Source organism: Pseudomonas sp. yb_9 (genome assembly GCF_043103635.1).
In the GTDB taxonomy this organism is placed as follows: Bacteria; Pseudomonadota; Gammaproteobacteria; order Pseudomonadales; family Pseudomonadaceae; genus Aquipseudomonas; species Aquipseudomonas monteilii.
Window position 1 is genome coordinate 56,701 of sequence record NZ_JBICKA010000067.1, and the last position, 57,671, is coordinate 114,371.

Sequence of the window (57,671 nt, forward strand, 5' to 3'; positions counted from 1 at the left end):
TTCTCTGGACACTGCCGTACCTGCCTTGGCCAACGACCAGCGGCAGCAAGACCCGGCAATACCACCTGATGCGCGCACTGGCACAGCAAGGCCACCGCATTACCCTGCTGGTGCAATCGAAAATCCCGCTCAGCGATGCGGCCCGCGAAGCCCTGGAGCCGCTACTCGAACGGCTGATCGTGCTACCCCGTCGGCCACTGCACAGCCCGCTGAACCTGCTGGCCTCGCCGATTATCGACTACCCCATGCGGGCGATCATCAATGGCCTGTCCCCTTGCCTGCGGCACCGCTTCGAGCAATTGCTGGACGAACCGTGGGACGTGATCCAGATCGAGCACAGCTACAGCTTTCAGCCGTTCGAAAAGGCTTTGCAGGCGCGCGGGCTGCCCTACATGCTCAGCGAGCACACGCTGGAGTCCGTGATGGGCGGTGCCTGCCACGACCGCCTGCCGCTCTGGCTGCGCCCGCTCAATGCCTTTGACCGCTGGCGCTACCGGCGCTGGGAACAGCGGGTGCTGCGCCAACCTACCGAGCTGGTGGCGGTCAGCGCACACGATGCCGAGCTCATCGCGCAGATCAGCGGGCGCCCGGTGAACGTGGTGGTCAATGGTGTGGATTGTGATTTCTACCAGCACGTGCAACCGGCGCTGCATAGCCAACGCTTGTTGTTCGTGGGCAACTTTGAGTATGGCGCCAACCTGGAAGCCATCGAGTGGGCGCTGGAAGACATCATGCCGCAAGTGTGGATGAGCAACCCGGCGGTGCGCCTGGCGATAGCCGGGCATGCGCTGCCGATCAGCTGGAAATTGCACTGGAACGACCCGCGCATCGAATGGTTCGGTTACCGCCCTGACCTGCGCGAGCTGCAAAAGCGTTCGGCACTGTTCTTCGCCCCGCTGCGCTATGCCGGTGGCTCCAAAGTAAAAATCCTCGAGGCCATGGCCGCCGGCCTGCCGGTGATCACCACCGGCAAAGGCGTATCGGGGCTGGCCGCGAACAACGGTGAGCATTACCTGGGCAGTGATGACGGTGACCAGCTCGCCCTGCTGATCACCCAACTGCTCAACCAGCCCTGGCGCATGAGCCAACTGAGCGATGCCGGGCGGCAATTCGCCCGCCAACGCCACGACTGGAGCGTAGCGGCCCAGCAACTTGAGAACGTGCACATGCGCCTAGCCCAGGCAGCGCCTGCCGAGGCCGCGCCGCTGGGCAGTGCCTGGCTGGGCCGCTCAGCCAAGTAGCTCGCTGAAGGGGATGAACGGCACGCTATCGCCCGGTTTTGGCGTACTGCCTTCGCGCACCTCCACCAGGCCCTCGGCCCAGGCGGCACTGCGCAGCACCCCCGAGCTCTGGTTCTTGTAGATGCACACCCGGCCCTGTTCGATGCGCGCGCGCAGGTATTCGCGGCGCGTGCCAGGCTTGTGCCAGTCGAAGCCCGCTGGCATGTCGAAACGCAGCGGCGTGACATCGGCCACCCCCTGACGACGAAGCAAGTAGGGCCGGGTCAGCAGGCCAAAGGTGACCAAGGTCGAGGCCGGGTTGCCCGGCAGGCCGATCACCGGCACGCCCTGGAAGTGGCCGAACGTCAGCGGTTTGCCCGGCTTGATCGCCAGTTTCCACAACGCCAGTTCGCCGGCTTCACGCAGGGCTGCACCGAGGTAGTCGGCCTCCCCCACCGAGACTCCGCCGGTAGACAAGATAAGGTCAACGTCGCCCAGCGCCCCCAGGCAGGCACGGGTACGTGCAAGGTCATCCGGCAGGATGCCCGCATCGACCACATCGCAGCCCAGCCGCTGCAACCAGCTGACCAGCAGCCGCCGGTTGCTGTTGTAGATTTGCCCAGGGCCTAGCGGCAGGCCGGGTTCGACCAGCTCGTCACCGGTGGACAGCACCGCCACCCGCACCTTGCGCACCACATCCAGGCGACCATGGCCCAGGGTCGCCGCCAGGCCCAGTTCGATCGGCCCAAGGCGGGTGCCGGCGCTCATTACCTGCTCACCCTTGCGGGTTTCCTGGCCCTGAGGGCGTATGTTCTGCCCGGTTTGCAATGTTTCAAGAAAGCGTACCCGGCCATCTTCGAGCACCTCGGTGTTTTCCTGCATCTCGACGCAGTCGGCGCCTTCCGGCACCGGCGCACCCGTAAAGATGCGCGCGCAGGTGCCTGGCTGCAGCGGCCGTGGCGCATGCCCGGCAAAAATGCGCTGGCTGACCGGCAGCGGCTGGCCCTGCCAGTCGGCGCTGCGCAAGGCATAACCGTCCATGGCGCTGTTCGGCCAGGGCGGCAGGTCGAGCGAGGCCACCAGGTCGGTGGCCAGCACGCGGCCTTCGGCCTCGGCCAGCGGCAGGTTTTCGGTCTCGCGGATGGGCGCCGCCTCGGCCAGCGCCAGCAGTTGCTCCAGGGCCTGCTCCACCGGCATCAGCGGCCGGGCCTGGCCGGCCTCAGCCACGGCTGTCACAGGCCGCTGCCTGCTTCAGGTGCGCAACGAAGTTGCACGGGCGATGGCGGGCATCGAGCTGTTCGGCAAGGATGCCATCCCAGCCGGTACGCACGGCGTTGGTCGAGCCCGGCAGGCAGCACACCAAGGTACCGTTGGCCAGCCCGGCCAAGGCACGCGACTGCACCGTGGAGGTGCCAATGTCGGCCACGGAGATCTGCCGGAACAACTCTCCAAACCCCTCCACCTGTTTGTCCAGCAGGCAGGCCACCGCCTCGGGCGTGCTGTCGCGGCCGGTAAAGCCGGTCCCCCCCGTGATCAACACCACTTGCACGTTGTCATCGGCGATCCAGGTGGCAACCTGGGCGCGGATCTTGTACAGGTCATCCTTGAGCAGCACGCGCTCGGCCAAACGGTGGCCGGCCGCACTCAGGCGGTCGACGAACAGCTGCCCGGAGGTGTCGGTGTCGAAAGTACGGGTGTCGCTGACCGTGAGCACGGCGATGTTCAGCGCCACGAAGGGGGTATCTGCCTTGGCTTTCATGGGTGTCCGTCACAACAGGATGAGATGCCCACAGTTATATCACAGCGCACCTTTCCCGACGTTGCGCCCATGGCGATTGCCCTCGGTCAATAGGCCGGGTTTGCCGCTATGCTGCACTAAAGAAGGAACTTGCATGGACACCCTGCGTCTTAACTGACAACTAGCACCATCGCACTGGAGAAACACGATGATTCAACGGACCCTACCCGCCTTCCTGCTCGCCCTGGGCCTGGGCGCCCTTGCCGGCTGCGCTTCGCCGACCGTCATTACCCTGAACGATGGCCGCGAAATCCAGGCCACGGACACCCCGAAGTACGATGAAGACTCCGGCTTCTATGAATTCGAGCAACTGGATGGCAAGCGCACCCGCTTGAACAAGGACCAGATCCGCACCGTCAAAGAGCTCTGATCCAGGCGCCCGTTTTGCAAAGCCCCTTTAAACAACAAGGGCTTGTGTGCGAAAACGGGATGCAGTAGGATTTTGTTCATCGGAGTGTAGCGCAGCCAGGTAGCGCGTCTCGTTCGGGACGAGAAGGCCGCAGGTTCGAATCCTGTCTCTCCGACCAGATCCTGCTCGAAAAGCCCGCCTTGTGCGGGCTTTTTGTTGTGCCTGAAAACGGTCAGGCCGTCAGGCGCGAGGTCACCTCACCCAACTGCCCGGACAACCCATGCAAGCGCTGCCCGGCCTGCTCGGTATGCTGCACGGCCTGCTGGTTGGCCGTGGCAATACGGGTGATTTCGATCAGGTTGCGCGAAATGTCTTCAGCTACGCTGGTCTGCTCTTCGGCCGCCGTGGCGATTTGTCGGTTCATGTCGCGGATCGCCTCTACGGACTGGGTGATGCGCTGCAGCATCTGCCCGGCCTGCTGCACCTGCTCGGCCCCCTCCTCGCTGCGCTGCTGGCCGCTTTCGATCGCCTTGACCGCTTCTACCGCCCCCGACTGCACGGCTTCGATGATCTGGTGAATCTCGGCAATCGACGCAGCCGTGCGCTGGGCCAGGCTGCGCACCTCATCGGCGACCACCGCAAAACCACGCCCGGCTTCGCCAGCACGGGCCGCTTCGATGGCTGCGTTGAGCGCCAGCAGGTTGGTCTGCTCCGCGATGCCACGGATCACCTCCAGCACTTTGCCAATGCGCGTGCTGTCGTGCTCCAGGTCGCGGATTACCGCCGCCGTGCCGGCGATTTCGCGGTTGACCACACCGATAATGTCGATGGTCTGCTGCATCACCTGCTCGCCGGCCTGGGCGCTGTGGTCGGCGTCATCTGCCGCGCGAGCGGCCTCGGCGGCGTGGCGGGCGACCTCCTGAGCGGTGGCGGACATCTCGTGCATGGCCGTGGCCACCTGGTCGGTACGCTGGAACTGGTCGTGGGTGCCACGGGCCATGTCGCCGGCGATGCTGCGCAACTGGCCACTGGCGCCCTCCAGCTCCTGCGCGTTGTCCTGCAGGCGGCCAACGGTATCGGCAAGGAAGTCGCGCAGCGTGTTGGCAGCCCGCGCCAGGCGCCCCAGCTCATCTTCACGGCGGCTATCGACCCGGGCGGCGAAACGCCCTTGGCTCAGTTGTGCGACATACTCGATCAATTGGCGGATTGGCTCGATCAGGCTACGGTTGACCAGCCACAGGCTGAGCAGCCCCACCAGCACCGCCGAAGCCAACATCACCAGCAAGCCCAGCCATACCGTGAGCTCGGCGCTGGCGCTGATGCTGGCCGCACGCTGGCGCGCATCGGCCCGCAGCTGCTCGACCAGTTCGCTCATCTGCTCGCTGGCGGCGCGGTCCACGCCTTTGACCGCCTGGTCGCCGGCTACCGGGTCACCCCCCGCGGCAAGGAAGGCCTGGCGGCCCTGCGCATAGGCCTGGCCCAACTGCCGGTGGCTGTCACGCAGCTGCTGCAACGGCGCCTTGAGCCTGGCGTCGCTGCTGTCGATTAATTGCCCGAGCAGCGCTTGAACCTGTTGTTCACGGGCCTGGAACTGCTGCCAGTACTTGTCCATGTCTGCCGGCTGGCGCCCGCGCAGCAACACGTTCTTCCATTCCTGTACCTGAATCTTGAATTGCAGGTTGGCTTCGTCGATCAATTGCGAGGCCTGCAGCGGCCCGTCGACCAGCTCGGCATAGCCGCGCACGCTGGACGACAGGAACTGGAAACACACCAGGGCGATCAGCAACATCGCCGCCAGGCTGCCACCGAGCAGCGATAGAATTTGCACTCTGAGGGATTTACGCAACATCTAGGGTCTCGGAACCAGAGAGAGAGGGCTGGGGCCGCTGTGCAGCCCCCATGACTGGCAGGCCAAAAAAAAGCTGCCATCAAGCAATGGCAGCCAGGTCGAGCACTTACGCAACAGTTGAGGCAGATACTCTCAGGCAATTGCTACAAAAATGTTACAAAACCGCGACACCCTACCCTGTGGTGAACTGCAAGGCCGCCAAGCGCGCATACAGCGGGCTTTCCTCGATCAACTGACGGTGTGTGCCCACCGCCACCAGCCGCCCCTTGTCGATGACCGCGATCCGTTCGGCATGCTGCACCGTGGCCAGGCGATGGGCGATCACCAGCGTGGTGCGCCCGGCCATCAGGCTGGGCAACGCCTGCTGGATCAGGTGCTCGCTCTGCGCGTCGAGGGCGCTGGTGGCTTCATCCAGCAACAGGATCGGCGCATCCACCAGCAACGCCCGGGCAATCGCCAGGCGCTGCCGCTGCCCACCGGAAAGCCCGATACCGCCCTCGCCCAAGGGCGTCTGGTAGCCTTGCGGCAGCTGCCGGATGAATTCATCGGCATAGGCACCGCGGGCGGCTGCCTCGACTTCTGCCAGGGTTGCCTCGGGCCGGCCATAGCGGATGTTGGCCTCCACCGTGCCACGGAACAGCGAGGGGTTTTGCGCCACCAGGGCGAACTGGCGGCGCAGCTGGTCAGGGTCGAGGGCGGTAATCGCCTGGCCATCGAGCAGGATGCGCCCTTGCTGCGGGTCGTAAAAACGCAACAACAAATCGAACAGGGTCGACTTGCCTGCACCCGAGGGACCAACCAGGGCAACGGTCTGTCCTGGTTCGATGGCCAGGCTCAGGCCATCGACGGCCGCCACCGTAGGCCGTGACGGGTAGGCGAACACCACCTGCTGCAATTCGATGTGCCCGCTGGCCCGCTGTTTTGGTAGCGCCTGCGCCAGCTCGGGCGGCAGGATTGCACTGCGCGCAGCCAACAGTTCGGCAATACGCTCAGCGGCACCGGCGGCACGCTGCAGCTCGCCGATCACCTCACTGAGGGTACCGAAGGCGCTACCGACGATCAGGCTGTAGAACACGAACGCAGCCAGCTCGCCTGCAGAAATACGCCCGGCAATCACGTCCATGCCGCCGACCCACAACATCACCCCCACCGCCCCCAACACCAGCACGATCACCAGGGTGATCAGCCAGGCACGCTGGGCAATCCGCTTGCGGGCCACGCTAAACGCTGCTTCGACCGTGCCCGCGAACAGTTCACGGTCGTGCGCCTGGTGGTTGTAGGCCTGCACCGTCTTGATCTGCCCCAGCGTTTCGGCCACGTAGCTGCCCACATCGGCCACCCGGTCCTGGCTCTGCCGCGACAGGCTACGCACCCGACGGCCAAACAGCAGGATAGGTGCCAGCACCAACGGCAGGGCCACCACCACGATACTGGTGAGCTTGGGGTTGGTGATGAACAGCAACACCACGCCGCCGATAACCATCAACGCGTTACGCAGGAACATCGACAACGATGAGCCGATCACCGACTGCAGCAAGGTGGTGTCCGCCGTCAGCCGCGACTGGATTTCGGAGCTGCGATTGTCTTCGAAAAAGCCGGGGTGCAGGCCGATCAGGTGATCGAAAACGGCGCGACGGATATCGGCCACACACCGCTCGCCAATCCACGAGACCAGGTAAAAGCGGCTGAAAGTGCCCACCGCCAGGGCCAGCACCAGCAGCAGGAACAACCCGATGGTCTGGTTGAGCTGGTGCGCGGAGCGGGTCATGAAGCCCTGGTCCACCAACAGGCGGATACCTTGGCCCATCGACAGGGTGATGGCGGCAGTGACCACCAGGGCCAGCAAGGCCAGCAGCACTTGCCGGCGATAGGGGCGGACGAACTGCCAGGCCAGGCGCAAGGCGCGGCGCTGACGTGGGGAAACCGATTCGGGCATGGCGACGACCACAATGCGGGAGAAGCCGCAGACTACCACTCATCCAGGCTGTGGGAACGCCTGCAGGTTGCTATAGCCCATCGGTCTAACCAGTCGCTGGAGCTTTCACCTGGTTTCTGTTGGACTGTTGCTGCCGTGACACAGAAGCTGTCACAGGCCAGTCACGGCGCAGGGCTAACTTGAGCTTGAACCTGATGAGGAGACAGTGCATGAGCTTGCAGCATGGCAGTGACAACCAGAAGCCTCGGGCCACCCCGAAACCGCAGGTGTGCGGTTCGATCATCGACGCCCAGGGGCGCGAAGTGCCGATCACCGAGCAGATGATCCAGCAGGCCTGCAAGGCCCTGGAAGAAAGCCGGGCCGAGCGCGTACGCAAAGGTTGACCTACGAATTACTTGCAACCCGGCGCTCGCGCCGGGTTTTTATTGGCCGGCACTGCCTTCAACAATCTATCAGGCCAGCACCCCACCCAAGGCACTGACCAGCTGTGCCAGCTGTGGCGACTCACCCCGCAAGCGCACCGCCAGCCCTTCGATCTCGCGCCGTGGCGGGTACTGCTTGCGCAACTGGTCGAACGCCGCCCGCTGCTGCTGCGGGTCGTCGCTCAGACTGCGGCGGAAGTCCGCATCGTCGCGGCGCGGGTCATACACGGCGCGGCACAGGGTCGCCAAGGCCCAGGCCGGGTCGGTGCTGGCGTCCAGCTCAATCTGCGCCAGCGGCGGTCGGGGCAGCAAGTCTGCCAGTTGCACCTGCTCGTCCACGCCGAGGAAGCGGCACAACGCCTGATAGATCTGCGCCGTGCCACGCTGGCGGCCATCGAGGCTGTAGCCGGCAATGTGCGGCGAAGCCAGCGTGCACAGGTCGGCCAGTTGCAGGTCGACCTGCGGCTCGCCCTCCCACACATCCAGCACCGCATGCACGTCTTCACGGTCCAGCAGCAGCTCGCGCAAGGCGGCGTTGTCTACCACCGGGCCACGACTGGCGTTGATCAGCCAGGCCCCTGGGCGCAACTGCGCCAGCTGCGCCTGGCCCAGCAAGTGCCAGGTCGGGTGCTCGCCGGCACGCTGCAACGGGGTATGCAGGCTGATCACATCGCACTGCTGCAAAATCGTCTCGAGGCTGACGTAGTCGCCACCCTCGGCGGCCTGGCGCGGCGGGTCGCACACCAGTACCTTCCAGCCCAGGCCGTGAAGCACCCGCACCAGACGGCCGCCCACCTCACCCGCACCCACCACGCCATACACGCGTTCGGGCAGTGCCACGCCATCGAGCTCGGCCAGGGTTAGTACGCTGCCCAGCACGTAGTCGACCACGCCGCGTGCATTGCAGCCGGGCGCACTGCTCCAGCGGATGCCGGCTTCGGTAAAGTAGTCCAAGTCCAGGTGATCGGTGCCGATGGTGCAAGTGCCGACAAAGCGTACGCGGCTGCCTTCGAGCAACTGGCGGTCGACCTTGGTCACCGAGCGCACCAGCAGGATATCGGCGTCCTTGACGCTGGCGGCATCGAGGCTTCGGCCCGGGTAGCGGCGAATTTCACCGAAACCCTGGAAGAAGGCATCGAGCAGCGGGATGTTCTCGTCGGCAACTATCAGCATGGCGCTCTCCTGTCTGGGGAACGCAGTGTAGGCGCAACGCGGGGCGTGTTCCAGAGCGCTTCAGTCGGCTTTTTTGCGGATCCAGTACAGGAAGGTGCCGGCGTCCTCTTGCTGCTGCAGCAATTCGTGGCCGAGGAAGTTGCAGAACTTGGGAATGTCACGACGGGTCGACGGATCGGTGGCGATGACCTTCAGCAGGCCGCCAGCGGCCAGGTTGCGCACGTGCTGGTGCAGCATCATTACCGGTTCCGGGCAATTCAGGCCGGTAGCGTCGAGGATGGCGTCGGGGGTGAAATCGGTCATGGGGGGCTCCACAAATGATCGTTATTGTCGCGCATAGGGCCGTTTCGACCAAGGGGCTGGCTTGCAGCCCCCGAAATCAGCGCGGCTTCAGGTCCAGTCTGCGCAGATGGCAAGTCACTTCCTCACGGTCGTGATACAGCTGCTTGCAGGCAATCGATACCCTGATCTTGCGCGCCTTGAATGTCGCCTCCATGCGGTCGAGCAACCGCCGCACTTCGGCATAGCGTTGCTTCATCGGCAGCTTCAGGTTGACCACTGCCTCGCGGCACAACCCCTCACCCAGCCAGGTTTCGATCAGCGAAGTGGTGCGCGCCGGCTTCTCGACGATGTCGCATACCATCCAGTCCACCGGCTGCTTCGGCTGCCAGGTGAAACCGTCGGCCATCAAGTGCTGCACCAGGCCGGTGTCCATCAGGCTTTCGGCCATCGGCCCGTTGTCGATGGCCGTCACCAGCATGCCACGACGTACCAGCTGGTAGGTCCAGCCACCCGGCGAGGCGCCCAGGTCGACACCGGTCATGTCATCGCCCAGGCGCTGTTCCCACTGCTCACGCGGGATGAACTGGTGCCAGGCCTCTTCCAGCTTGAGGGTCGAACGGCTGGGTGCCTCGCGGGGGAATTTCAGGCGCGGGATGCCCATGGGCCACAACGCGCTATTGTTGGCCGGGGCCAGGCCAACAAACACCCGCCGGCCGCTGATGAAGGTGAGCAGCAGCCGTGGCCGGCTGGCGTCGTCGACCAGGCGGCCGGCCTTTTGCAGGGCCTTGCGCAGCGGCACTTCGAACTTGCGACAGAAGGTGGACAATTCCTTGCCTTCGTTGCTGTCCAGCACTTCCAGCCACAGGCTGCCGAACACCGGGAAGTCGGCCAACTGCGCCAGCAGCACACTGATCCGGTCACTTTCCGGTAACTCGACAAAACCGCCACGGGCCCACTGCCGAGGGAAAATCAGCTCGTTGAAGCGCAGCGCCCCCATCAACCGCTCGGCACCGCCGTCTTCACTGCAGACAAACTCGGCGCTGGCACTTTGTGGCTTGCCTTTGGCATAGCCGGCAATGCCCAGGCGGGCGGCATGTTCGCTGATTTCGGCGCAAACCTCGCCCTCGAAACCGGGCCGGCAATGCATGAACAGGGTATTCATCTCTCACTCCACTACGGCTGGCGCGCAACAGGCGCCGGCAGGGCGGCGATGATAAAGGAAGATCGGAACCTGCGACATGCCCCACCGGTCCAGAAAAGGGTCAGGGGCCGCAAAGCGGTCTAACCTGACCTTTCAGCCAGGTCCGCACCGTGCGGACCGAAACAGAGCGGTGACACCGGTAAACCTTGAGTATTTGCCGGGCACCGGCGCAGAAGGAGTTGGCAATGCCCTCGCTCGATAGCCTGAACACCCTCAAGCCCCTCCAGGTCGGCAACCAGACCTACCACTATTTCAGCCTCACCGAAGCCGCCCGCCAGCTGGGTGACCTGCAACGCCTGCCCATGTCATTGAAGGTGCTGCTGGAAAACCTGCTGCGCTGGGAGGACGGTCATACCGTCACCGGCGACGACCTGCGCGCCCTTGCCCAGTGGCTGGGCGAGCGGCGCTCCGACCGCGAGATCCAGTACCGCCCGGCGCGGGTGCTGATGCAGGACTTCACAGGGGTGCCGGCCGTGGTCGACCTGGCTGCCATGCGCGCGGCCATGGCCAAGGCCGGTGGCGACCCACAGCGGATCAACCCCCTGTCACCGGTGGATCTGGTGATCGACCACTCGGTGATGGTCGACCGTTATGGCACACCGCAAGCCTTCAACGAGAACGTCGACATCGAAATGCAGCGCAATGGCGAACGCTATGCCTTCCTGCGTTGGGGCCAGAGCGCCTTCGATAACTTCCGCGTGGTGCCGCCGGGCACCGGCATCTGCCACCAGGTCAACTTGGAGTACCTGGGCCGCACGGTGTGGACCCGTGAAGCCGATGGCCGCACCTACGCCTTCCCCGACACCCTGGTGGGTACCGACTCGCACACCACCATGATCAATGGCCTGGGCGTGCTCGGCTGGGGTGTCGGAGGCATCGAGGCAGAGGCGGCCATGCTCGGCCAACCCGTGTCGATGCTGATACCCGAAGTGATCGGTTTCAAGCTGACCGGCAAGCTGCGCGAAGGTATCACCGCCACCGACCTGGTGCTGACGGTTACGCAAATGCTGCGCAAAAAAGGCGTGGTCGGGAAGTTCGTCGAGTTTTACGGCGATGGCCTGGCCGAGCTGCCATTGGCCGACCGGGCGACCATTGCCAACATGGCGCCGGAATACGGCGCCACCTGCGGTTTCTTCCCGGTCGACCAGGTGACCCTGGACTACCTGCGCCTGTCGGGCCGCCCCGAAGCGACCGTGCAACTGGTCGAGCACTACTGCAAAGCCCAAGGCCTGTGGCGCCTGCCTGGGCAGGAGCCGCTGTTCAGCGACAGCCTGGCGCTGGACATGCACGAGGTCGAAGCCAGCCTGGCCGGGCCTAAACGCCCGCAGGACCGCGTGGCACTGGGCCAGGTCAGCCAGGCCTTCGACCACTTCATCGAACTGCAACCCAAGCCACTGGCGAAGGAAGTCGGCCGCCTGGAAAGCGAGGGTGGCGGTGGCGTAGCGGTAGGCAACGCCGACCAGGCGGGCGAGATCGACTACAACCATGCAGGCCAGACCCACACGCTGCGCGATGGTGCAGTGGTGATTGCCGCGATCACCTCATGCACCAACACTTCAAACCCCAGTGTGATGATGGCCGCCGGGCTGGTGGCGAAAAAGGCGCTGGAAAAGGGCCTGCAACGCAAACCCTGGGTCAAGAGTTCGCTGGCACCGGGCTCCAAGGTGGTCACCGACTACTTCAAGGCCGCCGGGCTCACCCCCTACCTCGACCAGTTGGGCTTCGACCTGGTCGGCTATGGCTGCACCACCTGCATCGGCAACTCCGGTCCGCTGGATGAAGCGATCGAGAAAGCCATCGGCAGCGCCGACCTCACCGTGGCGTCAGTGCTGTCGGGCAACCGTAACTTCGAAGGCCGTGTGCACCCACTGGTCAAGACCAACTGGCTGGCCTCGCCGCCGCTGGTGGTGGCCTACGCCCTGGCCGGCAGCGTACGGCTGGACCTGACGTGTGACCCGCTGGGTACCGGCAAGGACGGCCAGCCGGTTTACCTGCGCGACATCTGGCCCAGCCAGCAGGAAATTGCCGAAGCCGTCGCCAAGGTCGACACGGCGATGTTCCACAAGGAATATGCCGAAGTGTTCGCCGGCGATGCGCAATGGCAGGCCATCGAGGTACCGCAGGCCGCCACCTACGTGTGGCAGCCCGACTCCACCTATATACAGCACCCACCGTTCTTCGACGGCATCAGCGGCCCGCCGCCGCAAATCGTCGACATCCAGGGTGCGCGTGTGCTGGCGCTGCTGGGCGACTCGGTGACCACCGACCACATCTCACCGGCCGGCAACATCAAGGCCGACAGCCCCGCCGGGCGCTACCTGCGTGAGCAGGGGGTGGAGCCACGCGATTTCAACTCCTACGGTTCGCGGCGTGGCAACCATGAAGTGATGATGCGCGGCACCTTCGCCAACATCCGCATTCGCAACGAAATACTGGCGGGTGAAGAAGGCGGCAACACCTTGCATGTGCCCAGCGGCGAGAAGTTGTCGATCTACGACGCAGCCATGCGCTACCAGCAGGAAGGCACCCCGCTGGTGGTGATTGCCGGCCAGGAATACGGCACCGGCTCAAGCCGCGACTGGGCAGCCAAGGGCACCAACCTGCTGGGGGTCAAGGCCGTGCTGGCGGAAAGCTTCGAGCGTATTCACCGCTCCAACCTGGTGGGCATGGGCGTGCTGCCGCTGCAGTTCAAGGCCGGTGACGACCGCAAGCAACTGGGGCTGACCGGCAAGGAGCAAATCGATGTGCTGGGTTTGAATGGCGCGCAGATCCGCCCGGGCATGAGCCTGCCCTTGCGCATCACCCGCGAGGATGGGCAGCAGGCGCAGGTCGAGGTGCTGTGCCGTATCGATACCCTGAATGAGGTGGAGTACTTCAAGGCAGGGGGGATTTTGCATTATGTGCTGCGACAGCTGATTGCCGGCTAAGTCAGCAAAGCCTGGGGCCACCGCACAGCGGCCCCAGGCAGGGCTGGCATGCCTGCAATCGTTCACATTAAATAATCATTCAATAAAACCAGTCCCTTGCCGATACCTGTCGAAAGCCTTGCGGACTATCAACCCATGCGTAACAACCAGCCGATTACCCAGAGAGAACGGACTTTCCCTGCCCAGCAGCGGTTGATCTCCACCACCAATGCCAAGGGTGTGATCACCTACTGCAACGATGCCTTCATCGAAATCAGTGGGTTCACCCGCGAAGAGCTGACCGGTGCGCCGCACAACCTGGTGCGTCACCCCGACGTGCCGCCCGCCGTGTTCGCTCATATGTGGCAAACGCTCAAGCAGGGCCAACCCTGGATGGGCATTGTCAAAAACCGCTGCAAGTCTGGCGACCACTACTGGGTCAATGCCTATGTCACGCCGATCTACGACAACAACCAGGTCGTGGGCTTCGAGTCCGTGCGGGTCAAGCCCACCGCCGAGCAGATCCGTCGCGCCGAGGCGCTGTACCAGCGCATCAATCAGGGCAAGCCGCCAGTACCGCGCCGCGACAAGTGGCTGCCAGTGTTGCAGGACTGGCTGCCATTCATCCTGATCAGCCAGGTAGGCTTCCTGATCGGCAACTGGCTTGGCCACTCCTGGGGCTTCGCCTTGGCCGCCGGGCTTTCCGTACCGTTGGGCCTGCTTGGCCTTGGCTGGCAGCAGCGCGGCCTGAAGCGCTTGCTGCGCCTGGCCGAACAGACCACCTCCGACCCGCTGATCGCACAGATGTTTACCGACAGCCGTGGTGTGCAGGCGCGCCTGGAAATGGCCATGCTCAGCCAGGACGCACGCCTGAAAACCTGCCTGACCCGCCTGCAGGACAGTGCCGAACACCTCAGCGAACAGGCGCGCCAGTCCGACGCCCTGGCGCACAAGAGCTCCTCGGGGCTTGAGCGTCAGCGAGTAGAAACCGAGCAGGTCGCCGCTGCAGTCAACCAGATGGCCGCCACCACGCAGGAAGTGGCTAACCATGTGCAGCGCACCGCCGACGCCACCCAGGAAGCCAACCGCCTGACCAGCCAGGGGCGGCAGATTGCCGGGGAAACCCGCGATGCCATCGAGCGCCTGTCGGCAGCGGTGGGCGAAACCGGCCAGACGGTGACCCAGCTGGCCAAGGACAGCGACGAAATTGGCGGTGTGGTCGACGTGATCAAGGGCATCGCCGACCAGACCAACCTGCTGGCGCTTAACGCAGCGATCGAAGCGGCGCGCGCCGGGGAAATGGGCCGTGGTTTTGCCGTTGTGGCTGATGAAGTGCGCCAACTGGCTCAGCGCACTGCTGAGTCCACCGGTCAGATCCATGGCCTGATTGCAAAACTGCAACAAACTGCCAGCAACGCCGTACTGACCATGGAAACCGGCCACCGCCAGGCGCAGGAAGGCGTCGACCGGGTGATGCAGGCTGACGAGGCACTGGTAGGGATCAGTGAAGCAGTCGCCAACATCACCGACATGGCCACCCAGATTGCTGCAGCGACCGAAGAGCAGACCGCAGTGGCAGACGAGATCAGCCGCAACATCAGCACCATTGCTGAACTGGCCGACCAGACCGCCGAACAGGCGTTGCACTCGGCACTGCTCAGCGAAGAGTTGACCAGCACGGCGGGGAGCCAGTATTCGCTGGTGGAGCGTTTCAACCGTTAAAGCATCGTGCAGCACCGACAGGCATAGCGTAAGCCTGATTACCTGCGTTACCAATCCAGCCGCAACCGGCTCTCGAAATACCGCTCTTCCCCGCTCAACGGGTCCTTGAAGCGCAGGCTCTGTGCCAGCAGTTTCAAAGGCCGCTGATAGTCATCTTCTTCGTTCAGCAACTGCGGATAGAACGGGTCGTTGCTGATCCCCGCCCCCAACGCCGCCATGTGCACGCGCAATTGGTGGGTCTTGCCGGTTACCGGCGACAACCCATAGCGCCACAGCTCACCGTTCTTCTCCAACACCTCGGCCAGGGACTCGCTGTTAGCCTCCCCTTCTACCTCATGCATGCGGAAAAACGGCTCGCCATGCACCAGCCGGCTTTTGTGTACCAGCGGATACTCATGCTGCGGCATGGCTGCGGCAATGGCCTGGTAGCGCTTGTCGATACGCCGCTCGGGGAACAGGCGCTGATAAGCACTGCGGCTGTGCGGGTTGGCAGAAAACAGCACAAGCCCGGCGGTGTGGCGGTCGATACGGTGCAGCGGCACCAGGTGCGGGTTATCCAGACGACGGATCAGGCGGCGCAGCAAGGTCTGCTCGACGTATTCACCGGTTGGCGTCACCGGCAGGAAATGCGGCTTGTCGGCCACCACCAGGTGCTCATCCACATGCAGGACCGTTTCCTGCACCGGGATTGGTCGCTCGTTCGGCACTTCACGGAAATAGTGCAGACGCATACCGCGCTTGTATGGCAATTCGGCAGAAACCGCCCGCCCCTCGGCATCCAGCACCCGGCCACGGGCAAAACGGTCGAGCCACTGGGCGCGATCGATAGCCTTGAAATGGTCACACAGGCAATCGAGCACCGTCGCCCAGTTACCGGGGGGCAGGCACACCGTGCTGGCTTGCTGGCGGGCGGGGTCGAAAGGCGTGATCATGGCAGGGCTCGAAACATTCACGGCCGCGCATTATCCCCCAAGCCCGCGCACTCAACCAGCCTGGCCTATGGCCTCGCTGCGCTCCTTCAGCCAGCGCAGCACCTGCACCGGCTCCCAGCGGCCTGGGTCGTAAAGGGCGTACAGCAACCCTTGGTAACCCACTACATCCAGCCCCCGGTGGTAACCGGCACGCTGGAACAGGGCCTCGATCTCGGCGAAACAGGTATTGAAGTGGACCTTGCCGAACGGGGTACGGTCATCGGTGACCAGGCCTTCGAGGCGCAGTTCCAGCACGGCATCGGCCACCCGCTCCACGGGCATGCGGTTGACGCTGTACTTGAGTTGCTCGACGTTGAGCATGGGTTCACCTCGATACTGTATTTATATACAGCATACGAACATCCCCTTGCCGTCGTCAATCCGGTTCATTGCAGCCCCGGCAGATAGCCGCCGCCCTTGCGAACGGTCAGCACCTGTCTCCGGGGCGTGCCGCACGTCACGGAAAGGTGTACCCAGCGATCGAATTCGAGGATCAACTGGTCGAAAGCGATGGTGCTGTTACTGATTCTGCGCACGGTATCGCGCGGGCTGACTTCAATCACCGTGAAATCTGCCGCCAGGCCCTGAACGTGCTGGCTATTCGGGGAGCCGCCGATCAGCTGGTTAACCTTCTCGCTACGGTAGCCGCTGCTGATGATGATGGGTGCGTCGAACAGCGCACGCACCTGCTCGAGCACCCCGCACAGCAACTGCAGGTTGGCGCGGGCTTGCGGCGGTGGCGTGTTATCAAAACCGTCCCTGGCGGCGAGCTGGGAAACGATCATTTCATCAAGCGTGAAATGCGGGGTGATCAACATGGCGAGGCTCCCGATGACTGAATATAGGCACCGGATCATCAGCTCACCGTCATCACCTTGGAGCAGGGACGCAGCTCCCCTGGAGCCATCACTGCGCGAGAAACGCCACCACCTGCTCGGCATCGAACGGCCAGTGCAACTCGCCGCCGTTGTCGCAGCGCCGCAGCACCGGAATGATCAGGCCATAACGGTCGAACAGGGCCTCGTTCTCGGCGATGTCGACCAGTTCAACCAGCAGGCCATGATCGACAAAGGGCATCAGCACGGCCTCGGCCACTTCGCACAGGTGGCAGCCGAGGGTGCCGAACAGTTGGCATTCAGGCAGCATGGAGTACGTTCCGGTATGGCTGGGAAAAACCTATTCTAGGTCCGTCCCGCCATCCGTGCACCTGACCTGGCTCAATCCTGGCTGGTGGCACCAATGCGGTGCAGTGACAGGTCCGCGCCCTGGAACTCCTGCTCATGGTTCAAGCGCAGGCCATGAAACGCGCGAATTGCCCCGTACACGGCAAAGCCACCGGCCAAGGCCACAACCACACCCATCAGGCTGCCCAACAACTGGCTGGCCAGGCTGACACCGCCCATCCCACCCAGGGCTGTCTGACCGAATACGCCGCAGGCAATTCCCCCCCAGACGCCGCACAGCCCGTGCAACGGCCACACCCCCAGCACGTCGTCGATCTTCCAGCGGTTTTGCGCTGCGGTGAAGGTCCAGACGAACAGTGCGCCCGCCACCAAGCCTGTGGCCAGCGCACCGATCGGGTGCATCAGGTCGGAGCCGGCGCAGATGGCCACCAGGCCGGCCAACGGCCCATTGTGCAGGAAGCCCGGGTCGTTGCGCCCGGCCAGCAGGGCCGACAGGGTGCCGCCGACCATGGCCATCAATGAATTGATCGCCACCAGGCCGCTGACGCCCTGCAACGTCTGGGCGCTCATCACGTTAAAGCCGAACCAGCCGATGATGAGGATCCACGAACCCAGCGCCAGGAAGGGAATGCTCGACGGTGCAAACGCCACCAGCCGGCCATCGCGGTAGCGCCCGCGGCGCGCGCCCAGCAACAGCACCGCCGCCAACGCCAGCCAGCCGCCCATCGCATGCACCACCACGGACCCCGCAAAGTCATGGAACGGCGCGCCGAAGCGGGCCTGCAGCCAAGCCTGCACGCCAAGGTTGCCGTTCCACACCACACCTTCAAAAAACGGGTAGATGAACGCTACGATCAACGCCGTGGCGCACAGCTGCGGCACAAAGCGCGCCCGCTCGGCAATGCCGCCGGAGATAATCGCCGGTATCGCCGCCGCGAATGTCAGCAGGAAGAAGCACTTGACCAGCGCATAGCCATGATCGGCCGCCAGCGTCGCCGCTGGCTGGAAGAAGTTGACGCCATAGGCGATCCAGTAGCCTATAAAGAAATACACCAGCGCCGAGATGGCAAAATCGCTGAGGATCTTCGACAAGGCGTTGACCTGGTTCTTGTGGCGCACCGTGCCCACTTCGAGGAACGCGAAGCCGGCATGCATGGCCAGCACCAGAATGGCGCCCATCAGAATGAACAGGGTATTGGAACCGTGGACCAGAGAGTCCATCGCGCTGTGCATGTTTTCCATGAAATAGGCAGACCTGCTGAAAAAGGCACCAGGACAGTTCAAGAACCTGCATCCCTGCACCGAATCGGTGCCAGCCCCCTGCCCTGTTATGGCGAACCGGGCGGAGCCTGCGTGGTTTTTTCTTGGGTTTGTCGTGGATTGGGTTAAGGTTTATCGGTATTCGCTGCATGGGCGCCCTTAATCGGAGCAAGGCCCGCCGGCGGTGCCCCGCAACGTGGCAAACACTTAGCAAGGCCCATACCAGCACGGGCACTTGAACCTTCCGCGCGTGCTATCACTCGAATTACCAACACTCAATCGACAGGGAGAGACCCATGGCCAGCAAATCGGCAAAGACTGCACAAGAGATATTGATGGCTGACTTCCAGGCCTTGGTGCGCGACACCGAGAAACTTCTGGCCGACACTGCCAACCTGGCCGGCGACCAGGCCGACGAGTTGCGTGAACAGATTCACGACCGCCTGGCCCAGGCCCGCGAAACCCTGCAACTGACCCAGGACTCGGTGCGCGAACGCGGCCAGGCCGCACTGGGCAGCGCCGAGGAGTATGTGCAGGAAAACCCGTGGCAGGCGATCGGCATCGCCGCCGGCGTCGGCCTGTTGATCGGCCTGCTGGCCAACCGGCGCTGAGGGGTTCCCATGGAGAATGATGCCAACGGCGCCAGCGCCTCGGGCAGGCGCCTGGGCGCCGCCGCGCTGGGCCTGCTGCACAGCCACATCGAATTGTTCGGCATCGAATTGCAGGAGCAAAAGGGACGCACCTTGAGCCTGCTGCTGTTCGCCGGCCTGGCGCTGGTCTTTGCGCTACTGCTGCTGACGGCGCTGTCCGGGCTGTTGCTGGTGCTGCTGTGGGACAGCTATCGCCTGGCCGGTATCATCGGCCTGTGCGTGTTCTATGGCATCGCCGCGCTGTACTGCGGGCTGCGCCTGAAGGCGGCGGTGTTCGACGAGTCATCGCCGTTCGGCGCCACCCTCGAAGAACTTGCCAAAGACCGGGAGCGCCTGTTGCCATGAGCCTGCCAGACCTGCCAAACACGCGTAACCCGCGCGAACTGCGCAAGGCCCTGCTGCGCCTGCGCATGGAAATGCACCGCCAGGAAATCCGTCACGAGTCGGGACAACTGATGGAACCGCTGCGCCGTGTGCGCGGCATGGGCAGCTCGCTGCACGATGGCCTGGGGATCAAACATGCGCCCTTGTGGGGGATTGGCGCCGTGGTGGCGCTGGGCTTCCTCACCGGCAAAGGCGTGCGCAGCGGCAACCTGGCGCGCCTGGTGCGGCTGGGGAGCAGCTTGCTGCCGCTAGTGCGCCTGTACCTGCAAGGCAATCGCCGCCCCTGAGCCCCGAGTGACCCGCCCCCACCCGGGGGCGGTACCACCTTGCCCCTTGCGCAGATGCACACGACACGGGAAGCTAATGCCTTCGATGCACAGGAGACCGCGCCTTGGACTGGCACACCCTACTCACCCGTGAACGCCTGGGCAAAGCCCTCTATAGCGCCGATGAGCTCGGGCGCAGCCCCTTCCACAAAGATCACGACCGCATCATCTTCTCCGGCGCATTCCGTCGCCTTGGGCGCAAGACCCAGGTACACCCGGTTTCCAGCAACGATCATATCCACACGCGTCTGACCCATTCGTTGGAAGTCAGCTGTGTCGGCCGCTCGCTGGGCATGCGCGTCGGCGAAACCCTGCGCGACAGCCTGCCGGACTGGTGCGCCCCCAGTGACCTGGGAATGATCGTTCAGTCGGCCTGCCTGGCCCACGACATCGGCAACCCGCCTTTCGGCCACTCCGGCGAAGACGCCATTCGCCACTGGTTCCAGCAAGCCGCCGGGCGTGGCTGGCTGGACGGCATGAACGACGACGAGCGGGCCGACTTCCTCAACTTCGAAGGCAACGCACAGGGTTTTCGCGTGCTTACCCAGCTGGAGTACCACCAGTTCGACGGCGGCACCCGGCTGACGTATGCCACCCTCGGCACCTACCTCAAGTACCCCTGGAGCGCGCGCCACGCCGACGCCATGGGTTACAAGAAGCACAAGTTCGGCAGCTACCAGAGCGAACTGCCCCTGCTCGAACAGATCGCCCGCAAACTGGGGCTGCCACAACTGGAAGACCAACGCTGGGCGCGCCACCCGCTGGTGTACCTGATGGAGGCCGCCGACGACATCTGCTATGCACTGATCGACCTCGAAGACGGCCTGGAAATGGAGCTACTGCAATACGCCGAAGTCGAGGCGCTGCTGCTCGATCTGGTCGGTGATGACCTGCCGGAAACCTACCGCCAGCTAGGCCCACGCGACTCGCGCCGGCGCAAGCTGGCCATTCTGCGTGGCAAGGCCATCGAGCACCTCACCAACGCTGCCGCCCACGCCTTCGTCGAGCAGCAGCACGCCTTGCTGGCCGGGCAACTGGCGGGCGACCTGGTCGAGCACATGCACGGCCCGGCCAAGCGCTGCGTGCTGCAGGCCAAGGACATGGCGCGCAACAAGATCTTCCAGGACAAGCGCAAGACCCTGCACGAAATCGGTGCGTACACCACCCTAGAGATTCTGCTGAACACCTTCTGCGGTGCAGCCCTTGAACAGCATGGTGGGCGCACACCATCGTTCAAAAGCCGCCGGGTGCTGGACCTGATCGGCAACAATGCGCCAGACCCACATACCTCGTTGCACAGTGCCTTCCTGCGCATGATCGACTTCATCGCTGGCATGACCGACAGCTACGCCAGCGAAATGGCCAGCGAAATGACCGGGCGCTCCAGCCCTACGTGAGTTGTGCCTTCGGTGTGCCTCGGCTGCACCGCTCATTGCAGGAAACTTCCTACATATACTGACGGCAAATTAAACAACACGAATAAAAATCAATGAAAAGTTACCAAATGCGCTTTGACATCGAGTTAAACATACCCATTTCGTAGCCGGTTTTGTTTTATCTTGTAAGCCATTTCCCATATAGGGCTAACAGCCCATCCTCGGATGCCCGTCGACTTCCAACTGCGATAAGGTGCCACCTGTCACCCTAAACGACCGCAGGGAAGTTGAACATGCACTCCATATTTATTGTTGACGACCATCCGGTCATTCGCCTGGCCGTCCGTATGCTGCTGGAAAACCAGAACTACAAGATCGCCGGCGAGTCGGACAACGGCGTGGATGCCATGCAGATGATCCGGGAGAGCAACCCCGACCTGGTCATCCTCGACATCAGCATCCCCAAGCTAGACGGCCTGGAGGTTCTTGCCCGTTTTCAGTCGATGGCCCTGCCCTTGAAGGTTCTGGTATTGACTGCACAGTCCCCGGCATTGTTTGCCGTGCGCTGCATGCACTCCGGTGCTGCGGGTTACGTGTGCAAGCAAGAAGACCTGGGTGAACTGCTCAGTGCGATCAAGGCGGTGCTGGCTGGATATAACTATTTTCCCAGCCAGGCTATCAATAACAACCCGACTACCGGCACTGACTTGCAACTTTTCCGCCAGGTGAATGACCGCGAACTGATGGTACTGCAACTCTTCGCTCAAGGCCGCAGCAACAAGGAAATTGCCAAAGGCATGTTCCTCAGCAGCAAAACCGTCAGCACCTACAAAAAGCGGCTCATGCACAAGCTTCAGGTCAACACGCTGGTGGACTTGATCGAGATGGCCAAGCGCAACGCGCTTGTCTGAAGGTAGCCATGGCCCGCACTATCGCCCGCCTGCTGCTCGCCCTGCTGCTTTCAAGCAGCGCGACACACGCTACCAATCGCGAAGCATCGTCCTACACGTTGCTGGCACGTTCATCGGCCGGGCCGGCCCAGATCCTGTTCACGCCCGAACAACGGTTATGGCTCGAAGGCCGTCAGGAATTGGTACTGGGGACGTCGGCACCCGACTACCCGCCGTTCGACATCACCAGTGGCGGCCGCGACTACCAAGGCCTGACTGCCGAGTATGCAAGCCTGATCGGCAAGGCCCTGCAGTTACCCGTCCGGGTGCTGCGCTTTTCCAGCCGGCAGGCGGCGGTGGAGGCGCTCAGGCACGGTGATATCGATTTGCTCGGCAGCGCCAATGGTTACGAAGCGGCCAACGACGGTCTGGCGCTGTCACAGCCCTATGCCATCGACCAGCCGGTACTGGTAACGCGCGAAGATGAAAACCGGGCGATAGACACGGACCTGAACGGCATGCGCCTGGGCATGCTCTACCACTACCTGCCCAAACAGGAAGTCCTCAGCGCCTACCCCAAGGCCGAGCTGCTGGCCTTCGGCTCTTCCAGCCAGGCACTGAATGCCGTGGCATTCGGCCAGGCCGACGTGTTCATCGGCGACACCATCTCCACACACTACCAGCTCAATCGCGGCCACCTGCCACGCCTGCGCATGGCCAACTTCGGCAAGCACGAGGCCATCGGCTTCGGCTTTGCCTTGCGCCAGCAAGACACACTGCTGCTCGAGCTGGTGAACGTTGTCCTCGACAGCCAGACCCCAGCCATGCGCACCAGCATCTTCAAGCGCTGGAGCGCTGGCAGCGACCAACTGCTGAGCGACCGCCAACTGCAATTGAGCGAGGCCGAGCAACAGTGGCTGCAGCAGCACCCGGTGATGCGCGTGGCGATTGATGACACGGCTGCACCCCTCTCGTATTTCGATGATTCGGGGCATTTTCGCGGCATCACTGCCGACCTGCTGGAGCTCATCCGCCTGCGCACGGGGTTGCGCTTCGAAGTACAACGTGCCAGTGGCATTGCCGACATGATTGCCCGCCTCAAGGATGGCCGGGCCGATGTCATCGCCGCATTGGCCAGCGCCAGGGCGGCGGGGGACGATCTGCTAATCAGCCGCCCCTACCTGGAAAGCGCCTATGTACTGGTCAGCCACAAGGACAACAAGGCACCGGGCTCGCTGGAACAACTACAAGGGCACCGCATCGCCATTACCCGCTACAGCGCCATGGATGCCATGCTGTCCCGGTACTATCCGCAGATCGGCTGGGTCGAGACCGAAAGCGCGTTCTACTCCATGGCGCTGCTCAACAGTGGTGCCGTCGATGCAGTGATTACCACCCTGATCGATGCCAACCACGCCTTGGCCAGCAACCCGGAACTGGTGATCCGCTCGACGGTGGGCAGCGAACCCGCCAACTTCGCCATGGCCACCATGGCCCCTTCACCGGCCCTGCTGTCGATCCTCGACAAGGCACTGCTCAGCATCTCACCGGAAGAGCTGGGGGTTATCAACAACCGCTGGCGCGGCTTTGGCCGGCACGAAGACAGCAACGCCAAGGGTTATAGCCGCCTCGCCCTGCAGGTGGTGCTGGGCACTGCCGTGCTTCTGCTGCTGGCCTTGCTCTGGAACGCTCGCCTGCGCCTGCAGATTCGCCAGCGCCACCGCGCCGAACGCGCCCTGAACGACCAACTGGCATTCATGCGCGCCCTGCTCAACGGCACCCCCCACCCCATGTATGTGCGTGACCGCGAAGGCTGCCTGAAAAGCTGCAACTACAGCTACCTGGAAGCCGTGCAGGCCCGGGCCGATGAGGTCATTGGCAAGCAGCTCGAAAACAGCCTGTTCGACAATCCCGAGCAAACCCGTCAAATTCAGGCCGATTACCTGAAAGTCATGGCCGCCGGATCGCCGTTGATCATGGACCGCCCCCTGCGGATCAAGGGACGCGAGTTGACCATTTATCACTGGATTCTGCCGTACCGCGACTCACTGGGAGAAATCCAGGGCATCATCGGCGGCTGGATCGACATCAGCGATCGCCGCCAGCTGGTGCTGGAGCTGCGCCAGGCCAAACAACAGGCCGACGATGCCAACCGCGCCAAAAGCACCTTCCTGGCCACCATCAGCCACGAAATACGCACGCCGATGAATGCCGTGATCGGCATGCTCGAACTGGCGGTGAAACGCGCCGACCAAGGTCGGCTGGACCGTAGCGCACTCGAGCTTGCCCACCATTCGGCCAAAGACCTGCTGGGCCTGATCGGCGATATCCTCGATATCGTGCGCATCGAGTCCGGGCACCTGACCCTGGCGCCGGAGGCCGTAGACCTGGCCGCATTGGTGGAGTCGGTGGGGCGTATCTTCGAGGGCCAGGCACGCCAGAAAGGCCTGGCACTTGAGGTAATGATCATGCCAGCAGCGCGCTGCCATGCCTTGCTCGACCCCCTGCGCTTCAAACAGGTGCTGTCCAACCTGGTCAGCAACGCCATCAAGTTCACCGAGCATGGCCAGGTGCGTATCAGCGCCGACCTGCGGGACACCGACACCGGCACGCCCGCCGTACTGCATCTGGAAGTGCGTGACAGTGGCATCGGCATCCACGCCGACGACCTGCAACGCCTGTTCACCCCGTTCGTCCAGGCCAACCCGCATAGCCAGGGCGCACGCGCAGGTACCGGGTTGGGCCTGACCATCTGCCGTAACCTGTGCGAAATGATGGGTGGCGACCTGACCCTCAAAAGCCTCGAAGGGGTTGGCACCCAAGTCTGCCTGAAAATGCCGCTGCAACTGGTTGATGCACACGTGCAGCCGGCACCTCTGATCGAAAAGCTTGATGTGCCCGACCCGCGGCTGAACGTGCTGGTGATCGACGACCATCCGGCCAACCTGCAACTGATGGCGCAGCAGCTTGCCTACCTGGGCCTGGAACACGCCAGCGCCCGCGATGGCCGTGAAGGCCTGGCTGCCTGGCGGGCGGGCAACTTCGATGTGCTGGTACTTGACTGCAGCATGCCGCACATGAACGGCTACCAGCTGGCGACAGCCGTGCGCACCGAAGAGCGCCATGGCAACCGGCCACGCTGCACCATTCTTGGCTATACCGCCAACGCTCAACCAGAAGTACGCCGCAGGTGCCTGAGCGCCGGCATGGACGACTGCCTGCTCAAGCCCATCAGCCTGAGCACCCTCAGCCAGCGCCTGGCCGGCATCAACCCGCGCCGGCAGCGCAAACGCCGACGCCCCCTGTATCACCTGGATGGCCTGGCTGCAGTGGTTGGGCATGACCCCGCCGACCGCCGGCGTTTTCTGCAGACGCTGCAGCAGAGCCTGCAGGCCGATTTTTCCACCTTGATGGCGCTGCACCCAGAGCACGACGCCGATGCCATTGCCGAACAGGCCCACAAAGTGCTCAGCGCCGCGCGCATGCTCGAAGCCCCCGACCTGATGGCCGCCTGCGAAGCACTGGAGCCTGGTGGCTTGCCTACTGTCCAGTTGCGCCTGCGGCGTCAGGCACTGGCGCGGCACATGCGGCGGGTGGAGCTGGCGCTGGCTAAAGAATTGCCCCCAAGCACCGATACGCAGGCAGCCAGCCGTGTTAACTGGTAGACTGCGCGGCGTTATTACCTAAGAGGATTGTTTCATGGCCACAAACCGCTCCCGTCGTCTGCGCAAGAAGCTGTGTGTCGACGAGTTTCAGGAATTGGGCTTCGAGCTGAACCTGGAATTCAAGGAAGATCTGGATGACCAGGCAATCGATGCTTTCCTCGATGCGTTCCTGGAAGAAGCCATGGACGCCAACGGCCTGGACTATGTAGGCGGTGACGATTTCGGCCTGGTGTGCTCGGTCAAGCGCGGTTCGGTCAGCGAAGAACAACGCGCCGCCGTAGAAGGCTGGCTCAAGGGCCGCAGCGAACTGACCAAAATCGAAGTCAGCCCGCTGCTGGACGCCTGGTACCCGGAAAAGCCGATCAACAAGGCTGAGTAACACGTGCCTGTCTGATCGCTGAAAAGGCCACCCGCATGGGTGGCCTTTTTTATTGCCGATGCTTTTTATCCGCCATGCTTTTCCGTCGAACGTGGCGCATCGTCGCTGCGCTTGGGGCATAATGCGTACTCTTTCGTCCTGGGGCCATCATCTCTTACAGCCCCTATGCCCTTTTCCCTCGCTGCAGGGTATTTATTCATTATGATCAAAACGCTTCGTCCCCTCGTTCTTGCCGGCCTGCTGTTGCCACTCGCATTACCCAGCCACGCCGCCGCCGTCAACACCACCCTGCCCGCCAAAGTGCAGCAGGCGCTCAAAGCCAACAAGCTGCAGGACACAGCGCTGTCGCTGGTAATGCTGCCGCTGGACGGGCCAGGTACCCCGACCGTGTTCAATGCCGATGTTTCGGTGAACCCGGCCTCGACCATGAAACTGGTTACCACCTATGCCGCCCTCGAGCTGCTTGGCCCCACCTTCCAGTGGAAAACCGAGTTCTACACCGACGGTACCCTGAGCAATGGCGTGCTCAACGGCAACCTGTACCTCAAAGGTGGCGGCGACCCAAAACTGAACATGGAAAAGCTCTGGTTGCTGATGCGTGACCTGCGCGCCAATGGCGTGCGCACCATCACCGGTGATCTGGTGCTGGACCGCAGCCACTTCGTGCAGCCCAACCTGCCGCAGTTCAACGATGACGGTGGCGATGAAAACAAGCCGTTCCTGGTCAAACCCGACTCGCTGCTGGTCAACCTCAAGGCCCTGCGCTTCGTGGCCCGCAACGATGGTGGCAAGGTTACCATCGCGGTAGAACCCCCTATTGCCAGCATTCGCATCGACAACCAGGTCAAGGCCGTGGCGTCCAAGCAGTGCACGGGTGATGTGCGCTACAACCCAGTACCTCAGGCCGATGGCATCAGCGTCACCGTCAGCGGCCAGCTGGGTGACGGCTGCAACTCGCAGACCTACCTGTCGCTGCTCGACCACCCGACCTACGCCGCCGGTGCCGTGCGCGCGATCTGGAACGAGCTGGGTGGCAACATCCAGGGTGGCGACCGCATCGAGAACGTGCCCAAAGGTGCACGCCTGCTGGCCCGCGCCTTCTCGCCAGACCTGGTGGAAGTGATCCGCGACATCAACAAGTACAGCAACAACACCATGGCCCAGCAGCTGTTCCTGAGCCTTGGCGCGCAGTTCCGCACCGATGCCGACGGCGACGACGCCCGTGCCGCGCAACGCGTGGTCCGCCAGTGGCTGGCGAAGAAAGGCATTACCGCGCCGCACCTGGTGATGGAAAACGGCTCAGGGCTGTCGCGTGCCGAACGGGTCAGCACCCGGGAAATGGCCGAGATGCTGCAGGCCGCCTGGAAGAGCCCTTACGCCGCCGAGTTCATGAGCTCGATGCCGCTGGTGGGCATGGACGGCACCATGCGCAAGCGCCTCAAGCGCACAGCCATGACCGGCGAAGGGCACATCAAGACCGGCACGCTCAACACCGTGCGGGCGATTGCCGGTTTCAGCCGTGACAGCAACGGCCATACCTGGGCGGTGGCGGCAATCCTCAACGACCCGAAACCATGGGGGGCTTCGCAGGTGCTCGACCAGGTGTTGCTGGACCTGTATCGCCAGCCGAAGCTGGCGGGCAGCACTGCAGCCAACTGATCCTGCAGCCATACAGCGTCAATGTGGGAGCGGGCTTGCCCGCGAACACGGGCGAAGCCCGTGCCATCCTCCGCGGCGCCTGCTTCGCGGGCAAGCCGGCTCCCACAACGACCGCGTCAGACTTCAGGCTGACTCGCCTTCCACCCTGTCTCGCCCAGCCTGCTTGGCTGCATACACCCCCGCATCCGCCCGTAGCAACAGGGCATCGGCGCCCTCCCCCGGCCGCCATCCCGCCACACCAAAACTGGCCGTCACCTTGCCCACGCCGTCCACCGGCACATTGCGCAGCCCATGCCACAACTCAAGTGCCAGCAGCCGCGCCTGCTCGGCATCACTGCCCGGGCACAGCACCATGAATTCCTCTCCGCCCAACCGGCAGAACACATCGGTGCGCCGCAAGCGCTGGCCGATACGCTGGCACAGGCTGCGCAGCACACGGTCGCCGACGGCATGGCCGAAGCGGTCGTTGATGTGCTTGAAGTGATCGATATCGAGCATGATCACGGCCAGCGTCAAGCCATCACGCTGAGCCTGCTCCAGTTCGACCTTGAGCCGTTCCTGGAAGTAGCGGCGGTTATGAATGCCGGTCAGTGAATCGGTCACCGACAGCGCCCGCAACTCTTCCTCCACACCCTTGAGGTCCGAGATGTCCGTCAGGTAGCCATGCCACAAGGTACAGCCGTGCTCACCCACCTCCGGCGTCGCTTCGCCACGCACCCAGCGCAGGCCGGCACGTGGCAGGCACACCCGGTATTCCTCGCGCCAGGGTGCCTGGTGCTCGGCCGAGTAACGTACCGAACAGCGCACGCGCTCCAGGTCATCGGGGTGGATACGCTCGAACACCACCGAAGCATCTTCGCGCAACTGCTGCAGGTCCACTTCGTAGATGTCGTAAAGGCCTTTGCTGGCGTAGGGAAAACACGAATGACCATCGGCATCCAGGCGATACTGATAAATACCGCCCGGCACCTCGGCACTGAGCTTTTCCAGCAGCCGGTCGCGCGCCGCCAGTGCCTCGTGTACCCGACGCCGCTCGGTGACATCGATGCAGATGGCCAGGTAGCCAACCCACAGGCCCTGTTCATCAAGCATGGCCGTGACCAGCATGTTGGCCACCAACTGGCTGCCATCGGCGCGTAGCAAGGTCCACTCACCCGGCTCGGCGCCTCGCTCGTAAACGGTTTCTGCAAACAGCGCCTGTCCACCGGCAATGTGCCGGCCAAAACGCTGGCTGAGCGCATGCGCACGCTGGTTCAATTCGTCCGGCAGCACCAGGTCCTCCAGGCGCAACTGGCCGATGGCCTGGTTGGCCGGATAACCCAGCATACGCTCGGCCCCCGTGTTGAATGTGCTGACTTCGCCCTTGAGGTTGGTGGCAATAATGGCCACCTGGGTCGCGGCCTCCAATATACTGCGCAACTGATTATGGGTGCCGCGTAAGGACTGCTCGCTGACCCGCAACTCGGCGGTACGCTGCTCGACCAGGGCCAGGGCACGCTGGCGCTGGCTGAACAGGCTGTAGAGCAAGGCACTGAGCAGCAGGCTCAACAACCCGCCCAGCAGGCCGACCGCCAGTACCGCCGATGAGCGGTTGGCCCGCACGAACGCCTGGCTGGGCAGGATGCTCAGCTGGAAGTGGTGGTCTGCCAGGTGCAGCAGCTGGTTGCTGCTCAGCGACAAAGGGGCGACCTGGTTCTGCGAGTCGTACAACACTTGTGGCTCTTGCAACCCGGACGGGTCGACGATACGCACCACCAGGTTGTCATCCGCTACCACAGGGCGCCCATCGCTGACCATCTCGCGCATGCTCAACAACGCCACCACATACCCCACTGCAGCACCATGCGGGTTGGCATCGGAAAACACGGGGGCTACCAGTACCAGGCCGCGCGCATACGAAGGAATATCGTACATGGCCAAGGGCTCGGACACCGCCATGCTGCCAGGCCCGAGCGCCCGCGCCAGGGCAGCATGGGGCTCACCCTGGCCGGCAAGATCCAGCCCATAGGGCAGCCCGGGCATTTCACCGGATTGGGTATACAACACAGGGAAGTAATGGTCGCGCAGCGGCGCGGGGTGCCACTGCCCTTGCGCATCCTGGTCACGGATCACATAGCCCGGGCCGGAATGCTCGCGGGCATGCTGCTCGAACTCGGCACGCTGCGCGGCTTCCACACGCGGCGCCCAGGCGTAGGCCAAGGTACGCTGCAGCAACGGCCGGGCGTAACCGTCAAATTCGCGTGGTGTCACTTCGTTGGAAAAGCTGAAGAACCGCCGCAGGCCATCCAGGCGCTGCTGTTGTTCATCAAAACGCTCGGCAATACGGCTATAGCGTTCGCTGGCCAGCAACTCGAAGCGCTGGCGCAACTGCTGCTTGTAAAACGCCTGCGCGGCCAGTGCCAAGGCGGCCGTCAACAGACCGCCCGCCACCAAGGCCACCAGCGCCACCGCCCACGCGGACACCGTCTCTGTGCACAGGCCAGATAACCGCGCACGCACGCCACACTTTGACATACACCCATCTCGTCACGTCAGCGTCCTGCGGATTATCTCGCCCTGCCCACATTTATAGCTATTGGCCATTAGCCGCGCAATGTACCTCGTCGGTTCAGCGCAGCTGCAGGCGCCAGGCCCGGTGAATCCGATTGTTACGGGCGAAGTCCGGGTCCAGGGTCTGGGCGGTGATTTCCTCCACCGCATAACGCGCCATCAGGTGCTCGTCCAGCTGGAACTTGCGGAAGTTGTTGGAGAAGTACAACACACCGCCCGGTGCCAGACGGGCCATGGCCAGGTCCAGCAGTTGAACGTGGTCACGCTGCACGTCGAACACGCCTTCCATGCGCTTGGAGTTGGAGAAGGTGGGCGGGTCGATGAAAATCAGGTCGTAGCTGTCGCGGTTACCCTCCAGCCAAGCCATCACATCACCCTGCTCCAGGCGGTTGCGCTCAGAGAAGCCATTAAGCGCCAGGTTGCGCCGCGCCCAGTCCAGGTAGGTTTTCGACAGGTCGACGCTGGTGGTGCTGCGCGCGCCGCCCTTGGCCGCATGCACGGTGGCGGTGGCGGTGTAGCAGAACAGGTTGAGGAAGCGCTTGTCGGCAGCCTCACGCTGGATGCGCATGCGCATTGGGCGATGGTCGAGGAACAGCCCGGTGTCGAGGTAGTCGGTGAGGTTGACCAGCAGCTTGACGCCACCTTCGTTCACCTCCTGGAAACGGCCCTCGGTCGCCTGGCGCTCGTACTGGCGGGTGCCGCTCTGGCGCTCGCGGCGCTTGAGCACTACGCGCTGCGGCGAAATGCCCAGCGCCTGCGGGATGGCTGCCAACGCATCGAGCAGGCGTGCCTGGGCCTTGTCCGGGTCGATCGAGCGTGGCGCGGCATACTCCTGCACATGTACCCAGTCATGGTACAGGTCAACAGCCAACGCGTACTCGGGCATGTCGGCATCGTACAGGCGGTAGCAGTCGACCTGTTCGCGGCGAGCCCATTTGCCCAGCTGTTTGAGGTTTTTCTGCAACCGGTTGGCAAACATCTGCGCGCCTTCCGAAAGGCGTGCCGGTTCGCTGGCAACGGCGGGTTGCTGTCGGGTTTGCACGCCCTCAGGTTGTGCTTCGCGACGCTCGCCGGTGACGAACTGGTCAGGCTGCACCTTGAACAGCAGCAGCTTGCACGGCAAGGCGCCGTTCCAGAACGCGTACTGTTTGTGGCTGCGAATGCCCATGCGCTTGCCCAGCTGCGGCGCACCGGTGAACACCGCTGCCTCCCAGCCCATGCAGGCCTGGCGCAGGCGCTCGCCGAGGTTCTGGTAGAGGTACAGCAAGCTGGCTTCATCACCCAGACGCTCGCCGTAGGGCGGGTTGCTGATGACCAGGCCTTTCTGGTTCTGGTCCGGGCGCGGCTCGAAGGTGCTGACTTCGCCCTGGTAGATTTTCACCCAGTCGCCCAGGCCGGCACGCTCGACGTTGTTGCGGCCCGGCTGGATCAGCCGCGGGTCGGCCTCGTAGCCACGGATCCACAGCGGCGGCTTGGCCAGGCCGGCCTGTGCACGCGCCTGCGCTTCGTCATGCACCTTGCGCCACAGTGCCGGCACATGGCCCAACCAGGCACTGAAGCCCCAGCGCTCACGCTTGAGGTTGGGCGCAATGTCGGCGGCGATCATCGCGGCCTCGACCAGGAAGGTACCCACACCGCACATCGGGTCGGCCAACGCGCCACCTTCGGCGGCAATGCGCGGCCAGCCGGAGCGGATCAACACCGCAGCCGCCAGGTTTTCCTTCAGCGGCGCAGCGCCTTGCTGCAGGCGGTAGCCACGCTGGTGCAAGCTGTGGCCGGACAGGTCGAGGGAGAGAATGGCCTCGCCACGGTCCAGGCGCAGGTGCACGCGCACGTCGGGGTCGATCTTTTCCACCGACGGGCGCAGGCCTTCGCGGTTGCGCAACTTGTCGACGATCGCGTCCTTGACCTTCAGCGCACCAAAGTGAGTGTTGTCGATGCCCGAGCCATGGCCACTGAACTCCACCGCCAGGGTGCCATCGGCGGCCAGGTGGTCGGCCCAGTCGACCGCGTGTACGCCATCGTAAAGGTCGTCGGCGTTCTTCATGGAGAAGCGCTTGAGCACCAGCAACACCCGGTTGGCCAGGCGTGACCAGACACACAGGCGGTAGGCGGTTTCCATGTCGGCGGCGCCGCGAATGGCCGAGGTGTGCTCACGCACTTCGTCCAGGCCAAGGCCTTTGGCCTCTTCGGCAAGCAGGCCTTCAAGGCCTTTGGGGCAGGTGAGGTAGAGTTCGAAACGGTCCGACATGAGTATTCCAGAGCCTTGGGCTATTGACTGACGAGGCAACGCATCACCCCGCGATGTTTGCCCGCAGGCCTTTCCAGCAGGCGTGCGGGTGGCCCTTCCTGGCACATGAGCGTGCCGCGAAAGGCCAGGCCACCTGACCGATCTGCACTCGGCCCGGTGGCCAAGACAGCTTAGATCATCAGGCAGTATGAAAAATTCTGGCGATAACCGGGGCGATGTGACCCTTCGTCGCATTTCAAATTATTTCTGTCATCCGCAAGCAACGCTGGCGAAATGACGTCAATGTTCAGCAAACCCCGATCACTGCGGGCTCAACGCCAAACAAGGTTGAGTCGCATTTATTTACTTATCCCCTCACCCTAGGAAAGGTTACGTGCTTATGACAAATCGATCATTCACACCGTGACTCGCATTCGATAGAACTGGTCTCAGGCCGCTTCGCAACGAGGCGGCACCTTCAGCCCGCCACGCCGGCAGCGGGCGCACACCGGCAGAAAGACTCTGCCCGGCCTCGGAGAGGCCGACGGGACATTACAGTCAACAAGTGAGGGCAACACCCTATGAGAAGACTTAAGCGTGATCCGTTGGAAAGAGCATATTCACGTGGCTACCAATACGGGGTCACCGGCAAATCCCGCGAACTTTGCCCCTTCAATCTTCCTTCTGTTCGCCAAGCCTGGATCAACGGCTGGCGCGAAGGTCGCGGTGATAACTGGGACGGAATGACTGGCACCGCTGGCATCCATAGACTCAACGAAAATCACGCCGTTGGCTGAACGAGGACACTGAATTCGAGTCACCATGCGCGCCCTATCCGGGCGGCGGGCTGCGGCCCAGGGGCCCCTTGACGGGGCCCTTTTTTATGCCTGCCGTTTAACCGCGCGGTAGTGCCGCAATGGCATCGACCGCTTCACGAATCAACGCTGGCCCCTTGTAGATGAAGCCCGAGTATATCTGTACCAGGCTCGCACCGGCAGCGATCTTCTCGGCAGCGTGACGGCCTTCGGTAATGCCACCCGCGGCAATGATCGGCAACTTGCCGCCCAGCTCGCCTGCCAGCACCTTGACAATGTGGGTGCTCTTTTCCAGCACCGGCGCGCCCGACAGGCCACCCGCCTCGCCGCCATACGGCAGCCCCTCGACACCTTCACGGCCCAGCGTGGTGTTGGTAGCGATCACCGCATCCATGCCCGACGCCATCAGCGCGGCAGCCACCAACGCCGTTTCTTCGTCGCTCATGTCCGGGGCGATCTTGATGGCCAGCGGTACACGCTTGCCATGGGTAGCCGCCAGTTGCTCGCGGCGTTCGGCCAGGGCATCGAGCAACTGCTTGAGCGAATCGCCGAACTGCAGGCTGCGCAGGCCCGGGGTATTCGGCGAGCTGACGTTGACGGTGATGTAGCTGGCGGCGGTGTACACCTTGTCCAGGCAGATCAGGTAGTCATCCACGGCGCGCTCGACCGGGGTGTCGAAGTTCTTGCCGATGTTGATGCCCAGCACACCGTTGTAACGCGACGCCTGCACGCGGCCAAGCAGGTGATCGACGCCCAGGTTGTTGAAGCCCATGCGGTTGATGATGGCCGTCGCTTCCGGCAGGCGGAACAGCCGCGGCTTGGGGTTGCCCGGTTGTGGACGCGGGGTGACGGTGCCGATTTCGACAAAGCCGAAGCCCAGCTGGGCAAAGCCGTCGATGGCCGCACCGTTCTTGTCCAGGCCTGCGGCCAGGCCCACCGGATTGGCGAAGTTCAAGCCCATGACCGAAACCGGCAATGCCGCTGGCTGCTTGCACAGCATGCCATTGAGGCCAAGACGGCCACCGGCACCGATCAGGTCCAGGGACAGGTCGTGGGAAGTTTCCGGGGAAAGCTTGAACAGCAGCTGGCGGGCCAGGGTATACATGGGCGGGAAGGCTCGGGGTGAGTGAGGGGGCGATTATAGCCAGCCTGGGGCTGGCAGGACAGCAAATCGTGGGGCCGCTACGCGCCCCGGCCACCCTTGGCACATCGGTTGCACCGGTTTGGCCCACAGCCTTATCCGTACAGGCGAGGAACCTTGTGAACACTGTACCCCGAGCAACGCCCCTGGCCTGGGTCAATGGCAGTGACGCGCCGGAAAAGCCCAGCCTGAACATCGGCTATATGGCACTGACCGACTGCGCCTCGGTGGTGGTCGCCGCCACCCAGGGCTTCGCCCAGCAATACGGCCTTACCCTCAACCTCAAGCGCCAAGGCTCCTGGGCCGGGCTGCGCGACAAGCTGGTCAGCGGCGAGCTGGATGCCGCACACTGCCTGTATGGCCTGGTCTACGCCGTGCACCTAGGCATCGGTGGCGTACCCGCCAGCGACATGGTGGTGCTCATGGGCCTGAACCAGAACGCCCAGGCCATCAACCTCTCCCCGGCCTTGCAGCGCAAAGGTGTGACCAACCCTGAAGCATTGGCGCGCCTGGTGCACCAGCACGGCGCACGCCTGACCTTCGCCCAGACCTTCCCCACCGGCACCCACGCCATGTGGCTGTATTACTGGCTTGCCAGCCAGGGCATCCACCCACTGCGCGACGTGGACAGCGTCGTGGTGCCGCCGGCCCAGATGGCCGCGCATATCCAGGCGGGGCGCATCGACGGTTTCTGCGTGGGTGAGCCTTGGGCCGCCGATGCTGTGGCCAAGGGCCAGGGCTTTACCCTGGCCACCAGCCAGTCGATATGGCCAGACCATCCGGAAAAGGTGCTGGCGTGTGCTCGTGCCTTCGCCGAACACTACCCCAACAGCGCCCGCGCGCTCATCAAGGCGATCCTCGCCGCCAGCCGGTTCATCGAACAAAGCCCCGAAAACCGCCGCAGCACTGCGCAACTGCTTAGCGGCAATGCCTACCTGGACACCCCGCTGGACAGCATCGAGCCCCGCCTGCTCGGCCACTATCAGGATGGCCTGGGCAACCAGTGGCAAGACCCGCACGCCCTGCGCCTGTTCGACCAGGGCCGAGCCAACCTGCCGTACCTGTCCGACGGCATGTGGTTCATGACCCAGTTCCGCCGCTGGGGCCTGTTGCACGAAGACCCCGACTATCTCGGTGTGGCGCGGCAGGTTCAGCAGTTGGCGCTGTACAGCGAGGCGGCGCAAAGCCTGGGCATCGCGTGCCCCGAACAGCCGATGCGCAACAGCCTGCTGATCGATGGCACCCGCTGGGACGGCAGCGATCCTTATGGCTATGCCCGCAGCTTCAGCCTGCATGCCCTGGGCGACCTGCCCGATGCCCGCGTCGGCGCGTGAGGGGGGACAACCATGTTGCGCATTCTGCTGATCGACGACACCCAGAACAAACTCGGCCGCCTCAACGCGGCGTTGATCGAGGCCGGCTTCGAGGTTACCGAAGCCCCAGGCCTGACCATCGACCTGCCCGCCTGCGTCGAAACGGTGCGCCCGGATGTGGTGCTGATCGATACCGACTCACCGGACCGCGACGTGATGGAACAGGTGGTGCTGGTCAGCCGCGACCAGCCGCGCCCCATCGTGTTGTTCACCGACGAGCACGACCCTGGCGTGATGCGCCAGGCGATCCAGGCAGGCGTCAGTGCCTACATCGTCGAAGGTATCCATGCTGCCCGGCTGCAGCCGATTCTGGATGTGGCCATGGCCCGCTTTGAAAGTGACCAGGCGCTTAGGGCGCAGCTGCTGGCGCGCGACCAGCAGCTGGCCGAGCGCAAGCGTATCGAGCAGGCCAAGGGTTTGCTGATGAAGATGAAGGACTGCAACGAAGAACAGGCCTACACCCTGATGCGCCGCCAGGCCATGAGCCGGCAGCAGAAGCTGATCCAGGTGGCGGAGCAGATCATTGCCATGCACGAAATGCTGGGCTGATGTGCTTGCCTTGACGCTTTCAGCGCCTTGTAGATCGAGCGCCGCCCGCGCGGCGCATCGCGAGCTGCGCTCGCTCCTACGTTTGTTTCAGGCCAATTATGCCTGTGGGATTTGCGCGCGAACGCCTTGGGCGCGTCGCTCGATATGGTGTCGTAAAAACAAGACGGACGCGCGCGCCTGCCACAGGCGTTACTGGCCCAAAACAAACGTAGGAGCGAGCGCAGCTCGCGATGCGCCGCGCGAGCGGCGCTCGATCTCACAGGCGCTGAAAATATAAAGACAGGCCAATACTTGGCCCATCTCTTGCTGAACAAACATCACCGGTAGCCAACGGCGGTTGCCCCACTTAAATCCCGACAAAGACGTCGCTCTCCCCTCCACGACCGTGGAGCGGGTGGCGGCGTCTTTTTCGTTCCGTTGCATTGCCGAGTGAGGTGTTCGATGAGTACCAGCTTCTGGAAATCTGGGCATGTGCCCACGCTGTTCGCCGCGTTCCTGTACTTCGACCTCAGCTTCATGGTCTGGTACCTGCTGGGCCCGCTGGCGGTGCAGATTGCCGCCGACTTGCAACTGAGTGCGCAGCAACGGGGCCTGATGGTGGCCACGCCGATCCTGGCCGGGGCGATCCTGCGCTTCGCCATGGGCGTGCTGGTTGACCGCCTGTCACCCAAAACAGCCGGGCTGATCGGCCAGGTGGTCGTCATCGTCGCCTTGGCGTGCGCCTGGCACCTGGGTGTGCACAGCTACGAACAGGCCCTGCTACTGGGCGTGTTCCTCGGCTTTGCCGGTGCGTCGTTTGCCGTGTCGTTGCCGCTGGCTTCACAGTGGTACCCGCCGCAGCATCAGGGCAAGGCCATGGGCATCGCCGGTGCCGGCAACTCCGGCACGGTGTTCGCTGCCCTGCTGGCCCCGGCGCTGGCTGCCGGCTTTGGCTGGAACAATGTGTTCGGCTTCGCGCTAATTCCGTTGTCGCTGGCGCTGGTGGTGTTCGCCCTGCTGGCGCGAAATGCGCCACAACGCCCCAAGCCAAAAGCGATGGCCGACTACCTCAAGGCCCTCGGCGACCGTGACAGCTGGTGGTTCATGTTCTTCTACAGCGTCACCTTTGGCGGCTTCATCGGCCTGGCCAGCGCCCTGCCCGGCTACTTCAGCGACCAGTACGGCCTGAGCCCGGTCACCGCCGGCTACTACACCGCCGCCTGCGTATTCGCCGGCAGCCTGATGCGCCCGCTCGGCGGTGCCCTGGCCGACCGCTTCGGCGGTATCCGCACCCTGTTGGGCATGTACAGCGTGGCAGCCATCTGCATTGCGGCAGTCGGTTTCAACCTGCCGTCCGCAGCCGCCGCACTGGCACTGTTCGTAAGCGCCATGCTCGGCCTGGGCGCCGGCAATGGTGCGGTATTCCAGTTGGTACCACAGCGCTTCCGCCAGGAGATCGGCGTGATGACCGGGCTGATCGGCATGGCCGGCGGTATCGGTGGTTTCCTGCTAGCAGCCGGGCTTGGCACCATCAAGCAGCACACCGGTGACTACCAGTTGGGGTTGTGGCTGTTCGCCAGCCTGGGCCTGCTGGCCTGGTTCGGCCTGCATGGCGTGAAACAACGCTGGCGCACCACCTGGGGCTCTGCAGCCGTTACCGCTGCACGGGTCTGAGTGACACCCATGAGCCTGCAACTGAAGTTCGCCCACGCCAGCGCCACCGGGCCCCGCGAGGAAAACCAGGATGCCCTGCGCCTGGTCACCCCGGCGCCGGAGCTGGCCGCCAGCAAGGGCTACCTGTTCGCCCTCGCCGACGGCGTCAGCCAATGCGCCGATGGTGGCCTGGCCGCACGGGCCAGCTTGCAGGCACTGGCCTTGGATTACTACGCCACCCCCGCCACCTGGAGCGTTGCCCAGGCCCTGGACCGCCTGTTGCTGGCTCAGAACCGCTGGCTGCGCGCCCAAGGCAGCGGACAGCCGTTGTTGACCACACTCAGCGCACTGGTGTTACGTGGCCGGCGCTTCACCTTGGCCCATGTGGGTGATTGCCGGGTTTACCGCTGGTACGCCGGGCGCCTGCAGTGCCTGAGCGAAGACCATGTGTGGGACCAGCCGGGCATGCAGCATGTACTAAAACGCGCACTGGGCCTGGACCAGCACCTGCTGGTGGATTACCTAGAGGGCGAGCTGCAGCCAGGCGAGTGCTTCCTGCTGCTCAGCGACGGGGTTTGGGCCAGCCTGGGCGACCAACACATCCAGGCCGTGCTGCGCGATCAGACCGACTTGCAACTGGCCGTCGACACACTGGTTGCCAGCGCGCACCTCAATGGCAGCCAGGACAATGCCAGTGCCCTGCTGGTGCACGTCGAACAGCTGGGCACCGCCAACCTGGGCGATACTTTGGCGCAGTTACAGCAGTGGCCGGTGCCCGGCGCGCTGCGAACAGGCCAAGTAATCGATGACTGGCAGGCCGACTGCCTGCTTTCACAAAGCCGCCAGTCGCTGCTATACCGGGTGCGCGACAGCCAAGGCCGACCTTGGCTTCTCAAGACCCTGCCTGCCGAACGCGAACAAGAGCCCGGTGCTACGCAAGCGCTGTTGCTCGAAGAGTGGTTCCTGCGCCGAGTTGCAGGCCGCCACTTCCCCGAGTTGCATGCGGCCAGCCAGCGGCAACACCTGTACTACGTGATGCGCGAGTACCCCGGCCAAAGCCTTGCAACCCTGCTGGCCGAGCACGGCCCGCTGCCCCTGCCGCAGTGGCTGGAGATGGCCCGGCAACTGCTGCAGGCGGTTGGCGTGTTGCACCGGCGCAACCTGCTGCACCGCGACATCAAGCCAGACAACCTGCACCTGGGCAGCGATGGCCAACTGCGCCTGCTGGATTTCGGCCTGGCCTATTGCCCCGGCCTTTGCGAAGACGCGCCGCACGACGTACCCGGCACGCCCTCGTACATCGCCCCGGAAGCGTTCGACGGCCAACCACCCAGCCCGCGCCAGGACTTGTATGCCGTGGGCGTGACGCTGTATCACCTGCTGACCGGGCACTACCCGTATGGCGAGGTGGAAGCCTTTCAGCGCCCGCGCTTCGGTCAGCCGGTCAACGCTGCACGCTACCGCCCCGACTTGCCGGAATGGCTGCAGCACAACCTGCAGCAGGCGGTGGCGGCCGATCCAGCGCAGCGCTTCGAAACAGCCGAACACTGGTTGTTGCTGCTTGAGCGTGGCGACCGCCAAGAGCTGCCTGACAGGCCACGCCCCTTGCTGGAACGCGAGCCGTTGAAGGTATGGCGCACCCTGGCCCTGCTGTCGTTGCTACTCAACCTGATCCTGCTGCTTGGCCTGCTCAAAGGCTGAGCGCACCCTGCCAACGAGGAATACCCGATGAATGCAAAAGTCTGGCTGGTAGGCGCCGGCCCTGGCGACCCTGAACTGCTCACCCTCAAGGCCGTGCGTGCCTTGCAGCAAGCGGCAGTGGTAATGATCGACGACCTGGTCAACCCGGCAGTGCTGGATCATTGCCCGCAGGCCCGGGTGATTGCCGTGGGCAAGCGTGGCGGCTGCCGCTCCGTGGTTGGTGAACAGCAGGCTCAGGACCTGGTCGCAATCGCCGGATGATTTATTGCCTGTGCCGGCCTCTTCGCGGGTAAACCCGCGAAAGGGCCGGCACAGGTAACACAAAACCCAGGTAAAGAAAAACCCGGCCGAGGCCGGGTTTTTCATGAAACATCAGGCCAATTACTTGGACTGAGCTTCTACCTGAGCTTCAACGCGACGGTTGATAGCACGGCCTTCTTCGGTGGCGTTGTCAGCAACCGGACGGGTTTCGCCGTAGCCTACCGAGTCAACACGGCTGGATTCTACGCCGTACTGCTGGGTCAGCACTTGCTTGACAGCGTTGGCACGACGCTCGGACAGCTTCTGGTTGTAAGCGTCTGGACCCACGGAGTCAGTGTGACCTTCAACCACGGTGGTGGTTTGTGGGTACTGCTTCATGAAGTCAGCCAGGTTTTTGATGTCGCCGTAGCTGTTTGGCTTGACGACCGACTTGTCGAAGTCGAACTTCACGTCCAGCTCAACACGAACGACTTCGGCAACAGCCGGGCAGCCGTCGGCGTCAACGGTAACGTTGGCCGGGGTGTCTGGGCACTTGTCGACGTTGTCGCAAACGCCGTCGTTGTCGGAGTCGGAGCAGACTTCAGCAACTGGAGCCGGAGCGGCTGCGGCTTGCTTCGGGCTACCGCCGAAGTTCAGGCCAACACCAACGCTTGGAGCCCACTCGGTGTCGCCCTGGTCGATGTTGTACTGAGCTTCTACGCCGGCACGGGCGTAGAACATGTCGGTGATGTACCACTTGGCGCCAGCGCCAACGTTGGCGAAGGTGGAGTGGTCACGACCGCCACGGCCGGTCTGGCCCAGCGACTGGTGCGAGAAACCAGCGGAAACGTACGGACGGATAGCGTCGTACGGGTTGTTGAAGTGGTAAACGGCGTCCAGGGCGGTGTTCGAGCCCTTGATGTTCTTGCCGTCTTCGCCACGAGCGTTGTGTACTTCGTCGTAGCCCAGACGCAGTTCAACGTCGTCGGTCAGGAAGTAACCGATCGAGCCGCCGAACAGGTTGCCGTCGTTCTTGAAGTCGCGCTGGCTGTCGAAGAATTCTTTCTTGTAGAAAACTTCGGTCTCGACGGCGCCTTGACCTTGTGCCATAGCGCCAATCGAAGTGGCGGCTACGAGCGAACCAATGGCCAAGCCCAAGGTGTTTTTCAATTTCATCCGTTAAATCCCCATCTGGTGATAGTTAAGCAGTCCCACCACAAACACGGGGGACAACTCGACGGCAAGTCTAGCAGAACTCGCCGATTCGTTAGAGATATTTGCACGCCACTAAGTTTCATCGAGGCCGGCAAATTTCTCCCGAAGCTTGTCTAGCGCGCGCTTGTAGCGCATTTTCGTCGCGCTCAGGCCCATGTGCATGATGTCGGCAATTTCCTGAAATTCCAGCTCTGCGACAAAACGAAGCACCAGAATTTCCCGGTCAATCGGGTTCACATGCACCAGCCATTTGTCCAACCCGCCTTTTTCTTCCGGCTTCGGGGCCTTGTCTTCGGACGCCTCTTCGACAGGGTCCAGACTCAAGGCATCCATCAACCGGCGTTTACGGCGCTCCTTGCGGTACTGGGTAATGCACTCGTTGTAGGTGATGCTGTAGAGCCAGGTCTTGAACTTGGATTTACCTTCGAAGTTCTTCAGGCCGTACAGCACTTTCAGCATCACTTCCTGACAGACATCGTCCGCGTCCCGGTCGTTCCCCAGATAACGCGCACAGACGTTGAACAGGGTCCGTTGGTAGCGCCGCATGAGCTCTTCATAGGCGCGGGTAACGTGGTACAGCTCCTCATGCGAACGCGCCACCAACTCTTCGTCGGTGAGCTCGCGGGGGTCATAACGCATGGGCGGCGAATGAACTTTATTCAAAACGGATCTGGCCGACAGTCAGGTCAATGTCGCCGCGCGACCCCGTGGGTCGAATTTCGCGGCGGCATACATTAACAGCTTTTGTGCGGTTAGCGGCTATTGACACGCTGCTCGAGCAACTCGCGGTTGGACAGCGACACCAGGTCGCCATCATCGGTCAGCAGCGTTGTCTTGACCGTGCCGATTTCCTCGATGTGCCCTTCAACCTCTCCAATCCGCACCTGCTGGCCGACCTGATACAGCTCGCGCACGTAAATGCCGGCCAGGATCTGCCCGGCGATTTCGCGGCTGCCAAGGCCCATGGCCAAGGCAACGGCCAGACCAACGGTAATCAGCCCGATGACGATAACGTGGTTCAGCAGGTCGGTTTTCACCTCCAGCTGGCTGATGGCCACCGAGATGCTGATGATGATCACCAGGCCCTGGGTAATGCGCCCAAGCCCTGCCGAGTATTCCAGGCCGATGCCTTCGGCAGCGCCGCGCACCAGGCCATTGGCAACCTGTGCCAGCAGCACGCCGGCCAGCAGCACCAAGGCCGCGCCGAACACCTTGGGCAGGTACAGGGCAAGCATGTCGAGGGTGGCCGACACCCGCTCCAGGCCCAGCGACTCGGCGGCCGAGACCAGGAAGATGAGCAGCACGAACCAGTAGACGATCTTGCCGATCAGGGTCGAGATCGGCACCTGAATGCCGACCCGGCCAAGCATCTTGGTGAGGCCGGTGCCGGCCATCAGGCGGTCCAGGCCAAACTTGGCCAGCAGCTTGGACAGCAGTGTGTCGAGCAGCTTGGCCACCACGAAACCGAGCAGCACCACGACCAGCGCGCCGAACAGGTTGGGGATGAAGTTCGCTACCTTGGTCCAAAGGGCAGTCATTGCGGTGACCAGGCTCTGGGTCCAGAGATCGAGTTCCATATTCAATCGGCCTTATCTGCTTTGCTGCCGGTGGCAGCGTTGCGGGAAGAGTGTCGACGCACCGGCGCGACATGCGCCGAGCCATTATTGACGGCGATGAGCAGCGCCTGGCTCCAGCGGCCAAGCAGGCTGAACAGATCACCCGCGCCAACCTGGCGGTTGGCGGTTTTCAGTACGCGACCCAGGCAAGCGGCGTCGTCCCGGTCGTCCCGGTCATTGCCGGAGGGTGACGCCTTGAGCAGGTCGCGCAGGGATTCTTCAAACGGATCGTGCATGGGCACCTCGCGCAGTGTCAGCAAGAGACGAGATGGCCGGGCAATGGGTCACACATCCCATTGGTACGAATGTTTCAAAATGCACACCTAAACCCATCGCAACCGCCGGAACAGCCACCACTGCCCCACCGCCAGCCCCAGCACGACGATGCAGGCGAACAGAAAGCCCAACGGGTTATCCGCCCCCGGAATACCGCCGACATTGATGCCCAGCAGCCCGGTGATGAAGCTCATGGGCAAAAAGATGCAGGTGATGATGCCAAAACGGTACATGGTGCGGTTCATCCGCTCGCTGCGCCGCCGGTCTTCGCTTTCCAGCACCAGCGCAGCGCGCTCGCGGGTCAGCTCCAGCTCTTCGAGGTAGCGGATCAGGCTGTTATTGAGCTCGTTCCAGTAATCGGCGTCGGCATTGGCGAACCAGCTCCATTTGCTGCGCGACAGCTGGGCGTAGATTTCCCGTTGCGGAGCAAGAAAACGGCGCAGGCCGGCGGCACGACGGCGGATCTGCTGCAGGCTGCCATGCTCAGGGGTATACCGCTCGTCGGTTTCGACCTTTTCTTCTTCCAAGTCGACCAGTTCGGCCAGGTCACTCACCAGGCCCTGAACCTTTTCAGTCAGCAGTTCGCCCATCAACAGCAACAGTTCGGAGGCCGATTTCGGCCCCCTGCCCTGCTCCAGTTGCTGGAGAATTTCGTCACTGGCACGCAACGGCCTGAGGCGCAACGAGATAACCCGCTGTGCCTCGGCGAAAATACGTACCGAAACCATGTCTTCAGGTTCGGCACCCGGGTTGAGGTTGACCCCGCGCAGGAACAGCAGCAGCTGTTCGTCTGCCATGGGCAGCAGGCGCGGCCGGGTGTTTTCCTCCAGCAGCAGCTCGCAGGCGAACTCGCTCAGGCCACTGTCGTGCAGCAGCCAGGTACGGGTTTGCGGATGGCTGCGGTCCCAGTGCAGCCACAGGCTCTGCTCCGGTTGCAGTTGCAAGCTGTCCAGTTCGGTACGGGCAATCGAGCGCGCGCCACCTTTACCATCGAGCACCAGGGCATGCACCAGCCCCCACTGCGCGTTGTCTTCCTCGAACATCAAAGCTCCATCAGCGCGTGGGGCGCATCACTCCGGCATTTTCAGCGGGCTTGGCGAAACCAGTACGCCATTGTTGTCGGCATACACGTACTCGCCCGGGCGGAAGGTAACGCCGGCGAAGGTCACCACCACATTGAGGTCACCGATACCACGCTTGTCGGTTTTCATCGGGTGGCTGGCCAGGGCCTGCACGCCGACGTCGGTCTGGATCAGCACATCGACGTCACGCACGCAGCCATAGATCACCAGGCCTTCCCAACCGTTTTTGGCGGCTTTTTCCGCAAGCATGTCGCCCAGCAGCGCACGGCGCAGCGAACCACCACCATCGACCACCAGGACCTTGCCCTTGCCGTCGAGTTCGACTTGCTCCTTGACCAGCGAGTTGTCCTCGAAGCACTTGATGGTGACGATCTGGCCGCCGAACGAATCGCGGCCACCAAAATTGCTGAACATGGGTTCCAGCACGTGTACCAAGTCGGGGTAGGCGTCACACAGGTCGGGCGTTACGTAATGCTGCATGGGAAGCTCCTGTCAGTCACAACGAAAGCGGGTATCGGCCAAGGCTACACCTTGGAGACGGTCGCAGTCACCAAGGACCAAGCGGTCATCTTTAGCCTGTACTGGCTTCTTCGCGGGCAAGCCCGCTCTCACAGCGGTATCACAAGGCTTAAGTGCTGTGAAATCCCTGTGGGAGCGGGCTTGCCCGCGAAGAGGCCGGCCCAGGCAATGCAAGATCAACTGACTGGCAAAGGTTCCTGAGACACTGTGGATTCATGCACCGGCAGCAATGGATCACGCAACCAGCGCTCCACCAACGGCCATACCTGCGCCTGCGCAGCCTTGCTCACCAGCATGTCGACATGCCCAAACGCATCAAAACCTTCCTCACGCCCCAGCCGCAGGAACTGCTTGCGCTCGCCCCCCAACTGCTCGAACAGCTTGCGGCAGGCCCACACCGGGTCCTGGAAGTCCCCCGCACCGGCCACCGCCAGCAGCGGCACATCCACCTCTGCCAGCCCCGCCCACCAGTCGTGCTGCTTGTCGCCAAAGCGCCCGAACAGGCCATGCCAGCGCATGCTTTCCAGCGCCAGGCCAATCGGCTCGTCTTCCGGCCCACGTTTGAAGCGTGGCCCGGAAATCTGCCCCCAGCGCTTGAGCACCAGCTTCGCCCCCCACACCAGCGGTGGCACCTTCAAAGGCCAGTAGACACGGCTGATCTGGGTGCCGAACAGCGCCACGCTGGCCACCTGTTCGGCAGCCAGGAAACCACCCCCAAGCGCCGCCACCAGCGTGGTGCCGCCCAAGGAATGGCCAACCCAGTGCGGCGCCTGGCCCGACTGCTCGCGTACGAACGCGGCAATCAGTGGCAGGTCATCACGGGCATAGGCTGCAACGGTGTTGTGCCGCCAGGCATGGTTGCGTGGCGACAGCCCGTGACCGCGCATTTCCGGGATCCACACATCGAAACCGGCACGGGCGAGGTAGGCGCCCAAGCCAATACCTTTGGGCGAATACCAGAAACGCCGGTTGGAAAAACTGCCGTGCAGGAGAATGACCGGCACGCCCTGGGCACGGCCATGGTCGGCCAGCCCCAGGCGGGTGATGGCCAGCTCGACGCTAGGGTCCGGGCCGTTGCCGGCCTTGATCCGGTACACGTCTTCGCTGAGGTCGCCGCGGCGCTCGGCACTGAGCAGGGCCACGGGGAATAGAGTGCTGCTGCTTTGCATAGGTTGCTTGGTGCACAAAAAAGGGCGGGATCCATTGCTGGAACTCGCCCTGGAAAAAACCAGGCGGGGGTACGCCAGACGTCCCCCCGCGTTTTACTGCATCAGGCCGCGCCTTGGCCTTCGGCCAGGAAGAACCAGGTTTCGAGTACCGAGTCCGGGTTCAGCGACACGCTTTCGATGCCCTGCTCCATCAGCCACTTGGCCAGGTCCGGGTGGTCCGATGGGCCCTGGCCGCAGATGCCGATGTACTTGCCGGCCTTGTTGCACGCGGCGATGGCATTGGCCAGCAGCTTCTTGACGGCAGGGTTACGCTCGTCGAACAGGTGGGCGATGATGCCCGAGTCGCGGTCCAGGCCCAGGGTCAGCTGGGTCAGGTCGTTGGAGCCGATCGAGAAGCCATCGAAGTACTCCAGGAACTCTTCGGCCAGAATGGCGTTGGACGGCAGCTCGCACATCATGATCACGCGCAGGCCGTTGTCGCCACGGGCCAGGCCGTTTTCGGCAAGCAGGTCGACCACTTGGCTGGCTTCGCCCAGGGTACGCACGAACGGCACCATGATCTCGACGTTGGTCAGGCCCATTTCGTTGCGCACGCGCTTGAGCGCACGGCACTCGAGCTCGAAGCAGTCACGGAACGATTCGCTGATGTAACGCGAAGCGCCACGGAAGCCCAGCATCGGGTTTTCTTCTTCCGGCTCGTACAGCTTGCCGCCGATCAGGTTGGCGTACTCGTTGGACTTGAAGTCCGACAGGCGCACGATGACCTTTTTCGGGTAGAAGGCTGCCGCCAGGGTGCTGATGCCTTCGACCAGTTTCTCGACGTAGAAGCCGACCGGGTCGTTGTAACCGGCAATGCGCTTGTCGACGCTCTCTTTCAGGTCGGCAGGCAGGCCGGCATAGTTCAGCAGCGCCTTGGGGTGCACACCGATCATGCGATTGATGATGAACTCCAGGCGCGCCAGGCCGACACCGGCGTTGGGCAGCTGGGCGAAGTCGAAGGCGCGGTCCGGGTTGCCGACGTTCATCATGATCTTGAACGGCAGCTCCGGCATGGCATCGACGGAGTTCTGCTTGACGTCAAAGCCCAGCTCGCCTTCGAAGATGAAGCCGGTATCGCCTTCGGCGCAGGACACAGTCACGCCCTGGCCGTCTTTGAGCACCTGGGTGGCATTGCCGCAACCGACCACGGCCGGGATACCCAGCTCGCGGGCGATGATCGCCGCGTGGCAGGTACGGCCGCCGCGGTTGGTCACGATGGCGCTCGCGCGCTTCATCACCGGTTCCCAGTCCGGGTCGGTCATGTCGGAAACCAGCACGTCACCCGGCTGGACCTTGTCCATTTCCGAAACGTCGTTGATCACGCGCACTTTGCCGGCGCCGATGCGCTGGCCGATGGCACGGCCTTCGACCAGTACGGTGCCTTTTTCTTTCAGCAGGTAGCGTTCCATGACGTTGGCGCTGGAACGGCTTTTCACGGTCTCAGGGCGGGCCTGGACAATGTACAGCTTGCCGTCGTCACCGTCCTTGGCCCACTCGATGTCCATCGGGCGCTGGTAGTGCTGCTCGATGATCATGGCCTGTTTGGCCAGCTCGCTGACCTCGGCATCACTCAGGCAGAAGCGTGCGCGCTCGGCGCGGTCCACTTCCACGGTCTTGACCGAACGGCCAGCCTTGGCTTCTTCGCCGTAGACCATCTTGATGGCCTTGCTGCCCAGGTTGCGGCGCAGGATGGCCGGGCGGCCGGCCTGCAGGGTGTTCTTGTGCACGTAGAATTCGTCAGGGTTGACCGCACCCTGCACCACGGTTTCGCCCAGGCCGTAGGCGCCCGTGATGAACACCACGTCGCGGAAGCCCGACTCGGTGTCGAGGGTGAACATGACGCCGGCGGTGCCGGTTTCGGAGCGGACCATGCGCTGCACGCCAGCCGACAGGGCCACCAGCTTGTGGTCGAAGCCCTGGTGCACGCGGTAGGCGATGGCGCGGTCGTTGAACAGCGAGGCGAACACTTCCTTGGCCGCGCGGATCACGTTGTCAACGCCGCGGATGTTGAGGAAGGTTTCCTGCTGGCCTGCGAACGAGGCGTCTGGCAGGTCTTCGGCAGTGGCTGAAGAGCGCACGGCAACCGCCATGTTGTCGTTGCCGGCAGCCATCGCGGCGAATGCGGTTCGGATTTCCGAATCCAGACGCGGCGGGAACTCGGCTTCCATGACCCACTGGCGAATCTGCGCGCCGGTCTTGGTCAGGGCATTGATGTCATCCACGTCCAGCGCGTCGAGCGCGGCATGGATCCGGTCGTTGAGACCACTCTGTTCGAGAAAATCGCGGTACGCCTGCGCCGTAGTGGCAAAGCCGCCCGGCACCGATACACCAGCACCGGCAAGGTTGCTGATCATCTCGCCCAGGGATGCGTTCTTGCCCCCCACATGCTCCACATCATGGACGCCGAGCTTATCGAGGGAAACTACGTACTCTACCAAGGTGATCTCTCCACTAACTGTGTTGGAAAAGCTCAAAAAGGCGCCCGCCTGTCTTCTGTGACTTGGCCGGGCGTTTGTGGCCTGTACCTGGAAAATAAGTGAGAATGCCGACAGCCGCATTCGGCAAACCGAACTTATCATATCCAAGAAACGTCATCAGCTTAAGGCCCAGATCGCAAATGAAACGAACCGCGTTCTTCATCTCCGACGGCACCGGTATCACTGCCGAAACCTTGGGCCAGAGTTTGCTCGCGCAATTCGAGAGCATTCCGTTCAACAAATTTACCCGCCCGTACATCGATTCGCCGGACAAAGCGCGGACCATGGTCCAGCAAATCAACGCTGCCGCCGAGCGTGACGGGGTGCGCCCGATCATCTTCGACACCATCGTCAATCAGGACATCCGTGAGATCCTGGCGACGTCGAATGGCTTCATGATCGACATCTTTTCCTCTTTTTTATCCCCGCTCGAGCAGGAATTGACCGCCCATTCGTCGTATTCCGTGGGTAAATCGCACTCGATTGGCGGTAATTCCAACTACATGGAACGCATCGAGGCTGTGAACTTCGCCCTGGACAACGACGACGGCGCGCGTACCCACTACTACGACAAGGCCGACCTGATTCTGGTTGGCGTGTCGCGTTGCGGCAAGACCCCGACCTGCCTGTACATGGCCATGCAGTTCGGCATCCGCGCCGCCAACTACCCGCTGACCGAGGACGACATGGAGCGCCTGCAGCTGCCGGCAGTGCTGAAAAAGCACCACAACAAGCTGTTCGGCCTGACCATCGACCCCGATCGCCTCACCGCCATCCGCCACGAGCGCAAGCCCAACAGCCGCTATTCCAGCTTTGCCCAGTGCGAGTTCGAAGTGCGTGAGGTGGAGAGCCTGTTCCGCAGGGAGAACATTCCCAACATCAATTCCACGCATTTTTCGGTGGAAGAGATTTCGGCGAAGATTCTGGTGGAGAAAGGCGTGGAGCGCAGGTTCAAGTAAGCCAGAACAGGTAATACAAAAAAGCCCCGGCATCACTGCCGGGGCTTTTTCATTTCAGCCTGATGATCAGGACGGCACCACCGCCGCCTGCCCGCTCATGGCCAGGTCGACCAGCTCGCGGTTGGCCACCGCGTACATCGCATAGTCGGTGCCCGTGGCATTGCGCAGGTCGTCCAGCATGGCGCGCCAGCGCTCCACCATCACCCGGTGCTGCTCGGCCCACAGCGCCACGCGGGCGTCCATGTCTTCCGGTGCATCGGCCATCTGCAATACCGAGATGGTGATTGCCCGTTGCTGCAGGTCAATGTCATCGCGGAACGCTTCGCGGGCCAAGGCCTGCCAGTTGTTTTCCACCGGCAGGTTGCTGATTTCCTGCAGGTACCAGGTCAGGTCCAGCGCGCTGCCCACGGCGAAGAACGCCTTGGCCACCTGCGCCGGTTCATGGCCGGTAACGTCGGCGGCTTCGATGATCGGCAACAGGGTGTACAAGTGGCTGGTACCGGCCACCATGCGCGCCAGCAACTCCGGGACACCGGCGTCGACAAAGCCCTGGTAACGCACCATCCAGCGTTCGCGGGTCGGGCCTTCCAGCAGCTCGTCCAGCTTGAGCCCCAACTGCGCAATCTTCGGCCCGAAGTGCGCGGTGTCGCGCCCGGCGTCCTGCTCGTTACGGCGGCTACGCAGGAACCAGCGGGTGGCACGGCGGCCCAGGCGCATCAGCTCGTCCATCAGGGTGAGCTGGATTTCCGCCGGCACCTGGTAGTCCAGAGCCTCGATCTGGCGGAACCAGTGCGGCAGGTGGAAGATGTCGCGCACGATCACATAGGCCCCGGCCACGTTGGCCGGGCTCATGCCGGTCGACTCCTTCAGGCGCTGGACGAAGGTGATGCCCATGTTGTTGACCAGGTCGTTGGCGATCTGGGTGCTGACGATTTCGCGCTTCAGGCGGTGGCGGCGCATGGCCTCGGCGAACTTGCTGACCAGCGACGGCGGGAAGGCGGTTTCCATGTCGCGGGTCAGGTAGTCGTCGTCCGGCACCAGCGACTTGAGCAGTTGCTCCTTGAGGTCGATCTTGCTGTACGAGATCAGCACCGACAGCTCGGCGCGGGTCAGGCCCTGGCCGGCAGCCAGGCGTTCAGCCAACTGCTCTTCGGACGGCAGGAACTCGATGGCGCGGTCCAGCTTGCCACGACCTTCCAGGTCGGCCATCAGGCGCTTGTACTCGGCAATCCGCTCGCGGGCGCGGCGGGCGGCCAGCGACAGCGCCTGGGTCTGCTTGTAGTTGTTGCCCAGCACCAGGTTGCCGACTTCGTCGGTCATGCTGCCCAGCAGCTGGTTACGCTGCTTCTCGGTCATGTCGCCACCCTGCACCACTTCGTTGAGCAGGATCTTGATGTTGACCTCGTGGTCGGAGCAGTCCACGCCGCCGGCGTTGTCGATGAAGTCGGTGTTGGTGGCGCCGCCGTTCAGGCCGAACTCCACTCGGCCGAGCTGGGTCATGCCCAGGTTGCCGCCCTCGCCCACCACCTTGCAGCGCAGTTCGTTGCCGTTTACCCGCAGCGCGTCGTTGGCCTTGTCGCCGACATCGGCGTGGCTTTCGCTGCTGGCCTTTACGTAGGTGCCGATACCGCCGTTCCACAGCAGGTCGACCGGTGCCTTGAGCAACGCGTTCAGCAGCTCGGTCGGGGTCAGGCGGTCGGCCTCGATGGCAAAGCGCTCTTTCATCTGCGGGCTGATGGCGATGCTTTTGGCACTGCGCGGGAAGATACCGCCGCCTTCAGACATGATGCTGGTGTCGTAATCGCTCCAGGCCGAACGCGGCAGGTCGAACAGGCGCTTGCGCTCGGCAAAGCTGGACGCAGGCTCGGGGTTGGGGTCGATGAAGATGTGCAGGTGGTTGAACGCCGCCACCAGTTGCAGCTTGTCGGACATCAGCAGGCCGTTGCCGAACACGTCGCCGGCCATGTCGCCCACGCCGATGACGGTGATCGGGTCTTCCTGCACGTTGATGCCGCGCTCGCGGAAGTGGCGCTGCACGCCCACCCAGGCTCCACGCGCGGTAATGCCCATCTTCTTGTGGTCGTAACCGGCCGAACCGCCCGAGGCAAAGGCATCGCCCAGCCAGAAGCCGTAGTCGATGGCAATGCCGTTGGCGATGTCGGAGAAGGTGGCGGTGCCTTTGTCGGCCGCCACCACCAGGTATGGGTCATCATCGTCGTGACGCACCACGTTGGCCGGCGGCACCACGCCACCGTCCTTGAGGTTGTCGGTGATGTCGAGCAGGCCGGAAATGAAGATGCGGTAGCACGCCACGCCTTCGGCGGCAATCTCGTCCCGGCTACCGCCCAGTGGCAGGCGGCGCGGCAGGAAACCGCCCTTGGCGCCGACCGGCACGATGACCGAGTTCTTCACCTGCTGGGCCTTGACCAGGCCCAGCACTTCGGTGCGGAAGTCTTCTTCACGGTCAGACCAGCGCAGGCCGCCACGGGCGACGTTACCAAAGCGCAGGTGCACGCCCTCGACCCGAGGCGAATAAACGAAGATTTCAAACTTGGGCACCGGCTTGGGCAGCTCGGGGATCAGCTTGGGGTTGAACTTGAAGCTAAAGTACGACTTGTTCTGGCCGTTGGCATCCGGCTGATAGAAGTTGGTGCGCAGGGTGGCCTTGATCAGGTCCAGGTAGCGCCGCAGGATGCGGTCTTCGTTGAGTACCTGCACGTCGTCGAGCGCGGTCAGGATGGCCTGCTCCAGGCGCTGCTGCTTGTCGTCGAGGTCATCCTGGGTGAGCTTGCGCGCCAGGTAGAAACGGGTCTTGAACAACCGGGTCAGCTCGCGGGCGATGTCGGTGTGGTTGTTCAGGGTGCTGGCGATGTAACCCAAGTCGAAGCCCAGGCGGATCTGCTTCAGGTAACGGGCGTAAGCGCGCAGCAGCGCCACGTCACGCCAAGGCAGGCCAGCGGTGAGTACCAGACGGTTGAAGGCATCGTTCTCGGCATCACCGCCCACGATGTGGATGAAGGCGTCCTGCAAGGTGTCGTTGAGCTGCTGGATATCCAAGCTCAGGCCTTCGCTGTAGGTGAAGGCGAAGTCGTGAATCCAGTACTCGCGGCCATTGGCGTGACGCAGGCGGTACGGGAACTCGCCCAGCACACGCAGGCCAAGGTTTTCCAGGATCGGCAACACGTCGGACAGCGCCAACGGGGTGTCGGCGTGGTACAGCTTGCAGTGCAGGATGCGCTCACCCACCTGGGTCAGCGGCTGGTAGAAACTCATGGCCAGCGGCTTGCTTTCCGACAGGCTCAGCACATGCTGCAGGTCGACAACGGCCGAGTGCGCGGCAAAGCGTTCACGGTAGCCGGCCGGGAAGCCCTTGGGGAAATCAGCGAGGATGTTGGTGCCTTGGGCTTCGCCGAAGTTCTCCACGACCAGCGTCGAATAATCGTCATGCCACGAGCGGCAGGCCTGGATCACTTCGCGTTCCAGCTGCTGCGGGTCGATGTCGATGCGGTTTTTTGGGTCTACCCGCAGAATCAGTTGCACACGGGCCAGCACTGATTCGGAGAAGAAGGTCCAGAACTCGCAGTCGCTGGCCTTCAGGCGCTCCATCAGTACTTGCTGGATTTTCTGTCGCACTTCGGTGGAGTAGATCTCCCGCGGCACGTACGCCAGGCAGTAGCAGAAGCGGCCGTACGGGTCCTTGCGCAGGAACACGCGGATCTTGTTGCGCTCCTGGATCTGCACGATCGCCATGACGGTGGTGAACAGCTCGTCGATCGGCGTCTGGAACAGGTCGTCGCGCGGCAGCACCTCCAGCACCTGGGCCAGTTCCTTGCCCAGGTGGGCCTTGGGGTCGAAGCCCGAGCGGCGCTCGACTTCGGCTACCTTGACGCGGATGTAAGGAATGGCATGCACGCTTTCGCCATACACCGACGAGGTGTACAGGCCCATGAAGCGGTGTTCCTTGATGACCTTGCCGTCGGCGTCCAGTTGGCGGATCGACACGTAGTCCGGGTAGGCCGGGCGGTGCACGCGGCTAGGCAGCGCGGCCTTGGCGAACGACAGCAGCAGCGGTTCGTTGAGGTAGGCCACGGCGTAGTCTTCGATGCGCAGCTCTTCGGCCGTCAGGCCCACGCGCAGGCGGCGCGGCAGGCCGAGGAACGACTGCTCGTCGTAAACCATCTGGCCGCCATCGGCATCGCCCTTGACGGTGAACTCTTCATAGCCCAGGAAGGTGAAGTGGTTGTCCAGCAGCCACTCGAGGAAGGCCTTGACCTCGCCCTTTTCGTGTTGCGCCGGGCCGAAGGCGGTCTGTTCCACCTCGGCCACCACGTCACGCAGCTTGGCCTTCATCGGCTCGAAATCGGCGACTGCCACCCGCACCTCGGCCAGCACCTGCTCGATCTCGCGGGCCAGCACGGTCAGCTCTGCGGCATTGGCGCAGCGGTCGATCTCCAGGTACATCAGCGACTCGTGGCGCACGCCCTCGCCCTGGGTACCCTTGGGCAGCAGTTCCAGCAGCTCGCCCTTGGCGCCACGGCGCACGCTGAGCACGGTGGTTTGCAGGGTGTGGATGCTGTAGCCACGACGGTTGAGCTCGGTGCGCACCGAGTCGACCAAAAACGGCAGGTCGTGGTGCAGCACCTCGACCACGGTGTGGGTCGATTGCCAGCCGTTGCGCTCGTAATCAGGGTTGTATACCCGCACTTGCGGGTATTCGGGGTCGAAACGTTCGATGATGCGCCAGGCTGACAGGGTGCAGCCGGCCAGGTCGGAAAGCCTGCGTTGGGTGAGTTCGTCCAGAGAGATGATGCCGAAGAACTGCTCGGCGAACAGCGCCACTTGTGGCAGGGACTGTTCGCTGATGTGCTGCGCCAGGGCCGCTTGCAGTTGATGCTGGAAGTCGGCTTTACTGGCTGCGGTGAAGAACGCCATCTGTGGTACTCCGCTTGGGCTTTGTAATAGTTGAAGCGTCGCTGCGTGCGCCGTGTACGGATCAACGATAGCCAACCCGTGGCAAGGCGGACGGTAAAACCAGGCGTTGAACGTGCGCGGGCACGCCCAGGGCTCGCCGAAGCTTAACGACTGATCGGTCATCAAGGCTTGCAGCGCTGCGACAATTTCGGTCAAGGGGCGGTAACTTTACGTTTATGCCTGTACGCAAGACTGTCAGAATTCCCTTCCATTCACTTTGATCCGAGCCCGCTCATGCAAATCAACACCGCCCTGCTCTTCGCCACCCCTTGCGATGACGAGGAAGACAACATGGCGACCCTGTGCTGCCACAGCGACAAGGGCCAGATGTTTCTGCTTACCCGCTACCCGGACGAAGACACCGTCGACCTGACCCTGGATGACGAACCATCGACGCTGGACGGGCTGAAAGTGACCCTCAGCGCCAAGCGCCTGCTGATTGAAGTGGCCGCCGGCGACCGCGATGCGCTGAAGGGGGATGAGGTGCTGGAAATCAACCTGACCAGCGACCTGAGCGACCTGGATGAAGTGAAAGAAACCCTGGAGAACATCCTGGCCGGGACCGGGACCTTCGTCTGCGAGCTGTGATTAACTGAACACCAGCGCGGTCTCTGTGGGAGCGGGCGTGCCCGCGAACACCGGCACAGCCGGTGCCATCCATCGCGTCGCCTGCTTCGCGGGCATGCCCGCTCCCACAAGGATCACGCCAACGCTTGCTGCATCTCTTTGGCCTGCACCCGCAGCGCCTCGCAAAACGGCTCCACCGCCGCCGAAGCCGGCCTGTGGTCTGGCCGTATCAGCATCACCTGGTACGGCACCGACACCCGCAACCTGCGGATCGGCAACCCGCCCTGCGCCGCCTCCAGCCCGCTCAACGGGTTGATGATCGCCACCCCCAACCCTTGCCTGACCATGGCACACACCGAGGCGGCACTGGTGGTCTCGATCACCGTGCGGCGGTTTACCCCCGCCGCGCGAAAGTACTGGTCCAGGCGCTGCCGGTAAGTGTCCAGGCTGGCCAGGTTGATGAAGTCCACCTCATGAAAGTCGGCAAGTTCCAGCTCGGCTTTTGCCTGTAGCGGGTGATGCGCGGGCAGCACGCACACCATGTTGGCGCTGAACAGCAGCTCGCCATAGGCACCGCGCGGTATCTGCTCGACCTCGGTCAGGCCAAGGTCATGCTGTTGGGCGATCAGAGACTCTTCCAGCAATGGCGATTCCTGCGCCAGGATACTCACGCTCACGCCCCGATGCTGCTGGTGGAAACGCTGGCAAGCCTTGGGCAGCAACGTCTGGGAGAACAGCGGCAGGCACGTGATGGCCAGCCTCCCCTGCTCGAAATTGCGAATGGCCTGGGCAAAACGGTCGATCCGCTCCAGCCCGACGTAGGCGCGCTCGACCTCTTCGATCAACAGCAACGCCTGGGCAGTCGCCACCAGGCGCCCACCCTCGCGCTCGAACAGGCTCAGCCCGGTCACCTGCTCCAGCCGCGCCAGCTCGCGGCTGACAGTGGGCTGCGAGGTAAACAGCAGGCGCGCAGCACCGGTCACACTGCCAGCGGCCATGATGGCACGGAACACTTCGATATGGCGGACGGAGAGTTTCACAGCAGTACCCGGCAAAGTCAGCAATGGGTATATCAGATATGAATGACTAGCAGAAAAATAGCTATTTTTCTGAATTCCTTGTTTGGCTCATCCTCGCGGTCATCCTTCTATGAGTAGCGCCACCATGACCGCACCTTTCTCCCTCCTGGCCGAAGCTGTCCGCCAGCACGGCTCGCCGCTGTGGGCGTACGACGCCAGCACCATCGCCGAACGTGTCGAGCAGTTGAAGGTGTTCGACACCGTACGCTTCGCCCAGAAAGCCAACCCTAACCTTCACGTGCTGCGCCTGATGCGCGCCCATGGTCTGGTGCTGGACGCCGTATCGCTGGGTGAGATGGAGCGGGCCTTCGCAGCGGGTGCCCGCGTGGACGGCGACCCTGCCGGCGTGGTGCTGACCTGCGACGCGCTGGACCGGCCGACCCTGGAGCGCGTGGTGGCCTCGAAGATCGAAGTGAACGCGGGTTCCATCGACATGCTGAGCCAACTGGGTGAACGCTCGCCCGGCCACCGCGTGTGGATCCGCATCAATCCGGGCTTTGGCCATGGCCACAGCCGCAAGACCAACACCGGCGGCGAGAACAGCAAGCACGGTATCTGGCACGAAGAGCTGGAGGAGGCACTGGCCTGCATCAAGGCCCATGGCTTGCACCTGGTGGGCGTGCACATGCACATTGGTTCCGGTGTGGACTACCAGCACCTGGAGCAGGTGGCTCGCTCGATGATCGAGCTGATTGGCCGCCTGGGCGTGGACATCGAGGCGTTTTCCATCGGCGGCGGGCTCTCCACCCCGTACCGCAGCACTGACAAACCGGTCGACCTGCAGCGCTACGCCCAGACCTGGGCGGTGGCGCGCAAGGAAATCGAAGCGATGCTCGGCCACCCGGTGCGCATGGAGATCGAGCCTGGGCGCTTCCTGGTGGCGGAATCCGGCTATCTGGTGGCCGAAGTGCGCGCCGTGAAGCAGGTGGGGCGCAATACCTTCGTGATGATCGACGCCGGCTTCAACGACCTAATGCGCCCGGCGATGTACGGTGCATACCACGGCATGACCCTGCTCGATGCCAACGGCCAGCCAGTGGACCGACCACGCCAGCCGACCGTGGTGGCCGGGCCGCTGTGCGAGTCGGGGGATGTGTTCACCCAGGACGACCAGGAGCTGACCCCACAGGACCTGCCCCAGGCGCAGGTGGGCGATTTGCTGGTGATTCACGATGCCGGGGCCTATGGGGCGTCGATGTCGTCGAACTACAACAGCCGGCCGCTGCTGCCGGAGTTCCTGATCGAGGAAGGGGCGCTGCGCATGATTCGCCGGCGGCAGACCGTGCAGGACCTGCTGGGCCTGGAGGCGGGGTTCTAATCTCAGTGCTTGGGGCTGCATCGCAGCCCCAATGGACAAACCTCCTTGCAATCACCTTGGCTCATCGCGACAATGCGATCAATTCCTATTCATATTCATATTGCGAATTTGACGCCATGTCGACGCTCGATCACCAGGCCCTCCACCAGCTCTACAGCGAAAACAACAGCTGGCTGAAAGGCTGGCTGCGCGCCCGCCTGGGAAACGCAGCCGATGCCTCCGACCTGGCGCACGATACGTTCCTGCGGGTGATGACGGCCCGCAGCCAGCTCCCCATTCGCGAACCGCGCAGCTACCTCAGCGCCATCGCCCGCTCCCTCCTGATCGACAAAGTGCGCCGCCGCGCTATCGAAAAAGCCTACCTGCAAGCCCTGGCCCTGCGACCGGAGCCGGTGGAGGTATCACCAGAGGTTCGCCTGTCGATCATCGAAATGCTGATGGCCGTGGACAGCCTGCTCGACGAACTCGGCCCCAAGACCCGTGCCATCTTTCTCGCCGTGCAACTGGAAGGCCTGACCTATGGGGCTGCGGCCGAGCGCTTTGGTGTGTCG

47 protein-coding genes, 1 tRNA gene and 2 pseudogenes (2 of these 50 only partly in view) are annotated in these 57,671 nt (G+C 63.2%); 24 read left to right on the forward strand and 26 right to left on the reverse strand.

Features of this window, described 5'->3' with window-relative positions; all coding sequences use genetic code 11:
* Positions 1–1,241: the 3' portion of a glycosyltransferase family 4 protein gene (locus ACF8MI_RS18560; RefSeq protein WP_016714885.1), read on the forward strand. It extends 7 nt beyond the left edge of the window; only the last 1,241 of its 1,248 coding nucleotides appear in the window; its start codon lies off the left edge, out of view; its stop codon occupies positions 1,239–1,241.
* On the opposite strand, the gene glp is transcribed toward ACF8MI_RS18560, so the two are convergent.
* The gene (gene glp / locus ACF8MI_RS18565; protein WP_200929219.1) at positions 1,230–2,456 is read right to left on the reverse strand and encodes a gephyrin-like molybdotransferase Glp; all 1,227 of its coding nucleotides are present in this window, start codon (positions 2,454–2,456) and stop codon (positions 1,230–1,232) included. The two genes, ACF8MI_RS18560 and glp, sit on opposite strands and share 12 nt — an antisense overlap.
* A complete protein-coding gene (gene moaB, locus ACF8MI_RS18570; protein ID WP_016714883.1) occupies positions 2,440–2,979 on the reverse strand; it encodes a molybdenum cofactor biosynthesis protein B in 540 nt (179 codons plus the stop codon). Before moaB ends, glp begins: the two co-directional genes overlap by 17 nt.
* A gap of 187 nt (positions 2,980–3,166) precedes the next feature.
* Between moaB and ACF8MI_RS18575 the strand changes: the two genes are divergently transcribed.
* Together ACF8MI_RS18575 and ACF8MI_RS18580 are read left to right on the forward strand one after the other, a co-directional pair.
* On the forward strand, positions 3,167–3,388 hold the full coding sequence (locus tag ACF8MI_RS18575; protein WP_013971697.1) for a YgdI/YgdR family lipoprotein: 222 nt from the start codon (positions 3,167–3,169) through the stop codon (positions 3,386–3,388).
* 80 nt (positions 3,389–3,468) lie between these two features.
* Positions 3,469–3,545: transfer RNA gene (locus ACF8MI_RS18580), tRNA-Pro, on the forward strand.
* Positions 3,546–3,599: 54 nt separating this feature from the next.
* On the opposite strand, the gene ACF8MI_RS18585 is transcribed toward ACF8MI_RS18580, so the two are convergent.
* From ACF8MI_RS18585 to ACF8MI_RS18595, 3 genes and pseudogenes are all read right to left on the reverse strand, one after another.
* Complete coding sequence (locus tag ACF8MI_RS18585; RefSeq protein WP_371257737.1) at positions 3,600–4,367, reverse strand: methyl-accepting chemotaxis protein; 768 nt, start codon at positions 4,365–4,367, stop codon at positions 3,600–3,602.
* A 117-nt stretch (positions 4,368–4,484) separates the two neighbouring features.
* Positions 4,485–5,216 (reverse strand): annotated as a pseudogene (locus tag ACF8MI_RS18590) (HAMP domain-containing protein); the annotation flags it as partial.
* Between the two features lie 172 nt (positions 5,217–5,388).
* Positions 5,389–7,152, reverse strand: a complete 1,764-nt coding sequence (locus ACF8MI_RS18595; protein ID WP_060498860.1) for an ABC transporter transmembrane domain-containing protein — start codon at positions 7,150–7,152, stop codon at positions 5,389–5,391.
* A gap of 209 nt (positions 7,153–7,361) precedes the next feature.
* Between ACF8MI_RS18595 and ACF8MI_RS18600 the strand changes: the two genes are divergently transcribed.
* Entirely contained in the window at positions 7,362–7,535 is a 174-nt protein-coding gene (locus ACF8MI_RS18600) for a PA1571 family protein (protein ID WP_164524267.1), read from the forward strand.
* A 69-nt stretch (positions 7,536–7,604) separates the two neighbouring features.
* Here the strand turns inward: ACF8MI_RS18600 and pdxB are convergent, their stop codons facing one another.
* The 3 genes from pdxB to rlmM all read right to left on the reverse strand — a co-directional run bounded on the left by pdxB (position 7,605) and on the right by rlmM (position 10,191).
* Positions 7,605–8,747 carry a 4-phosphoerythronate dehydrogenase PdxB gene (pdxB, locus tag ACF8MI_RS18605; RefSeq protein WP_104835249.1) on the reverse strand — a complete coding sequence of 381 codons (1,143 nt, stop codon included), beginning with the start codon at positions 8,745–8,747 and terminating at the stop codon, positions 7,605–7,607.
* A 60-nt stretch (positions 8,748–8,807) separates the two neighbouring features.
* Positions 8,808–9,050: a sulfurtransferase TusA gene (gene tusA, locus ACF8MI_RS18610; protein WP_003248727.1), complete on the reverse strand. Its 243-nt coding sequence runs from the start codon at positions 9,048–9,050 to the stop codon at positions 8,808–8,810.
* Positions 9,051–9,126: 76 nt separating this feature from the next.
* Positions 9,127–10,191 (reverse strand): 23S rRNA (cytidine(2498)-2'-O)-methyltransferase RlmM, encoded by a 1,065-nt coding sequence (gene rlmM, locus ACF8MI_RS18615; protein ID WP_060498858.1) that lies wholly within the window; start codon positions 10,189–10,191, stop codon positions 9,127–9,129.
* Positions 10,192–10,415: 224 nt separating this feature from the next.
* Here rlmM and acnA point away from each other — a divergent pair, with 224 nt between their 5' ends.
* A complete protein-coding gene (gene acnA / locus ACF8MI_RS18620) occupies positions 10,416–13,157 on the forward strand; it encodes an aconitate hydratase AcnA (RefSeq protein WP_104835250.1) in 2,742 nt (913 codons plus the stop codon).
* Positions 13,158–13,292: 135 nt separating this feature from the next.
* Positions 13,293–14,858, forward strand: a complete 1,566-nt coding sequence (locus tag ACF8MI_RS18625) for a PAS domain-containing methyl-accepting chemotaxis protein (RefSeq protein ID WP_060498856.1) — start codon at positions 13,293–13,295, stop codon at positions 14,856–14,858.
* Positions 14,859–14,905: 47 nt separating this feature from the next.
* Here ACF8MI_RS18625 and ACF8MI_RS18630 read toward each other — a convergent pair whose 3' ends face one another.
* The 5 genes from ACF8MI_RS18630 to ACF8MI_RS18650 all read right to left on the reverse strand — a co-directional run bounded on the left by ACF8MI_RS18630 (position 14,906) and on the right by ACF8MI_RS18650 (position 18,255).
* Positions 14,906–15,790, reverse strand: coding sequence for a pseudouridine synthase (locus ACF8MI_RS18630; RefSeq protein WP_104835251.1), 885 nt, complete (start codon positions 15,788–15,790; stop codon positions 14,906–14,908).
* 51 nt (positions 15,791–15,841) lie between these two features.
* On the reverse strand, positions 15,842–16,150 hold the full coding sequence (locus ACF8MI_RS18635) for a hypothetical protein (protein ID WP_019096184.1): 309 nt from the start codon (positions 16,148–16,150) through the stop codon (positions 15,842–15,844).
* A 65-nt stretch (positions 16,151–16,215) separates the two neighbouring features.
* On the reverse strand, positions 16,216–16,647 hold the full coding sequence (locus ACF8MI_RS18640) for a D-Ala-D-Ala carboxypeptidase family metallohydrolase (RefSeq protein WP_060498854.1): 432 nt from the start codon (positions 16,645–16,647) through the stop codon (positions 16,216–16,218).
* 88 nt (positions 16,648–16,735) lie between these two features.
* Complete coding sequence (locus ACF8MI_RS18645) at positions 16,736–16,975, reverse strand: glutaredoxin family protein (protein ID WP_060498853.1); 240 nt, start codon at positions 16,973–16,975, stop codon at positions 16,736–16,738.
* Between the two features lie 71 nt (positions 16,976–17,046).
* Positions 17,047–18,255, reverse strand: coding sequence for an ammonium transporter (locus ACF8MI_RS18650; RefSeq protein WP_060498852.1), 1,209 nt, complete (start codon positions 18,253–18,255; stop codon positions 17,047–17,049).
* Positions 18,256–18,569: 314 nt separating this feature from the next.
* On the opposite strand from ACF8MI_RS18650, the gene ACF8MI_RS18655 reads away from it, so the two are divergent.
* The 8 genes from ACF8MI_RS18655 (at position 18,570) to dacB (ending at position 27,602) form a co-directional block, all read left to right on the forward strand.
* Positions 18,570–18,884 (forward strand): YqjD family protein, encoded by a 315-nt coding sequence (locus tag ACF8MI_RS18655; RefSeq protein WP_060498851.1) that lies wholly within the window; start codon positions 18,570–18,572, stop codon positions 18,882–18,884.
* Between the two features lie 9 nt (positions 18,885–18,893).
* Positions 18,894–19,268 carry a phage holin family protein gene (locus ACF8MI_RS18660; RefSeq protein WP_025338297.1) on the forward strand — a complete coding sequence of 125 codons (375 nt, stop codon included), beginning with the start codon at positions 18,894–18,896 and terminating at the stop codon, positions 19,266–19,268.
* Positions 19,265–19,594, forward strand: coding sequence for a hypothetical protein (locus tag ACF8MI_RS18665; RefSeq protein WP_060498850.1), 330 nt, complete (start codon positions 19,265–19,267; stop codon positions 19,592–19,594). Before ACF8MI_RS18660 ends, ACF8MI_RS18665 begins: the two co-directional genes overlap by 4 nt.
* Positions 19,595–19,698: 104 nt before the next feature.
* Positions 19,699–21,030 (forward strand): deoxyguanosinetriphosphate triphosphohydrolase, encoded by a 1,332-nt coding sequence (locus ACF8MI_RS18670; RefSeq protein ID WP_060498849.1) that lies wholly within the window; start codon positions 19,699–19,701, stop codon positions 21,028–21,030.
* 272 nt (positions 21,031–21,302) lie between these two features.
* Positions 21,303–21,920: a response regulator transcription factor gene (locus tag ACF8MI_RS18675; RefSeq protein ID WP_060498848.1), complete on the forward strand. Its 618-nt coding sequence runs from the start codon at positions 21,303–21,305 to the stop codon at positions 21,918–21,920.
* 8 nt (positions 21,921–21,928) lie between these two features.
* Positions 21,929–25,564, forward strand: coding sequence for an ATP-binding protein (locus ACF8MI_RS18680; protein ID WP_186723163.1), 3,636 nt, complete (start codon positions 21,929–21,931; stop codon positions 25,562–25,564).
* A 34-nt stretch (positions 25,565–25,598) separates the two neighbouring features.
* Positions 25,599–25,943 carry a YggL family protein gene (locus tag ACF8MI_RS18685; protein WP_060498846.1) on the forward strand — a complete coding sequence of 115 codons (345 nt, stop codon included), beginning with the start codon at positions 25,599–25,601 and terminating at the stop codon, positions 25,941–25,943.
* A 201-nt stretch (positions 25,944–26,144) separates the two neighbouring features.
* Complete coding sequence (dacB, locus tag ACF8MI_RS18690) at positions 26,145–27,602, forward strand: D-alanyl-D-alanine carboxypeptidase/D-alanyl-D-alanine-endopeptidase (protein ID WP_016714859.1); 1,458 nt, start codon at positions 26,145–26,147, stop codon at positions 27,600–27,602.
* 123 nt (positions 27,603–27,725) lie between these two features.
* On the opposite strand, the gene ACF8MI_RS18695 is transcribed toward dacB, so the two are convergent.
* Complete coding sequence (locus tag ACF8MI_RS18695) at positions 27,726–30,116, reverse strand: diguanylate cyclase (RefSeq protein WP_060498845.1); 2,391 nt, start codon at positions 30,114–30,116, stop codon at positions 27,726–27,728.
* Between the two features lie 94 nt (positions 30,117–30,210).
* Complete coding sequence (gene rlmKL / locus ACF8MI_RS18700) at positions 30,211–32,403, reverse strand: bifunctional 23S rRNA (guanine(2069)-N(7))-methyltransferase RlmK/23S rRNA (guanine(2445)-N(2))-methyltransferase RlmL (RefSeq protein WP_200929208.1); 2,193 nt, start codon at positions 32,401–32,403, stop codon at positions 30,211–30,213.
* 560 nt (positions 32,404–32,963) lie between these two features.
* Between rlmKL and rmf the strand changes: the two genes are divergently transcribed.
* Entirely contained in the window at positions 32,964–33,179 is a 216-nt protein-coding gene (gene rmf / locus ACF8MI_RS18705; protein WP_003248687.1) for a ribosome modulation factor, read from the forward strand.
* Positions 33,180–33,276: 97 nt separating this feature from the next.
* Here the strand turns inward: rmf and ACF8MI_RS18710 are convergent, their stop codons facing one another.
* A complete protein-coding gene (locus tag ACF8MI_RS18710) occupies positions 33,277–34,302 on the reverse strand; it encodes a quinone-dependent dihydroorotate dehydrogenase (RefSeq protein WP_060498843.1) in 1,026 nt (341 codons plus the stop codon).
* A gap of 155 nt (positions 34,303–34,457) precedes the next feature.
* On the opposite strand from ACF8MI_RS18710, the gene ACF8MI_RS18715 reads away from it, so the two are divergent.
* The 5 genes and pseudogenes from ACF8MI_RS18715 to ACF8MI_RS18735 all read left to right on the forward strand — a co-directional run.
* Positions 34,458–35,672, forward strand: a complete 1,215-nt coding sequence (locus tag ACF8MI_RS18715; RefSeq protein ID WP_200929207.1) for a CmpA/NrtA family ABC transporter substrate-binding protein — start codon at positions 34,458–34,460, stop codon at positions 35,670–35,672.
* 12 nt (positions 35,673–35,684) lie between these two features.
* Positions 35,685–36,260: an ANTAR domain-containing response regulator gene (locus tag ACF8MI_RS18720; protein WP_060498841.1), complete on the forward strand. Its 576-nt coding sequence runs from the start codon at positions 35,685–35,687 to the stop codon at positions 36,258–36,260.
* 441 nt (positions 36,261–36,701) lie between these two features.
* Entirely contained in the window at positions 36,702–37,913 is a 1,212-nt protein-coding gene (locus ACF8MI_RS18725; protein ID WP_060498840.1) for a NarK/NasA family nitrate transporter, read from the forward strand.
* A gap of 9 nt (positions 37,914–37,922) precedes the next feature.
* A complete protein-coding gene (locus ACF8MI_RS18730; protein WP_060498839.1) occupies positions 37,923–39,593 on the forward strand; it encodes a bifunctional protein-serine/threonine kinase/phosphatase in 1,671 nt (556 codons plus the stop codon).
* 27 nt (positions 39,594–39,620) lie between these two features.
* Positions 39,621–39,806 (forward strand): annotated as a pseudogene (locus tag ACF8MI_RS18735) (SAM-dependent methyltransferase); the annotation flags it as partial.
* Between the two features lie 168 nt (positions 39,807–39,974).
* Here ACF8MI_RS18735 and ACF8MI_RS18740 read toward each other — a convergent pair.
* The 8 genes from ACF8MI_RS18740 to ppsA all read right to left on the reverse strand — a co-directional run bounded on the left by ACF8MI_RS18740 (position 39,975) and on the right by ppsA (position 48,187).
* Positions 39,975–41,009: an OmpA family protein gene (locus ACF8MI_RS18740; RefSeq protein ID WP_016714850.1), complete on the reverse strand. Its 1,035-nt coding sequence runs from the start codon at positions 41,007–41,009 to the stop codon at positions 39,975–39,977.
* 111 nt (positions 41,010–41,120) lie between these two features.
* A complete protein-coding gene (gene sigX, locus ACF8MI_RS18745; protein ID WP_003248665.1) occupies positions 41,121–41,687 on the reverse strand; it encodes an RNA polymerase sigma factor SigX in 567 nt (188 codons plus the stop codon).
* Between the two features lie 113 nt (positions 41,688–41,800).
* Entirely contained in the window at positions 41,801–42,625 is an 825-nt protein-coding gene (locus ACF8MI_RS18750) for a mechanosensitive ion channel domain-containing protein (RefSeq protein WP_060498837.1), read from the reverse strand.
* Positions 42,626–42,627: 2 nt separating this feature from the next.
* Positions 42,628–42,900 (reverse strand): hypothetical protein, encoded by a 273-nt coding sequence (locus ACF8MI_RS18755; RefSeq protein ID WP_014591816.1) that lies wholly within the window; start codon positions 42,898–42,900, stop codon positions 42,628–42,630.
* An 87-nt stretch (positions 42,901–42,987) separates the two neighbouring features.
* Positions 42,988–43,983: a zinc transporter ZntB gene (locus ACF8MI_RS18760; protein ID WP_016714848.1), complete on the reverse strand. Its 996-nt coding sequence runs from the start codon at positions 43,981–43,983 to the stop codon at positions 42,988–42,990.
* A 27-nt stretch (positions 43,984–44,010) separates the two neighbouring features.
* A complete protein-coding gene (gene rraA / locus ACF8MI_RS18765; RefSeq protein WP_016714847.1) occupies positions 44,011–44,502 on the reverse strand; it encodes a ribonuclease E activity regulator RraA in 492 nt (163 codons plus the stop codon).
* 215 nt (positions 44,503–44,717) lie between these two features.
* Positions 44,718–45,710: an alpha/beta fold hydrolase gene (locus ACF8MI_RS18770; RefSeq protein WP_104835264.1), complete on the reverse strand. Its 993-nt coding sequence runs from the start codon at positions 45,708–45,710 to the stop codon at positions 44,718–44,720.
* A gap of 101 nt (positions 45,711–45,811) precedes the next feature.
* Complete coding sequence (gene ppsA, locus ACF8MI_RS18775; RefSeq protein WP_104835265.1) at positions 45,812–48,187, reverse strand: phosphoenolpyruvate synthase; 2,376 nt, start codon at positions 48,185–48,187, stop codon at positions 45,812–45,814.
* 179 nt (positions 48,188–48,366) lie between these two features.
* On the opposite strand from ppsA, the gene ACF8MI_RS18780 reads away from it, so the two are divergent.
* Positions 48,367–49,185 carry a pyruvate, water dikinase regulatory protein gene (locus ACF8MI_RS18780; protein WP_012271263.1) on the forward strand — a complete coding sequence of 273 codons (819 nt, stop codon included), beginning with the start codon at positions 48,367–48,369 and terminating at the stop codon, positions 49,183–49,185.
* Between the two features lie 66 nt (positions 49,186–49,251).
* Here the strand turns inward: ACF8MI_RS18780 and ACF8MI_RS18785 are convergent, their stop codons facing one another.
* Complete coding sequence (locus ACF8MI_RS18785; protein ID WP_060498832.1) at positions 49,252–54,117, reverse strand: NAD-glutamate dehydrogenase; 4,866 nt, start codon at positions 54,115–54,117, stop codon at positions 49,252–49,254.
* A gap of 273 nt (positions 54,118–54,390) precedes the next feature.
* Between ACF8MI_RS18785 and ACF8MI_RS18790 the strand changes: the two genes are divergently transcribed.
* The gene (locus tag ACF8MI_RS18790; RefSeq protein ID WP_009684028.1) at positions 54,391–54,744 is read left to right on the forward strand and encodes a hypothetical protein; all 354 of its coding nucleotides are present in this window, start codon (positions 54,391–54,393) and stop codon (positions 54,742–54,744) included.
* A 113-nt stretch (positions 54,745–54,857) separates the two neighbouring features.
* Here ACF8MI_RS18790 and ACF8MI_RS18795 read toward each other — a convergent pair whose 3' ends face one another.
* On the reverse strand, positions 54,858–55,763 hold the full coding sequence (locus tag ACF8MI_RS18795) for a LysR family transcriptional regulator (protein WP_164524259.1): 906 nt from the start codon (positions 55,761–55,763) through the stop codon (positions 54,858–54,860).
* Between the two features lie 124 nt (positions 55,764–55,887).
* Between ACF8MI_RS18795 and lysA the strand changes: the two genes are divergently transcribed.
* On the forward strand, positions 55,888–57,120 hold the full coding sequence (lysA, locus tag ACF8MI_RS18800; RefSeq protein WP_200929204.1) for a diaminopimelate decarboxylase: 1,233 nt from the start codon (positions 55,888–55,890) through the stop codon (positions 57,118–57,120).
* Between the two features lie 116 nt (positions 57,121–57,236).
* Positions 57,237–57,671: the 5' portion of a sigma-70 family RNA polymerase sigma factor gene (locus tag ACF8MI_RS18805; protein WP_060498830.1), read on the forward strand. 66 nt of this gene lie beyond the right edge of the window; the window shows 435 of its 501 coding nt (coding positions 1–435); the start codon lies at positions 57,237–57,239; the stop codon falls past the right edge of the window.

What these genes read in the sequence shown, in the direction of transcription:
- moaB (WP_016714883.1), bottom strand. Translation starts at nt 2,979, where the DNA reads ATGAAAGCCAAGGCAGATACCCCCTTCGTGGCGCTGAACATCGCCGTG.
- ACF8MI_RS18575 (WP_013971697.1), top strand. Translation starts at nt 3,167, where the DNA reads ATGATTCAACGGACCCTACCCGCCTTCCTGCTCGCCCTGGGCCTGGGC.
- ACF8MI_RS18585 (WP_371257737.1), bottom strand. Translation starts at nt 4,367, where the DNA reads ATGGCCCGTGGCACCCACGACCAGTTCCAGCGTACCGACCAGGTGGCC.
- ACF8MI_RS18595 (WP_060498860.1), bottom strand. Translation starts at nt 7,152, where the DNA reads ATGCCCGAATCGGTTTCCCCACGTCAGCGCCGCGCCTTGCGCCTGGCC.
- ACF8MI_RS18600 (WP_164524267.1), top strand. Translation starts at nt 7,362, where the DNA reads ATGAGCTTGCAGCATGGCAGTGACAACCAGAAGCCTCGGGCCACCCCG.
- pdxB (WP_104835249.1), bottom strand. Translation starts at nt 8,747, where the DNA reads ATGCTGATAGTTGCCGACGAGAACATCCCGCTGCTCGATGCCTTCTTC.
- tusA (WP_003248727.1), bottom strand. Translation starts at nt 9,050, where the DNA reads ATGACCGATTTCACCCCCGACGCCATCCTCGACGCTACCGGCCTGAAT.
- rlmM (WP_060498858.1), bottom strand. Translation starts at nt 10,191, where the DNA reads ATGAATACCCTGTTCATGCATTGCCGGCCCGGTTTCGAGGGCGAGGTT.
- acnA (WP_104835250.1), top strand. Translation starts at nt 10,416, where the DNA reads ATGCCCTCGCTCGATAGCCTGAACACCCTCAAGCCCCTCCAGGTCGGC.
- ACF8MI_RS18625 (WP_060498856.1), top strand. Translation starts at nt 13,293, where the DNA reads ATGCGTAACAACCAGCCGATTACCCAGAGAGAACGGACTTTCCCTGCC.
- ACF8MI_RS18630 (WP_104835251.1), bottom strand. Translation starts at nt 15,790, where the DNA reads ATGATCACGCCTTTCGACCCCGCCCGCCAGCAAGCCAGCACGGTGTGC.
- ACF8MI_RS18635 (WP_019096184.1), bottom strand. Translation starts at nt 16,150, where the DNA reads ATGCTCAACGTCGAGCAACTCAAGTACAGCGTCAACCGCATGCCCGTG.
- ACF8MI_RS18640 (WP_060498854.1), bottom strand. Translation starts at nt 16,647, where the DNA reads ATGTTGATCACCCCGCATTTCACGCTTGATGAAATGATCGTTTCCCAG.
- ACF8MI_RS18645 (WP_060498853.1), bottom strand. Translation starts at nt 16,975, where the DNA reads ATGCTGCCTGAATGCCAACTGTTCGGCACCCTCGGCTGCCACCTGTGC.
- ACF8MI_RS18650 (WP_060498852.1), bottom strand. Translation starts at nt 18,255, where the DNA reads ATGGAAAACATGCACAGCGCGATGGACTCTCTGGTCCACGGTTCCAAT.
- ACF8MI_RS18655 (WP_060498851.1), top strand. Translation starts at nt 18,570, where the DNA reads ATGGCCAGCAAATCGGCAAAGACTGCACAAGAGATATTGATGGCTGAC.
- ACF8MI_RS18660 (WP_025338297.1), top strand. Translation starts at nt 18,894, where the DNA reads ATGGAGAATGATGCCAACGGCGCCAGCGCCTCGGGCAGGCGCCTGGGC.
- ACF8MI_RS18665 (WP_060498850.1), top strand. Translation starts at nt 19,265, where the DNA reads ATGAGCCTGCCAGACCTGCCAAACACGCGTAACCCGCGCGAACTGCGC.
- ACF8MI_RS18675 (WP_060498848.1), top strand. Translation starts at nt 21,303, where the DNA reads ATGCACTCCATATTTATTGTTGACGACCATCCGGTCATTCGCCTGGCC.
- ACF8MI_RS18680 (WP_186723163.1), top strand. Translation starts at nt 21,929, where the DNA reads ATGGCCCGCACTATCGCCCGCCTGCTGCTCGCCCTGCTGCTTTCAAGC.
- ACF8MI_RS18685 (WP_060498846.1), top strand. Translation starts at nt 25,599, where the DNA reads ATGGCCACAAACCGCTCCCGTCGTCTGCGCAAGAAGCTGTGTGTCGAC.
- dacB (WP_016714859.1), top strand. Translation starts at nt 26,145, where the DNA reads ATGATCAAAACGCTTCGTCCCCTCGTTCTTGCCGGCCTGCTGTTGCCA.
- ACF8MI_RS18695 (WP_060498845.1), bottom strand. Translation starts at nt 30,116, where the DNA reads ATGTCAAAGTGTGGCGTGCGTGCGCGGTTATCTGGCCTGTGCACAGAG.
- rlmKL (WP_200929208.1), bottom strand. Translation starts at nt 32,403, where the DNA reads ATGTCGGACCGTTTCGAACTCTACCTCACCTGCCCCAAAGGCCTTGAA.
- rmf (WP_003248687.1), top strand. Translation starts at nt 32,964, where the DNA reads ATGAGAAGACTTAAGCGTGATCCGTTGGAAAGAGCATATTCACGTGGC.
- ACF8MI_RS18710 (WP_060498843.1), bottom strand. Translation starts at nt 34,302, where the DNA reads ATGTATACCCTGGCCCGCCAGCTGCTGTTCAAGCTTTCCCCGGAAACT.
- ACF8MI_RS18720 (WP_060498841.1), top strand. Translation starts at nt 35,685, where the DNA reads ATGTTGCGCATTCTGCTGATCGACGACACCCAGAACAAACTCGGCCGC.
- ACF8MI_RS18725 (WP_060498840.1), top strand. Translation starts at nt 36,702, where the DNA reads ATGAGTACCAGCTTCTGGAAATCTGGGCATGTGCCCACGCTGTTCGCC.
- ACF8MI_RS18730 (WP_060498839.1), top strand. Translation starts at nt 37,923, where the DNA reads ATGAGCCTGCAACTGAAGTTCGCCCACGCCAGCGCCACCGGGCCCCGC.
- ACF8MI_RS18740 (WP_016714850.1), bottom strand. Translation starts at nt 41,009, where the DNA reads ATGAAATTGAAAAACACCTTGGGCTTGGCCATTGGTTCGCTCGTAGCC.
- sigX (WP_003248665.1), bottom strand. Translation starts at nt 41,687, where the DNA reads ATGCGTTATGACCCCCGCGAGCTCACCGACGAAGAGTTGGTGGCGCGT.
- ACF8MI_RS18750 (WP_060498837.1), bottom strand. Translation starts at nt 42,625, where the DNA reads ATGGAACTCGATCTCTGGACCCAGAGCCTGGTCACCGCAATGACTGCC.
- ACF8MI_RS18755 (WP_014591816.1), bottom strand. Translation starts at nt 42,900, where the DNA reads ATGCACGATCCGTTTGAAGAATCCCTGCGCGACCTGCTCAAGGCGTCA.
- ACF8MI_RS18760 (WP_016714848.1), bottom strand. Translation starts at nt 43,983, where the DNA reads ATGTTCGAGGAAGACAACGCGCAGTGGGGGCTGGTGCATGCCCTGGTG.
- rraA (WP_016714847.1), bottom strand. Translation starts at nt 44,502, where the DNA reads ATGCAGCATTACGTAACGCCCGACCTGTGTGACGCCTACCCCGACTTG.
- ACF8MI_RS18770 (WP_104835264.1), bottom strand. Translation starts at nt 45,710, where the DNA reads ATGCAAAGCAGCAGCACTCTATTCCCCGTGGCCCTGCTCAGTGCCGAG.
- ACF8MI_RS18780 (WP_012271263.1), top strand. Translation starts at nt 48,367, where the DNA reads ATGAAACGAACCGCGTTCTTCATCTCCGACGGCACCGGTATCACTGCC.
- ACF8MI_RS18785 (WP_060498832.1), bottom strand. Translation starts at nt 54,117, where the DNA reads ATGGCGTTCTTCACCGCAGCCAGTAAAGCCGACTTCCAGCATCAACTG.
- ACF8MI_RS18790 (WP_009684028.1), top strand. Translation starts at nt 54,391, where the DNA reads ATGCAAATCAACACCGCCCTGCTCTTCGCCACCCCTTGCGATGACGAG.
- lysA (WP_200929204.1), top strand. Translation starts at nt 55,888, where the DNA reads ATGACCGCACCTTTCTCCCTCCTGGCCGAAGCTGTCCGCCAGCACGGC.